This window comes from Mesorhizobium sp. M0410 (genome assembly GCF_040321435.1).
In the GTDB taxonomy this organism is placed as follows: domain Bacteria; phylum Pseudomonadota; class Alphaproteobacteria; order Rhizobiales; family Rhizobiaceae; genus Mesorhizobium.
Genome location: NZ_JAMYRN010000019.1, coordinates 1 through 57671 on the forward strand (window position 1 = coordinate 1; position 57671 = coordinate 57671).

At 61.6% G+C, this 57671-nt stretch carries 46 protein-coding genes and 1 pseudogene (1 of these 47 running past the window's edge); 21 read left to right on the forward strand and 26 right to left on the reverse strand.

Translation table 11 applies throughout. From position 1 onward, the window contains the following. Window positions 1-201: 201 nt before the first annotated feature. From hisS to NKI63_RS23670, 6 genes are all read left to right on the forward strand, one after another. The gene (gene hisS / locus NKI63_RS23645) at window positions 202-1764 is read left to right on the forward strand and encodes a histidine--tRNA ligase (RefSeq protein WP_352751554.1); all 1563 of its coding nucleotides are present in this window, start codon (window positions 202-204) and stop codon (window positions 1762-1764) included. 178 nt (window positions 1765-1942) lie between these two features. After that, on the forward strand, window positions 1943-3061 hold the full coding sequence (locus tag NKI63_RS23650) for an ATP phosphoribosyltransferase regulatory subunit (protein ID WP_352751556.1): 1119 nt from the start codon (window positions 1943-1945) through the stop codon (window positions 3059-3061). Beyond that, complete coding sequence (hisG, locus tag NKI63_RS23655; RefSeq protein ID WP_352823566.1) at window positions 3058-3759, forward strand: ATP phosphoribosyltransferase; 702 nt, start codon at window positions 3058-3060, stop codon at window positions 3757-3759. Before NKI63_RS23650 ends, hisG begins: the two co-directional genes overlap by 4 nt. A gap of 397 nt (window positions 3760-4156) precedes the next feature. Continuing rightward, the gene (locus tag NKI63_RS23660; protein ID WP_352751559.1) at window positions 4157-5923 is read left to right on the forward strand and encodes an AMP-binding protein; all 1767 of its coding nucleotides are present in this window, start codon (window positions 4157-4159) and stop codon (window positions 5921-5923) included. Window positions 5924-6003: 80 nt separating this feature from the next. Further along, window positions 6004-6207, forward strand: a complete 204-nt coding sequence (locus tag NKI63_RS23665; protein ID WP_352688493.1) for a cysteine rich repeat-containing protein — start codon at window positions 6004-6006, stop codon at window positions 6205-6207. A gap of 403 nt (window positions 6208-6610) precedes the next feature. After that, a complete protein-coding gene (locus NKI63_RS23670) occupies window positions 6611-7714 on the forward strand; it encodes a calcium:cation antiporter (protein WP_352688495.1) in 1104 nt (367 codons plus the stop codon). 26 nt (window positions 7715-7740) lie between these two features. Here NKI63_RS23670 and NKI63_RS23675 read toward each other — a convergent pair whose 3' ends face one another. Together NKI63_RS23675 and NKI63_RS23685 are read right to left on the reverse strand one after the other, a co-directional pair. Continuing rightward, entirely contained in the window at window positions 7741-7908 is a 168-nt protein-coding gene (locus NKI63_RS23675) for a hypothetical protein (protein WP_352506916.1), read from the reverse strand. Window positions 7909-8652: 744 nt separating this feature from the next. Beyond that, complete coding sequence (locus NKI63_RS23685) at window positions 8653-9900, reverse strand: coiled-coil domain-containing protein (RefSeq protein ID WP_352688497.1); 1248 nt, start codon at window positions 9898-9900, stop codon at window positions 8653-8655. Between the two features lie 508 nt (window positions 9901-10408). On the opposite strand from NKI63_RS23685, the gene NKI63_RS23690 reads away from it, so the two are divergent. Then, the gene (locus tag NKI63_RS23690; protein WP_352823572.1) at window positions 10409-11011 is read left to right on the forward strand and encodes a cupin domain-containing protein; all 603 of its coding nucleotides are present in this window, start codon (window positions 10409-10411) and stop codon (window positions 11009-11011) included. A gap of 65 nt (window positions 11012-11076) precedes the next feature. Here NKI63_RS23690 and NKI63_RS23695 read toward each other — a convergent pair whose 3' ends face one another. Beyond that, on the reverse strand, window positions 11077-11985 hold the full coding sequence (locus NKI63_RS23695; protein WP_352506880.1) for a hydrogen peroxide-inducible genes activator: 909 nt from the start codon (window positions 11983-11985) through the stop codon (window positions 11077-11079). Window positions 11986-12133: 148 nt separating this feature from the next. On the opposite strand from NKI63_RS23695, the gene katG reads away from it, so the two are divergent. Beyond that, window positions 12134-14332: a catalase/peroxidase HPI gene (gene katG, locus NKI63_RS23700; protein ID WP_352506879.1), complete on the forward strand. Its 2199-nt coding sequence runs from the start codon at window positions 12134-12136 to the stop codon at window positions 14330-14332. 81 nt (window positions 14333-14413) lie between these two features. Here katG and NKI63_RS23705 read toward each other — a convergent pair whose 3' ends face one another. After that, entirely contained in the window at window positions 14414-15091 is a 678-nt protein-coding gene (locus NKI63_RS23705) for an MIP family channel protein (protein WP_352823577.1), read from the reverse strand. Window positions 15092-15435: 344 nt separating this feature from the next. Here NKI63_RS23705 and NKI63_RS23710 point away from each other — a divergent pair, with 344 nt between their 5' ends. The 6 genes from NKI63_RS23710 to NKI63_RS23735 all read left to right on the forward strand — a co-directional run bounded on the left by NKI63_RS23710 (window position 15436) and on the right by NKI63_RS23735 (window position 21982). Continuing rightward, window positions 15436-16725 (forward strand): RsmB/NOP family class I SAM-dependent RNA methyltransferase, encoded by a 1290-nt coding sequence (locus NKI63_RS23710; RefSeq protein ID WP_352506877.1) that lies wholly within the window; start codon window positions 15436-15438, stop codon window positions 16723-16725. Window positions 16726-16851: 126 nt separating this feature from the next. Then, on the forward strand, window positions 16852-17310 hold the full coding sequence (locus NKI63_RS23715; protein WP_023677140.1) for a PaaI family thioesterase: 459 nt from the start codon (window positions 16852-16854) through the stop codon (window positions 17308-17310). A gap of 152 nt (window positions 17311-17462) precedes the next feature. Then, the gene (locus tag NKI63_RS23720; protein ID WP_352506876.1) at window positions 17463-18131 is read left to right on the forward strand and encodes a 5'-methylthioadenosine/S-adenosylhomocysteine nucleosidase; all 669 of its coding nucleotides are present in this window, start codon (window positions 17463-17465) and stop codon (window positions 18129-18131) included. 55 nt (window positions 18132-18186) lie between these two features. After that, on the forward strand, window positions 18187-19749 hold the full coding sequence (gene guaA, locus NKI63_RS23725) for a glutamine-hydrolyzing GMP synthase (protein WP_352688505.1): 1563 nt from the start codon (window positions 18187-18189) through the stop codon (window positions 19747-19749). Between the two features lie 333 nt (window positions 19750-20082). Next, entirely contained in the window at window positions 20083-21015 is a 933-nt protein-coding gene (locus NKI63_RS23730) for an alpha/beta hydrolase (protein ID WP_352823582.1), read from the forward strand. A 37-nt stretch (window positions 21016-21052) separates the two neighbouring features. Further along, the gene (locus tag NKI63_RS23735; protein ID WP_352823613.1) at window positions 21053-21982 is read left to right on the forward strand and encodes a sigma-70 family RNA polymerase sigma factor; all 930 of its coding nucleotides are present in this window, start codon (window positions 21053-21055) and stop codon (window positions 21980-21982) included. Window positions 21983-22340: 358 nt separating this feature from the next. Here NKI63_RS23735 and NKI63_RS23740 read toward each other — a convergent pair whose 3' ends face one another. After that, window positions 22341-22988 (reverse strand): TetR/AcrR family transcriptional regulator, encoded by a 648-nt coding sequence (locus NKI63_RS23740; RefSeq protein ID WP_352506873.1) that lies wholly within the window; start codon window positions 22986-22988, stop codon window positions 22341-22343. A gap of 101 nt (window positions 22989-23089) precedes the next feature. Next, entirely contained in the window at window positions 23090-23278 is a 189-nt protein-coding gene (locus NKI63_RS23745; RefSeq protein ID WP_352506872.1) for a hypothetical protein, read from the reverse strand. Between NKI63_RS23745 and NKI63_RS23750 the strand changes: the two are divergent. Beyond that, a pseudogene (locus NKI63_RS23750) lies at window positions 23277-24169 on the forward strand (NAD(P)/FAD-dependent oxidoreductase). The gene NKI63_RS23745 and the pseudogene NKI63_RS23750 overlap by 2 nt on opposite strands. A 639-nt stretch (window positions 24170-24808) precedes the next feature. Here NKI63_RS23750 and NKI63_RS23755 read toward each other — a convergent pair. Continuing rightward, window positions 24809-25780 (reverse strand): LysR family transcriptional regulator, encoded by a 972-nt coding sequence (locus tag NKI63_RS23755; RefSeq protein WP_352506870.1) that lies wholly within the window; start codon window positions 25778-25780, stop codon window positions 24809-24811. Between the two features lie 82 nt (window positions 25781-25862). Here NKI63_RS23755 and NKI63_RS23760 point away from each other — a divergent pair, with 82 nt between their 5' ends. Both NKI63_RS23760 and NKI63_RS23765 read left to right on the forward strand, forming a co-directional pair. After that, complete coding sequence (locus NKI63_RS23760; RefSeq protein WP_352506869.1) at window positions 25863-26243, forward strand: hypothetical protein; 381 nt, start codon at window positions 25863-25865, stop codon at window positions 26241-26243. A 345-nt stretch (window positions 26244-26588) separates the two neighbouring features. Next, window positions 26589-27185 (forward strand): DUF8737 domain-containing protein, encoded by a 597-nt coding sequence (locus NKI63_RS23765; RefSeq protein ID WP_352506868.1) that lies wholly within the window; start codon window positions 26589-26591, stop codon window positions 27183-27185. A 437-nt stretch (window positions 27186-27622) separates the two neighbouring features. Here the strand turns inward: NKI63_RS23765 and NKI63_RS23770 are convergent, their stop codons facing one another. Together NKI63_RS23770 and NKI63_RS23775 are read right to left on the reverse strand one after the other, a co-directional pair. Next, window positions 27623-28102 carry an SRPBCC domain-containing protein gene (locus NKI63_RS23770; protein WP_352506867.1) on the reverse strand — a complete coding sequence of 160 codons (480 nt, stop codon included), beginning with the start codon at window positions 28100-28102 and terminating at the stop codon, window positions 27623-27625. Between the two features lie 16 nt (window positions 28103-28118). Beyond that, window positions 28119-28478, reverse strand: a complete 360-nt coding sequence (locus NKI63_RS23775) for an ArsR/SmtB family transcription factor (protein WP_352506866.1) — start codon at window positions 28476-28478, stop codon at window positions 28119-28121. Window positions 28479-29049: 571 nt separating this feature from the next. Here NKI63_RS23775 and NKI63_RS23780 point away from each other — a divergent pair. After that, window positions 29050-30261 carry a carboxymuconolactone decarboxylase family protein gene (locus NKI63_RS23780; protein WP_352506864.1) on the forward strand — a complete coding sequence of 404 codons (1212 nt, stop codon included), beginning with the start codon at window positions 29050-29052 and terminating at the stop codon, window positions 30259-30261. Window positions 30262-30456: 195 nt separating this feature from the next. Here the strand turns inward: NKI63_RS23780 and NKI63_RS23785 are convergent, their stop codons facing one another. Then, window positions 30457-31053 carry an NADPH-dependent F420 reductase gene (locus NKI63_RS23785; protein ID WP_352506863.1) on the reverse strand — a complete coding sequence of 199 codons (597 nt, stop codon included), beginning with the start codon at window positions 31051-31053 and terminating at the stop codon, window positions 30457-30459. 41 nt (window positions 31054-31094) lie between these two features. After that, window positions 31095-31829 (reverse strand): SDR family NAD(P)-dependent oxidoreductase, encoded by a 735-nt coding sequence (locus NKI63_RS23790; protein ID WP_352506862.1) that lies wholly within the window; start codon window positions 31827-31829, stop codon window positions 31095-31097. Window positions 31830-32090: 261 nt separating this feature from the next. Here NKI63_RS23790 and NKI63_RS23795 point away from each other — a divergent pair, with 261 nt between their 5' ends. Beyond that, a complete protein-coding gene (locus NKI63_RS23795; protein ID WP_352506860.1) occupies window positions 32091-32987 on the forward strand; it encodes a LysR family transcriptional regulator in 897 nt (298 codons plus the stop codon). A 265-nt stretch (window positions 32988-33252) separates the two neighbouring features. Here NKI63_RS23795 and NKI63_RS23800 read toward each other — a convergent pair whose 3' ends face one another. The 6 genes from NKI63_RS23800 to NKI63_RS23825 form a co-directional block, all read right to left on the reverse strand. Further along, entirely contained in the window at window positions 33253-35478 is a 2226-nt protein-coding gene (locus NKI63_RS23800; protein WP_352506859.1) for a mechanosensitive ion channel family protein, read from the reverse strand. A gap of 437 nt (window positions 35479-35915) precedes the next feature. Further along, window positions 35916-36986, reverse strand: coding sequence for an adenylate/guanylate cyclase domain-containing protein (locus tag NKI63_RS23805; protein WP_352823591.1), 1071 nt, complete (start codon window positions 36984-36986; stop codon window positions 35916-35918). A 3-nt stretch (window positions 36987-36989) separates the two neighbouring features. After that, complete coding sequence (locus NKI63_RS23810) at window positions 36990-37481, reverse strand: Rab family GTPase (RefSeq protein WP_254818889.1); 492 nt, start codon at window positions 37479-37481, stop codon at window positions 36990-36992. Window positions 37482-37496: 15 nt separating this feature from the next. Then, entirely contained in the window at window positions 37497-40067 is a 2571-nt protein-coding gene (locus tag NKI63_RS23815) for an OmpA family protein (protein ID WP_352506857.1), read from the reverse strand. Between the two features lie 94 nt (window positions 40068-40161). After that, window positions 40162-40827, reverse strand: a complete 666-nt coding sequence (locus NKI63_RS23820; RefSeq protein ID WP_352506856.1) for a DUF3450 domain-containing protein — start codon at window positions 40825-40827, stop codon at window positions 40162-40164. A 37-nt stretch (window positions 40828-40864) separates the two neighbouring features. Then, on the reverse strand, window positions 40865-41056 hold the full coding sequence (locus NKI63_RS23825) for a hypothetical protein (protein WP_352506855.1): 192 nt from the start codon (window positions 41054-41056) through the stop codon (window positions 40865-40867). A 386-nt stretch (window positions 41057-41442) separates the two neighbouring features. Here NKI63_RS23825 and NKI63_RS23830 point away from each other — a divergent pair, with 386 nt between their 5' ends. Beyond that, the gene (locus NKI63_RS23830; protein WP_352823595.1) at window positions 41443-44298 is read left to right on the forward strand and encodes a trifunctional glycosyltransferase/class I SAM-dependent methyltransferase/polysaccharide deacetylase; all 2856 of its coding nucleotides are present in this window, start codon (window positions 41443-41445) and stop codon (window positions 44296-44298) included. 86 nt (window positions 44299-44384) lie between these two features. Here the strand turns inward: NKI63_RS23830 and NKI63_RS23835 are convergent, their stop codons facing one another. The 5 genes from NKI63_RS23835 to NKI63_RS23855 all read right to left on the reverse strand — a co-directional run bounded on the left by NKI63_RS23835 (window position 44385) and on the right by NKI63_RS23855 (window position 51526). Then, entirely contained in the window at window positions 44385-45065 is a 681-nt protein-coding gene (locus NKI63_RS23835) for a redoxin domain-containing protein (protein WP_254818884.1), read from the reverse strand. A 19-nt stretch (window positions 45066-45084) separates the two neighbouring features. Next, window positions 45085-48384, reverse strand: coding sequence for an ATP-binding protein (locus tag NKI63_RS23840; RefSeq protein ID WP_352506853.1), 3300 nt, complete (start codon window positions 48382-48384; stop codon window positions 45085-45087). A gap of 210 nt (window positions 48385-48594) precedes the next feature. Beyond that, complete coding sequence (locus NKI63_RS23845) at window positions 48595-49980, reverse strand: hypothetical protein (protein ID WP_352823597.1); 1386 nt, start codon at window positions 49978-49980, stop codon at window positions 48595-48597. 123 nt (window positions 49981-50103) lie between these two features. Beyond that, on the reverse strand, window positions 50104-50628 hold the full coding sequence (locus tag NKI63_RS23850) for a GNAT family N-acetyltransferase (protein WP_302895874.1): 525 nt from the start codon (window positions 50626-50628) through the stop codon (window positions 50104-50106). Between the two features lie 73 nt (window positions 50629-50701). After that, window positions 50702-51526: a hypothetical protein gene (locus NKI63_RS23855; RefSeq protein ID WP_352506851.1), complete on the reverse strand. Its 825-nt coding sequence runs from the start codon at window positions 51524-51526 to the stop codon at window positions 50702-50704. 198 nt (window positions 51527-51724) lie between these two features. On the opposite strand from NKI63_RS23855, the gene NKI63_RS23860 reads away from it, so the two are divergent. Further along, window positions 51725-53140 (forward strand): adenylate/guanylate cyclase domain-containing protein, encoded by a 1416-nt coding sequence (locus NKI63_RS23860; RefSeq protein WP_352506850.1) that lies wholly within the window; start codon window positions 51725-51727, stop codon window positions 53138-53140. Between the two features lie 36 nt (window positions 53141-53176). Here NKI63_RS23860 and NKI63_RS23865 read toward each other — a convergent pair whose 3' ends face one another. The 4 genes from NKI63_RS23865 to NKI63_RS23880 form a co-directional block, all read right to left on the reverse strand. Further along, window positions 53177-53656 carry a class I SAM-dependent methyltransferase gene (locus NKI63_RS23865; protein ID WP_352506849.1) on the reverse strand — a complete coding sequence of 160 codons (480 nt, stop codon included), beginning with the start codon at window positions 53654-53656 and terminating at the stop codon, window positions 53177-53179. Window positions 53657-53864: 208 nt separating this feature from the next. Continuing rightward, window positions 53865-55046, reverse strand: a complete 1182-nt coding sequence (locus tag NKI63_RS23870; RefSeq protein WP_254818876.1) for an ABC transporter permease — start codon at window positions 55044-55046, stop codon at window positions 53865-53867. Beyond that, the gene (locus NKI63_RS23875) at window positions 55043-56041 is read right to left on the reverse strand and encodes an ABC transporter permease (RefSeq protein ID WP_254818875.1); all 999 of its coding nucleotides are present in this window, start codon (window positions 56039-56041) and stop codon (window positions 55043-55045) included. The genes NKI63_RS23870 and NKI63_RS23875 overlap by 4 nt, the downstream gene beginning before the upstream one ends. Before the next feature lie 2 nt (window positions 56042-56043). Beyond that, window positions 56044-57671: the 3' portion of an ABC transporter substrate-binding protein gene (locus NKI63_RS23880; RefSeq protein WP_352506848.1), read on the reverse strand. 271 nt of this gene lie beyond the right edge of the window; the window shows 1628 of its 1899 coding nt (coding positions 272-1899); its start codon lies off the right edge, out of view; its stop codon occupies window positions 56044-56046.

Consider the following 57671-nt stretch of genomic DNA (forward strand, 5'->3'; position numbering starts at 1 on the left):
GCGGAGCTCACAAAGACGAGCGAAATCCCTGCGATCCCGCCCCATCCAAACATCCCCGGTTACTGCGCAACAGGCCCACAAGGGGGAAGGAGAAGCGCAAACCCTTGCCGCTCCCGGCTGCATCGGTTAGGACACCGGCGCCGTGGAAATCGGTTATTTAACCGATCCCCGAAGCGCCACGAAACACCGAGTACCCATCCCATGGCCGACAAATCCGAAAAGATGAAAGCGCGGCTGCCGCGCGGCTTTGTCGACCGCGGCGCCGACGACCTGCGCGCTGTCGAGAAGATGATGGCGACGATCCGCTCGGTCTTCGAGCTCTACGGTTTCGAGCCGGTCGACCAGCCGCTCATCGAATACACCGATGCGCTTGGAAAGTTCCTGCCCGACCAGGACCGGCCGAACGAGGGCGTGTTCTCGTTCCAGGACGACGACGACCAGTGGCTGTCGCTGCGCTACGACCTGACCGCGCCGATGGCGCGCTTCGTCGCCGAGAATTACGAGCGTCTGCCGAAACCCTATCGCAGCTATCGCTCCGGCTGGGTGTTTCGCAACGAGAAGCCCGGGCCCGGCCGCTTCCGCCAGTTCATGCAGTTCGATGCCGACACGGTCGGCACGCCGGGCGTCGCCGCCGACGCCGAGATGGCGATGATGATGGCCGACGTGATGGAGGCGCTCGGCATCAAGCGCGGCGATTACGTCATCCGCGTCAACGACCGAAAAGTGCTCGACGGCGTGCTGGAGGCCATCGGCCTCGGCGGCGACGAGAATGCGGGCCGCCGGCTGACCGTGCTGCGGGCCATCGACAAGCTGGACAAGCTTGGCGTCGCGGGCGTGCGCCTGCTTTTGGGCGCCGGGCGCAAGGACGAGAGCGGTGATTTCACCAAAGGCGCCGGGCTGGACAATGCGCAAATCGACGTTGTCATCAGCTATTTCACAGTCATGGCGCAGCATGATCCCGAAAAAATTATCCAGACACTGGGATCCATCAACCCCGGTGTCAGCAATCTTATCGAGGAAAGGAAACTCGAACATCTGGGCATCACGAACGCCTCGTTTGTTGAGGGTCTTGCAGAGTTGGAGCAGATAAGAACCATGGTCGCACAAAGCGGCTACGGTGAGGATCGCATCCGCATCGACCCCTCCGTCGTGCGTGGCCTCGAATATTACACCGGCCCGGTCTACGAGGCCGAGCTGCTGGCCGAGATCCCCAATGAGGACGGCCAGATCGTGCGCTTCGGTTCGGTTGGCGGCGGCGGCCGTTATGACGGTCTCGTCTCGCGCTTTCGCGGCGAGCCGGTGCCGGCGACAGGTTTTTCCATCGGCGTCTCACGGCTGATGACGGCGCTGAAGAACCTGGGCAAGCTCGATATTTCCGATGTCATCGCGCCGGTCGTCGTGCTCACCATGGACAAGGATACGGAAAGCCTCGGCCGCTACCAGAAGATGGTGGCCGAGCTGCGCGCCGCCGGCATCCGCTCGGAAATGTATCTCGGCGGCGCCGGCATGAAGGCGCAGCTGAAATACGCCGACCGCCGCGGCAGCCCCGTCGCTGTCATCCAGGGCGGCGACGAGCGCGCCAAGGGCGAGGTGCAGATCAAGGACCTGATTGAGGGCGCCCGCATGTCGGCCGAGATCGCCGATAACGCCGAATGGCGCGCCGCACGGCCGGCGCAGGTGACGGTGGCGGAGAGTGAGCTGGTTGCCGAAGTGAAGAAGATACTTGCGGCGCAGGCGGCTGACCGCGCGAAGGGTGGCGCGTGAACACCCCCCTCTGGCCTGCCGGCCATCTCCCCCGCAAGGGGGGAGATTGGATGTCGCGCCTGCTTTCGCCAATCTCCGGCGTTGGAGAAAAGGTGCCGGGGCCCAAGCTGCCGATCTCCCCCCTTGCGGGGGAGATGTCCGGCAGGACAGAGGGGGGTGCCTCGCGCCCAACCGATCAATGACCTCCCGCCCCGCCATCGCATCCGACATCGCGACGCTCTTCGCCGCGCGCAACACCCATGCGGTCGAAGTCGCCGTGCTTCAGCCGGCCGACCCGTTCCTCGACATGGCCGGCGAGGATTTGCGGCGTCGCATCTTTCTCACTGAGAGCGAGACCGGGCAGACGCTTTGCCTGCGGCCGGAATTCACCATTCCGGTCTGCCTCGACCACATTGCCAGCCAGGCCGGCACGCCGCGCCGCTATTCCTATCTCGGCGAGGTGTTTCGCCAGCGCCGCGAGGGCGGCAACGAATTCTTCCAGGCCGGTATCGAGGACCTCGGCGACCGCGACACGGCCGCCGCCGACGCCCGCTCGCTGGCCGATGCGCATGCGCTGCTCTCGCTGGTGCTGCCCGGCCGCGAGCTGGTGGTCACGCTCGGCGACCAGACCATTTTCGAGGCGGTGCTGGCAGCACTCGGCCTGCCGCGCGGCTGGCGCATGCGGCTGGCGCGCGCCTTCGGCTCGGCGGCGATGCTGGAGGCAGCCCTTGCCGACCTCGCCAATCCGCCGCGCAACAGCCAGCTCGCCGGCGCGGTCGCCGCCCTTGTCCTTGATGGCGATCTGGACGCTCTTTCGGCGCATATCGCCGGCGGCATGGAAGAGGCCGGCCTGTCGGCAACGGCCGGGCGTTCGCCCTCCGAAATCGCGCGGCGCCTGGTCGAGAAGGCCGAATTGCGCAGCGTGCGGCTGTCGAACGAGGCATTTGCGGCGCTGAAGGGGTTTCTGGCGATCGACGTGCCGCTCGACAGCGCCGCCGGAGCGCTCGAAAGCTTTGCCGCCGATGCCGGCCTTTCGCTGGGCGCCGCGCTGGAGAATTTTGCCGCCCGCGCCGCGGCCATCGAAAGCCTCGGCCTGCCGATGTCTGAAATCCGCTACGACGCTGCCTTCGGCCGCCCGCTCGATTACTACACGGGCCTGGTCTTCGAGATCGCGGCGCAAGGCGGCGACCGGCCGCTCGCCGGTGGTGGCCGCTACGACCGGCTGCTGACGCTGCTCGGCGCAAAAACGCCGATCCCCGGCGTCGGTTTTTCCGTCTGGCTCGACCGCATCGAGGCGCTCCGGGAGAAGGCGCCATGATCACGCTGGCGCTGCCGTCGAAGGGCCGGCTCAAGGAGCAGGCGCTGGAGGTGCTGGCCAAGGCCGGGCTTGCCGTCAGCCTGCCCGGCGATGAGCGCAAATACCGCGCCCGTATCGATGGCATGGACGGCGTCGAGATAGCGTTCCTGTCGGCCTCCGAGATCGCGGGCGAAATCGGCCAGGGCTCGGTCGATCTCGGCATCACCGGCGAGGATCTGCTGCGCGAAAACCTTGCCGATTGCGAGGCGCGCGCCGAAATCATCGCCCGCCTCGGTTTCGGCAATGCCGATGTCGTCGTCGCCGTGCCCGACATCTGGCTCGATGTCGACACGATGGCCGATCTCGACGACGTCGCCGCCGACTTCCGCCAGCGCCATGGCCGGCGGCTCAGGATCGCCACCAAATACTGGCGCCTGACCCAGCAGTTCTTTTCGCAAAAGCACGGCATCCAGGTCTATCGCATCGTCGAAAGCCTGGGCGCCACCGAAGGCGCGCCGGCGGCCGGATTGGCCGATATCGTCGTCGACATCACCACGTCAGGCTCGACGCTGCGCGCCAACCATCTCAAGGTGCTGGCCGACGGTCTCATCCTGCGCTCGCAGGCCTGTCTCGTCGCGTCGCGGAAGGCGCGGGCGGCGGCGGACGAGGCCGTGCTGCGCGATATTGCGGGCAGGATGGTGTCGGTGAACGCAGGCTGACGCCGCCGATCTCCCCCCTTGAGGGGGAGATGTCGCCGAAGGCGACAGAGGGGGTCGGTACGTCTTGACGCGACTCTCCTGACCGACAGAACAGGCTGGAGCTCCACGCGCGGCGCCCCCCTCTGGCCTGCTGGCCATCTCCCCTCGAGGGGGGAGATGAGCAGCTGCGCCGACCCGAAGCAATTTCCTGACATACAGCAATTTTGTTCTTGCTTTGTGCCGGCAGCTATGCTACTAATCTCGCTATGGTGCCAATTGGCCCTGAAGACCCGCCCGCCGAGGCGGGTTTTTTGTTTTCGGCCCTGACAGGCGAGTTCCAGCGCATGCCCCACCATCGACGGGATTTCCACCACCCCGCCGGGCTGATAGGCTCGGCTGGTCTGCGGAGGACACGGCGATGCCGATCAATCTCGACGAGTTGAAGAATGCCACCAGCCTGCGCGGCAAGCGCGATGGCGGCTCGTTCATTGCGCCGGTCGACGGCACGGCGCATGTCTCGGGCGAGCGCAGCGTGCCGCTGCTCAACCTGACGATCCCGGCGCTGTTTGCCGATACGGTCAGCAAATACGGCACGCTCGATGCCGCTGTCTTCGTCGAGCAGGACAAGCGCTTTACCTGGGAGGAACTCTCGGAGACCGTCGATGCGCTGGCCGCCGGCTTCCTGGCGCTCGGCCTCGAGAAAGGCGACCGCGTCGGCATCTGGTCGCCGAACCGCTGGGAATGGCTGGTGACGCAATTCGCCACTGCCCGCATCGGCCTGATCCTGGTCAACATCAACCCGGCCTACCGGCTGGTCGAGCTGGAATATGCCTTGAACAAGGTGGCTTGCCGAGCGCTCGTCACCGCCGCCAAGTTCAGGAGTTCCGACTATCTCGGCATGATCGAGACGCTGGCGCCGGAGATCGCCACGGCCACCCCCGGCAAGCTCGACGCCAGCAAGCTGCCGGCGTTGAAGATCGTCATCCGCATGGACGAGGAGAGTTCGCCGGGCATGTTCAATTTCGCCGATGTGCTGGCGATGGCCGGGCGCGACGAGCATGACCGGCTCGACCGCATTTCCGACGGGCTGAAACCGGACGACGCCATCAATATCCAGTTCACTTCTGGCACGACCGGCGCGCCGAAGGGCGCGACGCTGACCCACAACAACATCGTCAACAACGGCAATTTCGTCACCGCGGCGATCCGGCTTACCGTCGACGACCTGCTGTGCATCCCGGTGCCGCTCTACCACTGCTTCGGCATGTCGATGGGCACGATGGGCTGCGTCACCAAGGGCGCGACCATGGTTTTCCCGAGCGAGGGGTTCGATGCCGGCGCCACGCTGAAGGCGGTGGCAATGGAACGCTGCACCGCGCTTTACGGCGTGCCGACCATGTTCGTCGGCCTGCTCGACCACCCGGAGTTCGCCTCCTTCGATCTCACCAGCCTGCGTACCGGCATCATGGCCGGCTCGCCATGCCCGATCGAGGTGATGAAGAAGGTGGTGTCGCTGATGCATATGGCTGAGGTGACCATTGCCTACGGCATGACCGAGACCAGCCCGGTGTCGTTCCAGAGCAGCGTCGACGACCCCTTGGAAAAGCGCGTCTCGACCGTCGGCCGCGTCCATCCGCATGTCGAGGTCAAGGCCATCGACGCCGAAGGCGCCACCGTCGCGGTCGGCGCGCCGGGCGAGCTCTGCACGCGGGGCTATTCGGTGATGAAGGGCTATTGGGACGACGAGCAGAAGACCCGCGAGGCCATCGACGCGGAGGGCTGGATGCACACCGGCGACCTCGCCACCATCGACGCAGACGGCTATTGCAACATCGTCGGCCGGGTCAAGGACATGGTCATCCGCGGCGGCGAGAACGTCTATCCGCGCGAGGTCGAGGAATTCCTCTATCGCCACCCCAAGATCAAGGAGGTGCAGGTGTTCGGCATTCCCGACCCGAAATACGGCGAGGAGCTGTGCGCCTGGATCGTGCTGAAGCCCGGCCAGATCACCACCGAGCAGGAGATCAAGGCCTTCTGCGCCGGCCAGATCGCCCATTTCAAGATCCCGCGCTACATCCGCTTCCGCACCGAATTGCCGATGACGGTGACCGGCAAGCCGCAGAAATTCCTGATGCGCCAGGCGATGATCGACGAACTGGGATTGGTGACGCAGAAGACGGCTTGAGAAGGCTTGCGTCTACGCGTGACGGAGGCGTTGTTTGGACAACATATTGAGGGGGGTGTTCCATGCGGATTGGGTTAGGGGTGCTTTTCTTGGCAACGCAGCTGGCAGCCACCGCGGCGCTGGCGCAGACGGCGGCCGAGCGTGAGGCCTGCCAGGCAGATTACCAGAGATTGTGCAAAGGCGTGCTGCCGGGCGGTGGCCGCGTCGTCAAATGCCTGGCCGGTCACATGAGCGAGCTGACGCCCGAATGCACGAAGGTCGTCAAGGCCAACACGCCCGGCTAGCGTGTGAGCTTGCCTGCGGATGACATGATGTTTCGGACCAGGGGACAGGCGAGGTGTGCGGGGGCAGGAGGATTCTTGCGAAGAGGACCCCCACCCCTGACCCTCCCCACAAGGGGGAGGGGGACTTTCGGTGGCGCCGACCTTTGCAAATTGCCTGCGTTTCGTCGCCAAAAGGAAAGCAAGGGCGCGCGGCAGCATTCCCTCCCCCTTGTGGGGAGGGTTAGGGTGGGGGTCCATTTTCGCAAGACTCCAAATGCGATTGCCCTTCCCCTTGAAGGGTGGGGTACGCTGCGATTGAGCTCGTCATGACCTGTCATATGCGATTCCTCTGGATGGTCGCGGTGCGCAACAGTGGTTGCAAATCGCCCTTCCACGGGATTCGCGGGAAGGCAAAACGGTGACAATGAGTGGTTTCGCAAGATCGGCGATTTCCTACGGCATGCCGTTGGCCGCGCTGGCGATGGCTGTCGCGGTCAGGGTCAGCGGGGTGTCGGTGGACGAAGGGTCGCTGGGCACCAGGATATTTATCGGCGCGCTGTCGAGCGCGATCATGTTCATCACCATTTTCGTGGTGCTCGACCACGCCGAGGCGGTGGCCCGGCGGGTAGGCGAGCCGTACGGCACGTTGGTGCTGACCATCGCCGTGACGGCAATCGAAGTGTCGATCATCGTTTCCATCATGCTGCACGGCGCGAACAACCCGACGCTTGCACGCGAATCCGTGTTCTCGACGGTGATGATCACCTCCACCGGTGTTGTCGGCATGTGCCTGACGTTTGGCGGCTGGCGCCATCGCAAGCAGGCAATCGTGCGCCAAGGCACAAGCGCCTATCTGGCGGTTCTGGTCGCGCTGAGCGTCATGACGCTCATTCTGCCGACCTACACGCGAACCACCGATCCCGGCACGTTCTCGGCGGCGCAGCTTGGCTTCGTCAGCGTGCTGTCAGTGCTGCTGTATGCCGGTTTTCTGTTCGCGCAGACTGTCCGCCACCGCGACGATTTCATCGACGCACAAGCACACGGCGCCACAGTGCGAACCGACGCTCACGAAAGCCTCGCCGCCGGCGCTATTCTCCTGCTGATCGGGCTGATCGGCATTGTCATGCTGGCCGAGCAAGTCGCGGCAAGCGTCGAAGATGCGCTCATTGCCTATGAGGTGCCGCAGGCCGACGCCATTGTCGGCGCGATGATCGCCGGGCTGGTGTTGATGCCGGAGGCGATTTCGGCGGTCCGTGCCGCACTCAGCAACGAACTGCAGCGCGGCCTGAACGTCGCCATGGGTTCGGCCTGCGCGACGATCGGCCTGACAATACCGGGCATAGCCGCCGCCAGCCTGCTCACCGGAAGAGGGCTGACCCTGGGGCTGCCGGCGACCGACACGGTGCTTTTGGTCCTGGCGCTTTTCATCTGCAATGTGAGCTTTAGCACGGAGAGAACGACGTTCCTGACCGGGCTGGTGCACCTTGTGGTGTTTTTTACCTGGGTGTTTTTGATATTTGTGCCGTGAGGGGTGGGAGGCGCAGATGGGCTAGACTAGTTTAGAAGCTCGAAGGCGAGGTCGCCCGAAATGCCGCCGAGCCGAGATGGGATAGCGGCGATCATGAAGGTCAGCGTGCCCTCACCTCCGGCGCCACCGCCGAAGAACGCCGCCTTGTAGATGGCGAAGCGGATCGTCCCTCTGTCGACGTGCAGCCCCGTCAATCAGGCTTGGTGCTATATTATTGCAGTGACCCTGCCCGACGCATCGAGGCGACAACTGACTTGCGCCTGCCGGACTTCGATGCCGTCTTCTCTTGCGTAGTCTATTCGCACCTCGATCGGCGCCGTGATTGCACCCCGACGTTGATGCAAGGCGCCTGCGCTTACCGCGTGGACACGGACGGCGCCCAGCGGCGTTGCAGCGGCCATGATCGCCGCGCGGCAGGTTCGCACGACCGCAATCGGCGTACCGGGTTTCGGTGTCAGTGGCCCCAGAGATCCAAACGGATACCCCTTGGTGGAGTCACCCTCACCGGCTTTGGAAGGCCTGAGGACGGGTGGCAGGACGATGGATTGCCTGGCCGTCTTGGCAGAGGCAGGGGCCGTCGCTGCAGTCGAACTGTCGGGTGCGGTAGCCGCCTCGTTTTCGGCGGACGGATCGTCGCCCACACTGGCACTTGTGCTTGTGTCACCAACGTTGCCGCCGGCACCAACGCCTGCGTCGACTGACCCGTCATCTGCACCGACCGAAGTTCCAACATTTGCTCCGCCTACGCCGTCGACGCTCGTGCCCGCCCCGACAGATACGCCTTGCGAACCGGCGCTCACTCCAGCACCGACTCCGACACCGCCGGCGCTACCGCCCACGCCTGCTTCAAGTGCCGAGGCAGGCCCAATTGTAGTCCCGATCACCAACGCAGCTGCGACATACTTGTTCATAGTCGTCTCCCCTGCGGCTTTCGCTCACTAGTCTTCACTCGCGCGGCTCGAGCTTTTTGATGGCCGTGTTGGAAGCAATGCTGCGGGAAGAGGTATGGTTGCCAGCAGAGCAGTTTGCGGCGACTTTTGGACCTTCACTCTCTGTTTTTCCGGCAAGCCCGGTTTACGGGCTGGTTTGGCGCCCGAACGCGATAACCTACTTGCAAGTGCACTCGCGGGGGTACGTGTTTTCGGCGCGCGCTCCACAGCCGCAGTCCGACGCTTACCCTTGACAGTATCAATTGCCTCACGCGCCGCACTGAGGCTGCGGGCCAGGCCGATAGCCCTTTCACGCTCTTGGTCGAGCGCCGCACTCAATGCTACCGAATTCTGCTTTAAAGCATCGCGCTCCTGGCGAACAATATCGAGGTCACGTACAGCTGAATCTGCTCGTTCGCGTCCCCGTTCGAGTCTTTCTCGAACCTGCTTTAGAGCGGCCTCGGCCACCTGTCGGTCCCTTATGGCGGTGGCCTGCTCGACGGCTGCCAGATTTGCGCCTGTCTTAAGAGCATCGATAGTTTGGCGAGCCGTGGCAAGTTCTTGTTCCAGGAACTCAACCTTGTGCCGCTCGTCATCAAGCGCTCGCTTCGCAGCAAGCTGGGAGGCTTCCATAGAGGGGTGCGCGCCAAGCGCGGCAGCCTTCTCGCTGTTCCAGAGACTGGCTTCAGCCCTGTAGCTTTCGATAACGCGCTGCGCCGTCTCCAGATCGAGCGCGAGCGCTTCGTCTGTTCGCTGCTGCTCTTTTAGGGCTTGTGCTTGCTGAGCCACCGTGTCTGCCAGCACGTGTGCTTGGGCGCTTAGCTCACGTATGCTGCGCTGCATGACGAGTAGCTCCGCTCGTGCTGCGGCCAATTCGCGGCGTAAAGCCACTTCATGCTCGCCCAGGCGCGTTTGCGCACCCTCCTTGAGTGCCTGTGTTTCGCTGAGCACCAGCTCTCTAGATAGACAGGATCCGAGCGCGCTCGGTTGTGGCTTGCACGGTTCTTTGTCGACCTTGGTATGTTCGGAAACCACGACCGACGAGCTGTCGTTAGCTATGGCAACCGCTGGCGCTTCGGGCGCCAACTGACCATTTGCCGGAGATGCCAACAGTAGAACGAGGCATAACGGAATGAGGGACGGCGCGCCGTTACGCCCCCTGCCGCTTATCTGGTGAGGTAAAATCAAGGGCCGTCGTTTAATAAAGGTGAAGTCAGAGCGGAGACATTTTGACCTGGTACTCTGCACATGATTCATCACTGAACCTCACCGATCGCAGCCCTCACCGCTATTGTATTCTCCACTTACTGCACGCCGCGGCGCCGTGGATGCCGCACCAAAAAGATCAATGCTAGTGAAGCACCCTCGGCAACGCCAAAGCACGGAATTGCGCGCAAAGGCTGTTTCCTAATTTCCTTAGTTGTCATCATTCGAACAAACGGAACTTTCGGCTTTTTGGGATGACCATCTTCTCTACCCAACGGCTGTGATGCGGCGCAAAGCAGCCATTCAGGCTGCGAAGGTCGACTTCGGGTCACACCAGACTTTCCGTTTCACGGTACGGCGCATCTCGCCCTCCAATGCCGCCGCCTCCGACCGACGAATATTTGTTGCCAGTTCCACACCTCGTCGTGCTGGATCTTGTCGCGACGCCAAGCACCGTCCATGACTGCCGCACCGTTCGCAGATCTCTGCCGCCAGCGGAACCGACCGCCATCCAACCGGTTAATCGGCATGAAGCTTCCACCAACCCCAAGGGCCCACCATGAGCATTCTGCAAACCACGAAGAAAGCCGTCGAGCAGGTCACTGGTATCGCCAGACCGGACAGGCGAGAGGTTGCCGACCTCCTGAGGCCGCGCAAACCAAACGCGTTTCGGTTCAGCGATGATGGCCTGGTGCCCAACCATCCGTTCTGGCCGCTTGTCGTCTATCGCGGCGCTGTGAAGCTGCCCGAAGACTTCGATCCGGCGGCCGTCATGGAGGCGCTTTTCGAAGCAAATGGCTGGGGCGATAGCTGGCGCAACGGCATCTACGGTTACGTCCACTACCATTCGCGCATCCACGAGGTGCTGGGCGTTGCGCGCGGCACGGCCAAGGTCCGCTTTGGCGGCAGCAAGGGGCGAACGCTGTCGCTGAAGGCCGGCGACGTCGCGGTGCTTCCGGCCGGCACCGGGCACCAGCGTCTTTCCGCATCCGACGATTTTCTGGTCGTCGGCGCCTATCCTCCATCCGGCACCTATGACCTGTGTACGACCGCTGCCGATCATGACAGGGCGGTCGTCACGATCCCCAGGGTCGGCCGGTCGCGCAAGGACCCTGTCTACGGAAGCAAAGGCCCGTTGCTCGCAGCCTGGGAAAAAGGTTGAAGTCGTCCCTTTCGAAGGGGGCCTGCGGGTCCGCTTCGGGCTAACCGGATCCAACATCCGCCGCTCTACGCCGCCAGCACCGCCGCATCCAGCCCGCGGATGATCTTGGCCAGTTCGACGCATTCGTCGTGGCGCACCTTGTTGCGCCGCCAAGCGAGGCAGATCGTGCGCTGCGGCATCGGCTCCTGGAACGGAACGATCTTCAGGTCGCGCATGGCGCTCGCCGGCCCTGCCGCCATTTCCGGGATGAGCGTGACGCCGAGCCCGTGCGCCACCATCTGTAAGAGCGTCGTCAGGCTGGTCGCGCCGTAGCTTGCCATCGCCACCGGCCGCACGCTGCCGCAGACGGCGAGCGCCTGTTCGCGCAGGCAATGGCCTTCCTCCAGCAGCATCAGCCTTTCCAGCGCGGGGCTTTCCGGCGGCACCGGCGGTGAGGCGAAGGCGGGGTCGCCGGCCGGCACGGCAAGGAAGAACCGGTCCGAGAAAAGTTCTTCGGTGACCAGGCCCGGGTAATCGATGGGCAGTGCCGCGACGAAGGCGTCGAGCTTTCCCGAGCTGGTGTCGTCGACCAGCGACGCGGTAACCGCCTCGCGCAGTTCCAGCTGTAAGGCCGGGAAATGCCGTTTCAGCTCCGGCAGCACATGCGGCAGCAGATAGGGCGCCACCGTCGGGATGATGCCGAGCCGGAAGCGGCCTTCCAGCGCCGGGCGGCCGCGCCGGGCCGTCGCCTCGATGTCGCGGACGTCGGCAAGGATGCGCTCGATGCGCGGCAGCAAGCCCTGCGCCTCGTCCGTCATCCGCACCGCCTTGCCGCCGCGCTCGAACAGACGACAATTGAGCCGCAGCTCCATCTCGGCGATCTGCGAAGACAGCGCCGGCTGGCTGACGCCAGCGAGCTTGGCGGCGCGGCCGAAATGCAGCGTCTGCGCCAGCGCCTCGAAATAATGCATCTGCCGGACGGTCAAACCGATCATAAGAAAAACCTATCAGAATAAACAGCAAAGGCAATTTGTGTTTATCGGCCGGGCAGGCTAGTCTGGAACCATTCCAGGATGGCGCGGCTCGCTGGCCCTGCCCGGAAAATCAACAAAATCCCGGAAAATCAACAAATCGGAGGCAAAGATGGACGCGAAAACCGACGACAACAGCGCCGGCAAATGCCCGGTCCCACATGGATCGGCCAGGAGGAGCAACCGTGACTGGTGGCCAAACCAGCTCGACCTTGGCGTCCTCCACCAGCAGTCCAGCCTCTCGGATCCGATGGACGAGGACTTCGACTACGCCAAGGAATTCAAGAGCCTCGATCTCGATGCGGTGATCGGGGATCTGCACCAGGTGATGACCGATTCGCAGGATTGGTGGCCGGCCGATTTCGGCCATTACGGCCCGCTCTTCATCCGCATGGCCTGGCACAGCGCCGGCACCTATCGCATCGGCGACGGCCGTGGCGGCGCCGGCGCCGGTCAGCAGCGTTTCGCGCCGCTCAACAGCTGGCCGGACAACGCCAATCTCGACAAGGCGCGCCGGCTGCTGTGGCCGGTCAAGCAGAAATACGGCAGGAAGATCTCCTGGGCCGACCTGTTGATCCTCACCGGCAACGTCGCGCTGGAATCGATGGGCTTCAAGACCTTCGGCTTCGCCGGCGGCCGCGCCGATGTCTGGGAGCCCGAGCAGGACGTGGACTGGGGATCGGAAACCAAGTGGCTCGCCGACGAGCGCTATTCCGGCGACCGCGAACTTCACGGCCATCTCGGCGCCGTGCAGATGGGGCTGATCTACGTCAACCCGGAAGGGCCGAACGGCACGCCCGATCCATTGGCCGCGGCGCGCGACATCCGCGAAACCTTCGCTCGCATGGCCATGAACGATGAGGAAACCGTGGCGCTCATCGCCGGCGGTCACACCTTCGGCAAGACCCACGGCGCCGGTGATGCATCGCTGGTCGGCCCGGAGCCGGAAGGCGCCGGCATCGAGGCGCAGGGCCTCGGCTGGTCGAGCAAGCACGCTACCGGCATTGCCGGCGACGCCATCACCTCGGGCCTCGAGGTGACCTGGACCACGACGCCGACCAAATGGAGCAACAACTTCTTCGACAATCTGTTCAACTACGAATGGCAGCTGACCAAGAGCCCGGCCGGCGCCCATCAGTGGACCCCGAAGGGCGGCGCCGGTGCAGGCACTGTGCCGGACGCGCACGATCCGTCGAAGCGTCGCGCCCCGGCGATGCTGACCACCGATCTCGCTTTGCGCGTCGACCCGGGCTATGAGAAGATCTCGCGGCGCTTCCATCAGAATCCTGATCAGTTCGCCGATGCCTTCGCCCGCGCCTGGTTCAAGCTGACCCATCGCGACATGGGTCCGGCCGTCCGCTATCTTGGCCCGCTCGTGCCGAAGGAAGAGCTGATCTGGCAGGATCCGATACCGGCAGTCGACCACGAACTGGTCAGCGAGCAGGATATCGCCTCGCTGAAGGCGAAGATCCTGGCCTCCGGCCTGTCCGTCTCAGAACTGGTCTCGACCGCCTGGGCCTCGGCCTCGACTTTCCGCGGCTCCGACAAGCGTGGCGGCGCCAATGGCGCACGCATCCGCCTGGCGCCGCAGAAGGATTGGGAGGTCAACCAGCCGGCGCAACTGGCCAAGGTGCTCGAAAAGCTCGAAGGCATCCAGAGCGAGTTCAACGCAGCGCAGTTCGGCGGCAAGAAGATCTCGCTTGCCGACCTCATCGTTCTCGGCGGCGTGGCCGCGGTCGAGAAGGCGGCGAAAGACGGCGGCCATGACGTGGGGGTGCCGTTCACGCCAGGCCGCATGGACGCCTCGCAGGAACAGACGGATGTCCAGTCCTTCGCCGCGCTCGAGCCGAAAATCGATGGCTTCCGCAATTATGTCAGGGGCAAGCCGCCGATGTCGGTCGAAGCGATGCTGGTCGACCGGGCGCAGCTGCTGACCTTGACGGCGCCGGAGATGACGGTGCTCGTTGGCGGGTTGCGGGTGCTCGGCGCCAACACCGGTCAGTCGAAGCACGGGGTGTTCACCGACAGGCCGGGCACGTTGACCAACGATTTCTTCGTCAACCTGCTCTCCATGAACACTGTCTGGGATCCGGCGGCCGGCTCCGATGAAGTCTACGAAGCGCGCGACCGCAAGACCAGGGCGGTCAAGTGGACCGGCACCCGCGCGGACCTGATCTTCGGCTCGCATGCGCAGCTGCGGGCGCTGGCCGAGGTCTACGGGTCGGCGGACGCCGGGCAGAAGTTCGTCAGGGATTTCGTCGCCGCGTGGACCAAGGTGATGAACGCCGACCGTTTTGACCTGGCGGCCTGATCCGGGCATACGAATTTCTCGACGCAACAAAAAAAGGCGCGGGCCTCGACCCGCGCCTTTGTTCGTTGGGCTTCCGAAAAGTCAGTCCTTCTCGAAGATACCGGCCTTGGCAACCACGCCGGCAATGGCGCCGCCGATCAGCGGCGCGACGATGAACAGCCACAGCTGGCCGACCGCCGCAGTTCCCGAAAACAGCGCCGGTCCGATCGAACGGGCCGGGTTGAGCGATGTGCCGGTCACCGGGATGATGGCGAAGTGCAGGCCGGCCAGCGTCAGGCCGATTACGAGGCCGGCGAACGCCGTGGTGTGCTTGGCGTTGGTGACGCCGAGGATCACCGTGACGAAGGTGAAAGTGCCGATCAGCTCCCACAGCAAGGCCGAGCTGACGCCCCATTTCGTCACATCCCAGCCATTGGCGCCGAAGCCGCCGGTGTGGCCGCCCACCTGTCCGGAGACGATGATCCACAGTGCCAGCGACGCGATGATGGCGCCGATGACCTGCGCGATCCAATAGGGAATGACATCCCTGGCCGGCATCCGCCCGGCGAGGAATACACCGAGCGTCACCGCCGGATTGAGGTGCGCGCCCGAAATCGGGCCGATCGCATAGGCCGCCGCGATCAGGCCGATGCCGAACGCCAGACCGATACCTTCCTGGCCAAGCGGCAGCGCGCCGCCGAAGCCGCCCGTCACCACCGAAGCCGTGCCGATGAACACCAATAGGAACGTGCCTAGAACTTCCGCCAGATAAGTCTTCATTGCCCTCTCCTCGTATCGACCCGCGGCTCCGCCTTTTCTGCGACGCGAATCACCGCGCAAAGAGTATTCGCAACCGGAAAACTTGGAAAGCAGAGCAGTTTCGCAAGCCGCTATGCTTGTGAGCGCCAGACATGCACATTAGAGACTTGTAATATATTAATGAATTGTTTGGTTACGCATGCCGGCGCCCGCTTGGTGGCGGCGGCTCGCGATGCACCAACCCACCCTCGTCACCCCTTGCATGGATTGTCTCGCCGTCGGGGAAACAGAACTGTTTCAATCAGGACACGAAAAGCTCTAAGAGCAGGGCCGGATTTTGTTTTGCTGAGTAATGGAAGACGACAATGAGACTGGGCGGGCGGCTGGCGGCAGCCATTGAAGTGCTTGACGACATTGGCCGGCGCCACCGGCCGGTGGCTGATGCGCTGAAGGACTGGGGCCTGTCGCACCGCTTCGCCGGTGGCGGCGACCGCGCCGCGATCGGCAACATCGTCTATGACGCGCTGCGCCGCAAGCGCTCGGCCGGCTGGCTGCTCGGCGAGGACACGCCGCGCGCCATCGGCTTCGGCGCGCTGCTGCTCGAATGGGGCCAGACGGCGCAGTCGCTGAACGAGGCGCTCGAGGGCGACAAGTTCGCGCCGCCGCTGCTTACCGCCGACGAACTGACAACGCTCGGCGGTCGCCGGCTCGCCGATGCGCCGCCGGCTATCAGGGCAGATATCCCCGACTGGTGCATGCCGCTGTTCGAGCGCGCGTTCGGCACGGCCTGGGTGGAAGAGGGTGCCGCGCTGGCGACACGCCCGCCGCTCGACCTCAGGGTCAATACGCTCAAGGCCGATCGCGGCAAGGTGCTGGCCGAGTTGGCGGAGACCGGCGCCAAGCCTGCGCGGATCGCGCCGCACGGCATCCGCATCCCGCCGATCGAAGGCGACGGCAGGCACCCGAACGTGCAGGCCGAGCCGGCCTTCCAGAAAGGCTGGTTCGAGGTTCAGGACGAGGGTTCGCAGATTGCGGCCGAACTGGCCGGCGCCGAACCTGGAATGCAGGTGCTCGATTTTTGCGCCGGCGCCGGCGGCAAGACGCTGGCGCTGTCCGCGGCGATGGACAATCGCGGCCAGATCTTCGCCCACGACGCCGAGAAGGCCAGGCTGGCGCCGATCTTCGACCGCATCCGCCGCTCGGAAAACCGCAATGTGCAGATCGTCACCAGGCCGGCCGAACTCGCGCCGCTCAGCAGGCATATGGACATCGTCCTGATCGATGCGCCCTGCACCGGCAGCGGCACGTGGCGGCGCCGGCCGGATGCCAAATGGCGGCTGACACAGAGGCAACTCGACGCGCGCAAGGGCGAGCAGGAGACGATACTCGATGCCGCCAGCGACTTCGTCAAACCCGGCGGCCTGCTGGTCTACATCACCTGTTCGGTATTCGACGAGGAAAATGGCGACCAGGTTTCGGCGTTCCGGGACCGCCATCCCGGTTTTGTCCCTGTCGATCACCGCCAGCTTTGGGACAGCCGTTTTGCGGGCCACGAAGCGGCCATGCGGATAGGCGCTGCGGGCGGCATTTCGCTGTCACCGTTGCTGAGCGGCACCGACGGTTTCTATTTCTGTGCGCTGCGCCGCGTTGGCTGAACCTTTGCCATGGATACAGAGCCGGGGCCGAATGCTGCAGTGCAGCATTTGCGATTGCCTGCCGCCCACCCCTCTGCGATAAATGCCTTTGCAATAGGATTTGCCGAGAAACGAAGGGCGACGGCCATGGCAGCAAAGATCGTTCCTGCTCCCGACTATGAGGACCGCGTCAGGACGTCCTTTGCGCGCCAGAACGCGATGATGACGATTGGCGCCGAGCTGACGCTGGTGACGCCCGGCATCATCGAGATCGAAATGCCCTATTCGGCGGCTCTGACGCAGCAGCATGGCTTTCTCCATGCTGGCGTCATTTCGACGGCTCTCGACTCGGCCTGCGGCTATGCGGCATTCTCGCTGATGCCGGAAAATTCCGGCGTGCTGACCATCGAGTTCAAGGTCAACCTGCTGGCGCCGGGCAGGGGCGAGCGCTTTCTGTTCCGCGGCTCGGTAACCAAGCCTGGCCGCACCATTATCGTCGCCGATGGCCAGGCCTATGCGTTCGCCGTCGATGGCGAGGCCAAGCTGATTGCCACAATGACCGGAACGATGATGACAGTGCTCGGCCGCGACGGCATCGAGGGGTGAGGAGCGGTCCGCGCAGCGGACGAAAAGCCCCTAAATGGGCTTTTCGAGCGACGAACGCCCGGAGCCATAGCGAAGGGCCGGGGGTCGGTGAGGGCACGTCGCCCTTCTTACCTTCCGGCTCCGATGGTCGGGCCAGAAAGGAGTAGATCGTCGTGACCGGTAAAGTGTCTCGCCTGTCCGGCAAGTCCGTTCTCTTCGTCATGGCGGCCGAGGCCGAATACGGTCCACACCTGCAGCGGCTGTTCACGCCGCTGATGACCGGCGTCGGACCGGTCGAGGCCGGCGTCGGACTTAGCGCCGAACTGTCCCGGCTGAAGACCGAAAAGGCGCTGCCCGATCTCGTCGTGTCGCTCGGGTCGGCGGGCAGCCGGACGCTGGAGCAGACCGAAATCTACCAGGCCGTTTCAGTCGCCTACCGCGACATGGACGCCTCGCCCCTGGGGTTCGAGAAGGGCGCCACGCCGTTCCTCGATCTGCCTGTCAGCGTGCCGCTGCCGTTCAGAATTCCTGGCATCGGGCAAGCGACGCTGTCGACCGGTGCGGCAATCGTCACCGGCGCCGCCTACGACGCGATCGCCGCCGACATGGTCGATATGGAGACCTTCGCCTGCCTGCGCGCCTGCCAGCTGTTCGACGTGCCGCTTATTGGCCTGCGCGGTATTTCCGACGGGGCAGCCGATCTGAGGCATGTCGGCGACTGGACCGAATATCTGCACGTCATCGACGAGAAGTTGGCCGGGGCGGTGCAACTGCTGGAACAGGCGATCGCTTCCGGGGCGATCGAGTTTGATCTGTCGCGTGAAGATGCGGAATCGGAGTGAGAGAGAGGCCTCGCAACCCATTGCGCCGACTCGTTTCTTTCTTTAAACGCTCGCCATGAAAACAGCCAATCATCCCGACACCGTCCTGATTGTCGATTTCGGCAGCCAGTTTACCCAGCTGATCGCCCGCCGCATCCGCGAGGCCGGCGTCTTTTCCGAGATCGTGCCCTTCCAGTCGGCCGAGGCGGCGTTCAAGCGCATCGATCCGAGGGCGGTAATCCTGTCCGGCGGCCCGGCCTCGACCGCCGACATCGGCAGTCCGCGCGCGCCGCAGATCGTCTTCGACGCCGGCGTGCCGGTGCTCGGCATCTGCTATGGCCAGATGGCGATGTGCGTGCAGATGGGCGGCGTCGCCGAAAGCTCCGATCACCGCGAATTCGGCCGCGCCTTCGTCGAGATCGCCAAGGACAGCCCGTTGTTCGAGGGCCTGTGGGCGCCCGGCCAGCGCCACCAGGTGTGGATGAGCCATGGCGACCGCGTCATATCCTTGCCCAAGGGGTTCGAGGTGCTCGGAAAATCGGAGGGCTCGCCCTTCGCCATCTTCGGCAATGTCGAACGCAAGATGTACGGCCTCATGTTCCACCCCGAAGTGGTGCATACGCCGGACGGCGCCAGGCTGCTCCAAAACTTCGTCCACAATATCGCCGGTATTGAGGGCGACTGGACGATGCGCGCTTACCGCGAGCACGCGGTCGAGACGATCCGTAAGCAGGTCGGCAAGGGCAAGGTGATCTGCGCGCTTTCAGGCGGCGTCGATTCCTCTGTCGCAGCACTCCTGATCCACGAGGCGGTCGGCGACCAGCTTACCTGCATCCTCGTCGACCATGGGCTGATGCGCAAGGACGAGGCATCAGGCGTGGTGGAGATGTTTCGCCAGCATTACAATCTGCCGCTGATCCTGGTCGACGCTGCGGACCGTTTCATCGGCGCGCTCGAGGGCGAATCGGACCCCGAGAAGAAGCGCAAGACCATCGGGCGGCTGTTCATCGAGGTGTTCGAGGAGGAGGCCGAGAAGCTCGGCGGCGCCGATTTTCTGGCGCAAGGCACCCTCTATCCCGACGTCATCGAAAGCGTCTCCTTCAGCGGTGGCCCGTCGGTGACGATCAAGTCGCACCATAATGTCGGCGGCCTGCCCGAACGCATGAACATGCAGCTCGTCGAGCCGCTGCGCGAATTGTTCAAGGACGAGGTGAGGGCGCTCGGCAAGGAGCTCGGCCTGCCCGACAGCTTCATCGGCCGGCATCCGTTCCCCGGTCCCGGTCTCGCCATCCGCTGCCCGGGCGGCATCACCCGCGAAAAGCTGGAGATCTTGCGCGAGGCCGACGCCATCTATCTCGACGAGATCCGCAAGGCCGGCCTCTACGACGCCATCTGGCAGGCCTTCGCCGTGCTGTTGCCGGTGCAGACCGTCGGCGTGATGGGCGACGGCCGCACCTACGAGTTCGTCTGCGCGCTGCGCGCCGTCACCTCGGTCGACGGCATGACAGCGGATTTCTACCACTACGACATGGCCTTCCTCGGTGCCGCCGCTACGCGCATCATCAACGAAGTGCGCGGCATCAACCGCGTCGTCTACGACGTGACGAGCAAGCCCCCAGGTACAATCGAGTGGGAGTGATGGGGCGTACTGCGGAGTAGAAGAGGATAGAGCAGCATGTTTAAAGCGATGTTGGCTCGGCGATAATAGTCAATAGTCCCAGCCCCCGGCCACCCGGCGACGGCATAGACGAAGCATCTGGCCGATCGGCGAATGTCTGGAACGAACGTCCCACAGAGAAGCGTGGAGCAGCCTAGCCTTGCTGGGTTTGACACCCGGGGTCCGCGGCAACGGCCACCGGCGAGGCGTTGCATCTGCCGGCCACGTATCCTTTCGCTGGGTTCATCCGTCTTAGCTGTTCATGGGCACGGTCATCCTTGACATCGCCCTCCTGGACGAATTGGAGCGTGACAAATGAACAGCAAGCAGAGCCTAGCGAACAAGATACACTACGAAACGCTCGCGGAGGCTTTCCGCCGCGGTCGAGAATCGCCACAGGAAGCATCCGAGTGGTCCGTTTTGACGGCAGAACCGGGCGGCGTCGATTACGTCGAGACGAACGTCGGCGACAAGACCGCGCTGTGGATTCAGCCAAAAACGGCAGCCAAAGACCGGGTCATGCTTTACCTGCACGGCGGTGGCTATGTCGGCGGATCGATCTGGACCCATCGCAAGATGGTCGGACACCTTGCTAAGGCGATCGGCTGTTACGCTCTGCTCGCTACGTACGACTACGTTTTCCAGAGCAAGTTTCCGCGCCAAATCGAGCAGGCCGTGACCGCGTTCGAATGGCTCGCCGAGCAGGGTGTCGCGCCGAAGCACACCATAGCTGCAGGCGATTCCGCTGGTGCTGGCCTGATCGTTGCGGCGACGATGAAACTCCGCGATGCGGGACGGCCGCTGCCGGCCGCGATCCTCAGCATCTCTGGCTGGTATGATCTGTCGGCGAGCGGGCACTCCTACGAAAGCAACCGCGAGAAGGACGCCTTCTTCCAGAAGGCGGTCGTGGATATGCTGGTATCGCAAGTCCTTGCAGGGACCGATCCCCGGCATCCACTCGCCAGCCCCATCTTTGCCGATCTGAAGGGCCTGCCGCCGATCTATCTGCAAGTGGGCGGAGACGAAACCCTGCTCGACGACAGCCGAGCGCTCGCCGACCGCGCGAAAGCCGCCGGCGTCGAGGTGCGCATAGACGTATTTCCGGGGATGCTGCACTCGTTCCAGATGATGGCCGGCCGCGCTCCCGAAGCCGACGACGCGATCGCGCGGTTGGCACAATGGGTTCGCCCCAAGCTTGGTCTGGCCGCAACCGCGGAAACACGCGCGGAAGGTCAGGAGGTCGCATGACTGGCAAATTGAAACCCAGATGTGGCAGCTGAAGGACATGCCCGAGCGACCGACCGGCCTGTTCGATGCAAGATATCGCGCCTTCCTCGAGACGGTGTCAGGCGTCCGCGCCCAACTGCATCGCTACTGCGCCCGCATGACGGCCTCACGCCTCGACGGTGAGGATCTCGTGCAGGAGACGCTGTTCGAGGCCTATACGAACATTGAGACCCTCGACGATGCCCGCCGGCTGAAGCCCTGGCTGTTTCGCATCGCTCACAATCGCTGCATCGACTTTCTGAGGCGACGCGATGTGCGCGAGCGCGCGGAGCACGCCTATTCGGACGACATCGGCGTTGTCTCTGCAGAGCCGGCAGCGACCGATGCACGCCGCGCCATCGAACGGCTGGTTGGCCACTTGCCGCCCAAGGAGCGCGCCTGCATCCTCCTGAAGGACGTGTTCGACTATTCGCTGGAAGAGACCGCAGAACTCGTGGACTCGACGGTTGGGGGCGTCAAATCCGCGCTCTCCCGCGGACGGGCGAAGCTCGCCGACTTGCCCCCTGAACCTGCCGGTGAACCGAACCGTCCGCTTGATCCCGACACCGCGGGGCTCTTGCAGCGCTATGTTGACCTCTTCAACCGCCATGACTGGGATGGCGTGCGGAGCCTCACCAGCGCCGATGCTCGGTTGCGGGTCGCCGACTGCTTCGACGGCCTGCTCAGAAGTTCTCCCTATTTCGTCGAATACGAGCGAAACCCGGAGACGTGGACCATGGAGTTGGGGGCGATCGACGGAGAGCCTGTCCTGATCGTGCTCTTCCAGCGAGGCGACCGGTGGCAGGTCGCGTGGCCGGTTCGTGTCCATGTCGCCGGTCGCGTCATCGATCGCATCGAAGATTATTATGCCTGTCCATGGATGTTGGAAAACGCCGCGGAAACCGACCTGAATCTCATGACTGGGCCAGCCATTTTGGGAAGAGCATAAGGCGACGATTTCTCACTTCTGGCCTGGCGGAGTTACGATGGTGCGTCCTCAACGAAAAATCGTGGCGTGCAGCTTTGGCTGCGGTACCGATCGGTGTTCCGGACCTGATCGCATATCGTCGGATGGCACCGTCGCATCACCTATCAAATGTTGTCCCGACTGCTGCCGGATCTGCGATGGAGAGAAGCGTCGACCGCATCCAGCCGGGAGCTTGGACCGCGGTAGATGCGAGCGTCTTTTATCGTTGGGAGAAAGATGAGGTGCCGCGATCTGTGCAAGCTCGGCCGCGCGCGCCGGCCCAATATTACGAAGCGCCTGGACGACGGTCCCGGCCAAGCTGCCCGGAGCAATCAAATGCTTATCCGCCCGCGTGGTCGTTGCCACCGTGCGCGGCGATGAACATGGCGACGGCCGACCGGCAATAGGATTCGATTTCGTTGTCGTCCTCTGCTCTCGCCTCATCGAAGCGTGCGATAATCAGGAGATCGGATCCTTTGAAAAGCGCGGCAAACAAGCGGGCGGACCGGAGAGGATCGGGCACGTTCAGAACCGCCTTCGCGTGCAACTGACGCAACAGGGCCTCGATTTGGGCGATGACATGGGCGGGACCGGCTTCGTAATGGAGCTTGCTTAACGACTTTTGATTCGTCTTATCGGCCATGATCATGGCTTCGACACTGCGGACGTCCGGGCTCAACAGCGTGCGAAGCAGGGATGATCCCACCGCCATGAGCTGATCTTCGGCCGAACCGTCGACGCCTTCAAAAAGGGCCTGTGGTGCAAACTGATGGCAGCGGGTCGCGATGGCCGCGCTGAACAGCGCCTCCTTGTTCTCGAAGTGCCGATAGATGCTGAGCTTGGATATCTTCGCCCGCTGGGCGACCTTGTCCAATGTCGTCGCTTGAAAACCCAATTCCACAAAGAGTTCGCACGCGGCGTCGACTATCGTTTGGCCAAGCGCCTCGTTGGCGGGCCGGCCGCGCCGGCCCTGGCTGTTTTCGGTCACGACAATTCCAGTACTTGACAGTATCCTAATTCTTGCATTACGATACCATGTAGTATCTGAAATGTGCAAGCCAATGGGTAGGTTTCAACCTGTCCTCCAAATCAAGTTTCCCTGGGCCGCCCGGCGATATCGAATGCGGCATTGTCCGGCCGGTCAACACAGTGATGGGCGACTTTCTCGTCGATGCCGAAGCCCTGCTCGCTGCCCGTCTCGAGCGCGTATCGCTGGACGATATTTCGCGCCAGGCCCAGCCCAACCCCCTCCATCCACAACACGGAGTTTATCACCATGGATGACGTCATCATCATCGGCGGCAGCTTTGCCGGTCTCGCCGGCGCCCTGCAGCTCGGCCGTGCCCGCCGCAAGGTTACCGTTCTCGATACCGGCCTGCCGCGCAATCGCTTCGCCAGCCACTCGCATGGCCTGCTCGGTCACGATCACAAGCCACCGCTGGACATCCTGGCCGAGGCGCGGCAGCAGCTGGCGCGTTATCCCACGATCAGGCTGGTCAGTGCCCGGGCCGACAGCGTTTCCGGCGCCATCGACGATTTCTCCGTCCTCACTGGCGATGGCGAAAGCCTTGCGGCGCGCCGCCTGATCCTGAGCTATGGCGTCGCCGACCAGATGCCTGATGTTCCGGGCTTTGCCGAAAGCTGGGGCACGTCCATCGTGCCCTGTCCCTATTGCGACGGCTTTGAAGTCGCCGGCCAGCATTGGGGCCTTGTCTGGTCCGGCCCGCAGTCGCACAATTATGTCAGGCTGTACCACGATTGGACCGACACGTTGACGCTCTTCGCCGATGGTCACGACATTCCACCCGATATCCGGGCCGATCTGGCGCGCCGCAACATACCTGTCGTCGACGGCCGGATCACCGAGATCGCCCATCACGGGGGCCATATCGCCACCGTCAATCTCGATACTGGCCGCAATGTCGCGGTCGACATCCTGTTCGCCCATCCGCGCAACAGCCGTCCGCAAGCCTGCATGAATCACTGGGCCTCGCCACGGTCGATACGCCCCTCGGCATCGCCCTCAAGGTCGACGAGCGCCGCGAAACTAGCATTCCCGGCATCTACGCCGCCGGCGACCTCGCCAACCCCCTCATGGCCTCGGTCACCACGGCATCATCGCACGGCGCGATGGCGGGTATCTTCGCCCAGCAGTCGATGCTGGTTTGAGAGCACAGATTCCCTTCTCCGGTTGCCGCGGGCCATCATATTATGAAGGTTGCGGGCCGGTGCCACGGAACGCAGGCCCCCTCTCCCCTGAGGGGCGTCTTTGGCCGGTCAGCCGTCTCGAAGGGGCAGTTGAGCAAAACGATTCCCAGGCTCAGGCCGGTCCGCAAACCGTCCCAAAAGACCCACAGGTTTTCCACAGGTTATTCAACCTCCCCCGGCCCCCTCAGGGAAGAAGTTCAGCAAGCGAGGGCGCGGCATTGAACCTTGAACCGTGCTGTCGCGCCCTCGGAGCGGGTGGGTCTTGAGGTGTCCAGTTTATGCTGCCGGGAGTGTCCAGTTTGCACTGCCAGCGGTATCCAGTTCACCTACAAAACGGAGAGGGGATGGCGCCTGGATGACGCTGCCGCGGCGGGTCGCGTTGTGGCGCGCTGTGCTATGAAAGTTAGTGACGGGTACTTTCTTCGTTCGCTGTGAAACCACCTGAGTTGCCCAAAGTGGGTCCGGAAAGGCGATCGACTTCGATAGATGCCGAAACCGCACAAAAAATTTTCGTGCTATTTTTCCCTCGGAAATCAAGACTGTAACGTTTTGACGGCCCATAGGTCGGCTTCTCAATTCTATTGGTCCGCGCTTCCCACGTCAGCGCACTTTCACGTCGCCTGTTCGCTTGTTATCGATGTGAACTGGATTTTTGTTGGCAGCGTCCGATCCGCTCTTTACGTGATCGATAAAGGCTCGCAGTTTCGGCATCATTTGATGGCGGCTGGGATAATAGAGAAACACGCCCGGCGCTATCGGCGCGAACCGCTCCAGAACGCGCACGAGTTTTCCGGCTTTCACTGGCCCAGCTGAGATCGGCGCAGGCACTTGCGCGAGCCCCATGCCCTCCACTGCCGCGCCAAGTACGGTGGGAAAGTCGTGGGCGACGAGCGGTCCCGAGATGAGCGCCTCGACCGGCTTGTTGCCGTTGACAAAGGACCAAGGCGCGATCGACCCGTTCGAGCGGCGCATGCGCAGGCAGGCATGCTCACGCAGATCTTCGATACGCTCCGGCCGCCCCTGCCGGCGTAGATACTCGGGGCTGCCCACGACGACGAGCGGAAACGGCGGCGTGAGCCGCACCGCGATCATGTCCGCTGCGATGAACTGACCGAGCCGGATGCCTGCGTCAAATCCTCCGGCCGCGATATCGACCAGTTCCTCACTCGCGGCGATCTCCACCTCGACCTCGGGATTGGCTTGGCAGAAGGATGCGATCAGTGGCTCCAGCAGGATCGGCACCACCGCGCGCGGTACCGAGAGACGCAATAGTCCAGCCGGCCGCTGCCCGAGGTCACGCGCGGCCTCGCTTGCGGCGACGAGCTCCTCGAAGGCGGGCTTTGCGCGCGACAAGAAACGTTCGCCGGCCTCGGTCAGACCGACGCTGCGTGTTGTGCGGATGAAGAGTGCTGCGCCGAGGCGCGCCTCGAGCGCGCGTACCGCCTGGCTGATCGCCGATGGAGTCACCCCGAGTTCCGCGGCTGCTCTGCGAAAGCTGCGGTGCTGAGCAACGCTCAGGAATGCCTCGACGCCGTCGAGCGCGCCTTGCCTCACTGTGAAGTTCTGCTTCATGGCCCATCAATATTATCGCGGATAGTCGCTTACCGGAAGCGATCCTAGATTTGATGGGCAAATCCTGAATGGAGATTTCCCGATGGCCGAGCCGTCACCCACCCAATCCCAGACCTCCACCGCAACGACCACTGGCGTGTTTGCACTGTTGACGGCAAAGCCCGGCGTGAAGCGCGAGCAGGTTATGGCCGCTATACCCGCTGAGATACGCGCGACGGTCCAACTCTATCTTGAAGGCAAAATCCGCGAATGGCACTCGCGGGAAGACGGCAGAGGCGCCGTCTTCCTTCTGAACGTCAAAGACGTGGCTGAGGCGAGTTCGATCATGGAGGCCCTGCCGCTCGCTCAAGAGAATCTGATGGATCACGAGTACATTCCCGCCGGTCCGCTGATGCCATTGCGCCTGCTATTGGGAGCCAGTCAGCCAAGCAATAACTCGGCAGACCGTGAACCCAGCGTTTAGTGCATGAATCTCGGCGCTGGGGCGAAGTCTCATGGAAGGCCAGCTCGGCATTCTGACTCCGGTGTTCGAGGCCGCGTCAATCAACATCTGATTTGAGAAAGCATATGGAAGGACCGCTGATGCCCGTCGCCGCTGTTCCCGCTGGTATCGTGTTCCGAATGTGCTGAACAGCGCAGGCGCCGGCGCTTATCCCGATGTGCTGACCCCGGCTTCATGGTGCCATGCTCGATCCTGCTGCACACGCTGTCACTGCGCCAGTTAATCCGGCGCAGCCGGGCGGAAACGGCGCGGTATTCTGATAGCGGTGCTTGAGGCCGCATGAATCAAGTCGCGATAGGAGATTTCATGTCACCGGCAACGATCTTCGACATTCAACTTGTTCTGGGCTACGTGCCGTGGCTCATCTGCTTCGGTGTGTATTTCTGGCCCAGGCTCAAGTCGATGGACCGCGTTGAGGCGCAGCGCGCCATCGCGATCCTGCACGCTTTCCGCTTTTTTGGGCTGGTCTTTATCCTTCCGGGCGTTGTCGGCCCCGATCTGCCCGCTGGCTTTGCAGAGTTCGCCGCATATGGCGACTTCGCAACAGGACTGCTGGCCATCCTGGCGCTTCTCACGATCAGGGCGCGCTTCTTCTTCTGGCCACTCGTGCTTGCTTACAACATTGTGGGGATAGTCGATCTCTTCGTCGATTATTATCACGGCACCGTGTTCAATCTTGCGGCGCTTTCGGGACAGTTGGCCGCCACTTATGTAATCCCGATTGTCTATGTGCCCTTGCTCATGATCACACACTTCGCCGCGCTCTATCTGCTGGTGCGTCCGCAGTCCAATCCGGCTCGGGCCCACGGCAGCGATTCGGCCGTTGTTGACGGTATTCCGGCAGCTGAGCAAACGATGCTTCGCCAAGGCGCAATTCGAAATTCGATCGATCGATGCCGGTAGTCTCTGAAACCGAGCAAGTTTCGACTTGGCGAATTTTCCCTTTATATTCAAGATCGAAAATGTCTGACGAAGGGGACGAATGCATCGAATTTTTCGCCGCCTGCGCGATGCCAGCTTTGCAATCAGCATGGCGGTCAGGCTTCTGGCGCTACCACCGTTCCGACTGTGCGGCCGAACTATCCTCGACGAGGACATTTGATTGCGGCCCACCGCGCACGTCGGCCTCAGAATGCGTTTCCGAATGCGGTAGTGCTCCAGCGTAGAATGGCGCGCAAAAAGGTGGTTGAGGCGGACGCGCACGACGAGACACCTCGGTTGGTCGTATTGTCAATGAGGTTGATGATGGTCTCGTAGGTCCGCAGAGGGCGGCGACGACCTCGTCGGGGTTCTCTTCCGCGTAGTGAAGAGCCAAGCGGCCGACCGCGAGATCGACGACTTCATGACCGTCCCACGCGCGCGCCCAGGGTGATAAGAAGCTCGTCCAGTTGCTCGAACGTCTCGACCATTGCATCCGCCGCCCCGGTGCCGGCAGCGTCGAGAACTTCCTTCGAGGGATAGAGCTCGTGCAGGACCAGCAGCGTCTTGCCACCTTTTTCCTCGAAGGTCACCGTGGTCACGGGCCCACCCTCACCATCTTCCTCATTGGTCCAGACGAGGCGCGAGTGCGCTGTCACTTCGAGGTACGTGCCGAAGAACACCATAGCATCGGGTTCGAACTCGAGACGGTACTTGCCCCCGACACGAACATCCATTTCGCAGGAACGCAGGAGCATGCCCATCGACTTCGGCACCCACCACTGCTTGAACAGCTCGGGCTTGGTCCACGCCTCGAACACGATGCGCGCCGGGGCGTCAAAGGTACGCGTAACGACTAGCTCACGCTCGGACTTCCGTTCCACCGTCGTGCGGTTCTTCATGGGGGTAGGCTCACTCTCACTTCCTGCGTCCATCGACCTTCTCCTTCTGTTTCAGTTCCTCGATAACCTTATCCAGCTCGTCGAAGCGTGCGTCCCAGAGCTGGTTGTACCTCTCGATCCATGCCGCCTCTTCCTCTAGTCGGCGCAGGCCGAGCTTGCAGGTCCGCACGCGTCCGACCTTCTCCGTGGTGACGAGCCCCGCCTGCTCCAAGACGCCGACATGCTTTTTCATGCCCGTGAGGGTCATGTGGAACTTCTCGGCAAGGTCCGTGATCGAAGCGTCTGCACGTCCGAGCTGCTCCAGAACGCCGCGTCGGGTGGCGTCCGAGAGCGCGGCGAACGAGGCATCGAAGCGGGTCCGAGCATACTGAACCATGTGGTTCAGTATGTAACACATGGATTAGCGGCATTCAAGGGGAGACCGAGCGCGCGCTGCGTTGGTTCTCCATTGAGTGTAGAAAAAATTGCGCCGTTAGATCAGTGCGTTGCCATATTCAAGAACAATCGAGTGGGAGTGAGGGGCGTGCTGTGGAGTAAAGTAGGATAGGATATCGCGCTGTAGGCGATACCAGCACAGCAAAAGTAGCCGATAGTTCTCAATTCGCGATGACTGGGATCAGCCGGCATTAGCGTCGGCTCCGATGATACAAACCCTCGACTGCAGAGGTCACGTTCCGAGGGTTTGTATCAAATCCGGCTGTGCCTGGTGTGGGGCGGTCGCGACCAGCATTCCTTGTCGAGCGCCTTCGACTATGGCTAGTTCCGCGATGCCTTCTTTGGTTTCGCGGCCAAGTCCGGGACGCTTCGTGAAAGAGATCGCCGATGTCGTGTCGCCCTAACGCAGCAATAACCGAGCACAACGCACCCGCCGCCGGCCAGAGTTTTTTGGAGCTGCCCTTGTCGCCGTGGGCGGGACTCTCGCCACGATCAATCAGAAGGCATATGCAATGACAACAACATCTCAAGATAGTCGTTATTCGCGCGGTCTTGAAATCTTACGGCAGATTGGCGGAGAGAATTTCGACGCGCCGATTAATAGTCTTGCCGAGACATCCGTCGACCTTTCTCGTTTCACCGTAGAATACCCATACGGAGACATTCTATCGCGGCCAGGTCTCGACCTCCCATTGCGTCAGCTGTGCACTATTTCAATGCTGCTTGCCGACGGAAGCGCCCAGCCGCAGTTGAAGTTTCATATGGCGGGCTTTCTCAACGCCGGCGGCGAGCCAAAGGCGCTCATCGAACTCATGTTTATATCTGTAGCGCTCCTCGGCTTCCCGCCAACGGTAAATGCGATCGGCCTTATTCGTGCGGTGTTCGCTGAGCGCAAGCTCGCTTTTGAACCCATCGAGCCCTCCGCAGGCGATGGATCGACACGCCGACAGGCCGGGTTGGAGGCGCTCGACCGGCTCTCTGGAGGCGATGTGCAGGCATATTTCGATGGCTTTGCTGCCGGTTCGCCTGACCTCGCGCAACTCTCCATCGAGTTCGCCTTTGGTGAAATGCTGGCGCGCGACGGCCTCGAACAAAAAGCCAAACTGTTAGCAATCATCTCGATGCTTGCTGCCAGCGGCAATCGTGCGGCGGCGCTCCGTCTTCATCTCGCCGGCGCGCTTGCCCATGGCGTGACGCGAGAGGAAATCATCGAGGTGCTGATCCAGCTCAGCGTCTATCGGGGTTTTCCGGCAGCGCTCAACGCGTTCGCCGTCGCCAAGGATATCTTCGCTGCCGGGTCGCCAACGATTGCGGCAAACGTCCCCCCACCCGCCGTGGTCGCGAGCCGCGCAGACCGGTTGGAACGCGGGCGTGCTACGCTTGCACAAACGTCCGGTTCATCGGGCGATGCCGTGGTCCGCAGTTTCGATGATGTCGCACCTGATCTCGGTCGAATGATCGTCGAGCATTCTTATGGTGAGGTGTTTTCGCGGAGCGGAATCGACATGAAGTCTCGGGAACTCAGCGCCTGCGCTGCTCTGGCAGCCGTTGGTTCTGCCACGACAGAGATTCCGCTTCGCGTGCACATCAACGCCGCGTTGAACGTTGGCGCGACGCGGGAAGAAATCCTGGAAACGCTCGTAAACCTCACTCCTTACAGCGGCTATCCCGCGACACAGCAGGCGGTTCGTATCGCAGCCGAGGAATTCTCTAAGCGTGGTTAGTCCCAAAAGGGCAGATCACCTTAGGGGTTTTCAAACGGCGGACGACGGCCGATAACGGTGGAGCGGACGTAGGAGAGGCCGTCGCGAAACGGTCTCTCTCGCCCATGCGCTTTACTGCTGACGGTCTTTTATCAGGCGCTATGCCGAATGTGCGCGTGCCTGCGAAGCGAAAAATCGACCAATTGATGTCGATAGTCACTCCTTCTTGAACAAATCCTGAAAGATAAGCTGGCCCCAAGTACGGCCGCGTGCGTGCACCAGCGCGCCACCCTCGTTGAGCTTTCCCAGCTTGACGGGTGCGAACCCGAGTTGTTTGGCCAAGGCCGCCACGGGAGCGGTCGCGTCCTCGTCGTCGCTCGACAGAAAGACGACCCGGTGGCCGCCGTCGACGACCGGATCCGCAGCCAGGGTGGCCGCAACCAGGTGATTGAAAGCTTTGACGAGCTTGGCGCCGATGAACGCCTTCGCGAGGACGACGGAGGACGGGAGACCGTCCAGCTCTTCAGGGACTGGAAACACGTTCGTCGCGTCGATGACTGTCTTGCCTTCCCAACTCGGCAGGGCCTTCGCAACCTCGCGGTGCTCCCAGAACGGGATTGCCAAGATGATCGTGTCGGCCTCGAGTGCTTCCCGCAGCGACTTGGCGACGACCGTGGGGCCGATCGCCCGAGCCTGCGGCGCCAACGCCTCGGGCGGCCGGCGGCTCGCGATGGTCACGTCGATGTTTTTACGGGCGAAGGCGTGGGCGAGGGCCTGGCCTATCTTACCGAATCCTACAATCGCGTAGCTCATAATACTTCTCCGATCCGTGTTGGTATTGATTCCCCCGGCCTTCAGATGGCCGAGAAGCCGCCATCAACAGACAACTCCACCCCATTCACGAAGCTCGAATCGTCGGAAGCAAGAAACAGCGCGGCCGTCGCAATTTCCTCGGGACGCCCCATCTTTCCCCGCGGGATCAGGGATTCGAACATCTGCTTCGCCTCCTCGGTGAGAACCTGGTCCTGCATCGGTGTGGCGATCGGCCCCGGATGCAGCACGTTCACCCGGATATTCCTGCCCTTGAGTTCGTTGAGCCACCCGCGTGCGAATGCGTGCAGCGCCGCCTTGCTCCCCGCATACACGCTGTAACCAGGAAAACCCTTTACCGAAGCAACTGACCCGGTCATGAAGATCGATCCGCCATCGTTGAACAGCGGCAACGCCTTCTGCACCGTAAACAGCGTGCCGCGCGTATTCAGGCCGAAGGCCGCATCGAAGTGCTGCTCGGTAATCTCGCCCAGTGGGACAGCTTCGCCCGTGCCGGCGCTCGCATACAGGACGTCGATCCTGCCCTTTTCCCGCTTGACTGTGTCGAACAGGCGGTCGAGGTCGTCGAGGTTGGCCGCGTCGCCGCGCACGCCGGTCACGTTTCGGCCGATCAGCTTGACGGCCTCGTCCAGCGTCTCCTGTCTCCGGCCCGTGATGAAAACATAGGCGCCTTCTTCAACGAACCGCTTGGCGCTCGCCAGCGCCATGCCGCTCGATCCGCCCGTGATGACTGCAACCTTACCCTCAAGCTTTCCCATGACTTCTCCTTTCGTGGTGTCGGGACAGCATCTGCCTCCGAGAACCTCGAAATGGGTCCGCCGGCGTCAGTTATTGAGTGCGGAAGCGCGCACATCGGTGGTGCGAAATCGATCCGGCTGGACGACTGGCGCTATGACCGGTGTCCGCCGTTCGGAATTGGGCCGCGCTCGCCGACATAGGCTATGATGACCGCGCGTATTGCTGTTCGATGTGTTAGATACGGGCTTTGGAAGGCGCACCCCGCGGTGCGGGATTGCACCATGATCGACTGGGACGACGTTCGCTACTTTCTTGCCGTCGCGCGCGGAGGCTCGGTGCGGGCTGCCGCCGAGCGCCTCGGGGTTAACCACACCACGGTGCTGCGGCGCCTTGCCCAACTGGAGGAGCGGCTGGGGGCGCAGATGTTCGAGAAGCTGCCCTCGGGCTACCGCCTGACGGCTGCGGGCGAGGAAGTCCTCGAGTTCGCGGAGCAGATGGAGGCGTCGTCGAACCGGCTTGAGACGCGAATCTTCGGGCGCGACCAGGGCGTACGCGGACTCTTGCGGGTGACGCTGGCACCGCCCCTCGCGACACACCTGCTCATGCGGGACTTCGCCGATTTCGCGCGCCTGCATCCGGACATCGAGATGGAAATCTTGTCGTCCGGCGAGCTGGCAAATCTGACCAACCGAGAGGCCGATGTCGCGATCCGCGTCGTTTACGACCGCAAAACCCTGCCGCTCAATCTTCACGGCCTGAAGGGACCGGAGCTGTTCGGCGGCGTCTACATGTCTCGCGATCGACTAACCGCATGGCGTGCGGGTTCGTCTGATGCCATCCGGTGGATCGTCATAAGCATTCATGGCGTCCCGGACTGGGCCCGCGAGGGTGAGGTTCGCACCACGGGGGTTCCGTTCAGGACCACGGACGGCGAGGCGCAGATCGTTGCAGTACGGCAAGGGCTCGGGATGACGACACTGCCGTGCTTCGTCGGGGATGCCGACCCCCTACTGGTGAGGGTGCCGGGCGCCGACCTGCACATGCATGGAACGCTCTGGCTTCTCACGCAGGGGGAGACACGCAAGACGAAGCGCGTGCGGCTCTTCACGGAGTTCGTATCCCGCAGGCTCGCCGCGTACGCGCCGCTTCTCGCGGGACTGTCCGTATCGCGCGACTGACGTCCGCCAGGTAGCCGATGGCGCGGTCTCAAGCGTACCCCAGCCCGATGTAAATCTCGCGACGGTCTTTTTGGGAACTGCCGGTACGGCTCGGTCGGCGGTCGTCAGCAAGAAATCGACTGATTGATATCGATAGTCGCTGAAACCGAGCAATCGTGGACCGTCGAAATTGGTGTTCGAAATCAAGAGCGCAAATTTCTGACGGATCGGCAAGACGTTCTTCGTCGTGAAAGCGGCGCTGTGACCGGCAGGTGTCACAGCTTCCCTATTCCGTTGTGCTAGCTTTTTTTCTGCGCCGATTGGTATGCGACTGCGCGACGGCCATTTTCAACTCGGGTGTGAGCTCCAACGGCGCATTCTCCGCTCCATGTGGGTTCTGTAGCCCCTGGACCTGGACGGTCGGAAATGGGAGTTCGATGCCCTGCTCCTTGAAGACCTGGCGCAGGCGTACATAGAACTTGCGTTTCATACCGAAGGCGCCTCCCGGTCTGGTTGTGGCCTTGACCCTCAACACGATGCCGTATTCGCCGAACTCCTGTACGCCCTGCATCTTGATCGGGTCGAGCACCCAGTGTTTGAACTCTGGATCTTCCGCCAGTTCGAGGCCGATCCGCTTGATCAGCTTGCGAGCGAAGTCGATATCGGTGTCATAACCAACGGTGATGTTGAATTTGTCGATAACCCAGTCACGGCTCTGGTTCTGGACTGCCCCGAGTTCACCGAAAGGTATCGTGAACAGCGGACCACGATGGTGGCGCAGCTTCACCGAGCGCAGCGAAAAGCTTTCCACGGTACCCTTGTAATTGCCCGATGAAATGTATTCGCCAACACGAAACGCATCATCGAGCAGAAAAAACACGCCTGAAATAACGTCCTTGACGATGGTTTGTGCGCCAAAGCCCACGGCGACGCCGACGACGCCGGCGCCGGCAATCAATGGGCCGATCTGGATTCCCAGCGAGGCGAGCATCATAAGCACCGCCATCACGATGATCGATGCGAGCAGAATGTTCTGGAGGATCGGCAAGAGCGTGTGCAGCCGCGCCTGTTGCGGATCGAGGACCGGAACGTCCTCGTCGCTGATCACAGGGTGCGGTGTTTCGATGCCGAGCTTTCGTTCAATCAAAGCTTTGATGATCGACCAGCCGAAGTCGGCGGCGAGGGCAATCACCACGACATTGATCAAGCCGCGCAATATGAACGTTGTCGTCGTATCGCTGTCCCGCATGGATTGCATGTCCAGACCCCAGACACGTGCGAGAAGGTAAGCCGCCGCCAGGATGAAAATCATTCGGATTCCGCGATCGATGACAGCGATCGTCACCGCCGGGATCGTGGGCCGGCCGACATCTTCCGAACCTGGCCGCAGAACGAAATTAACCCCGCGCTGCGTCACCACGATTGCCAAAGGCAGGAAGAATGCGGCGAAGGTGAACCAGAAGTATGTATTAAGGCCGGCGATACGCTGCAGGAACAGGACGACGAAATAAGCAGTCAATAGCCATGTCGCTTCCGTGTGACCGATGTGGCTCGCACCGTCTCGCTGCGTTCTTGGCCGACGCCAAATGGCAAGCAGCAGGAGCAACAGCAGCACGAAATCGGCGCCCAGTGACAGGACCATCATTCCGTCCTGATCGATGCCGAGACCTGGCAAGAGGATAAACGCGGCGCCGAAGAAGGCGAAGACGCCGACGATCCGGGGTAGCCAAAAGGACCAATGGTCAGCCGCTTCGTTGGTGATCGGCAAAGCACGAACCTCGACGGCGTTCTCGACGTTCATGAAGGAAGGAACGAGCATGGCCATGACGTACATGCGCACACCCCAAGTAACGACTGCCGCCATCAGAAATGTCAGTACAATCTCGCGGATAAGCATCGGCCAGTCGAACAACATGAATGCGCCGGCGCTGCCCAGTGCGAATGAGACTATCAGCATGCTGGAATAAAGCAGGCGGCCACCAATCTTCTTGGCTCGCCCAACGGGCGTATCCTTGGGTTGCGCGATAATCCACAGACGAAATGGGCGGGTGAGCTTGTACGTTGCCCAAGTGAGCGCCAGGCCGGCAGCGATGAACATTGCAATCAGCACAAATACGCCGGCAGGCCCCTTGCTGGACATATCCTCCATTGTCTCTGCCCGAACGCGCGCGAACTGGCTTGGCAGCAAGGGCAAAGTTCGCACGATTCTTTCGATATGATGCCTGATCCCATCGAGCGTCGAGGATGCCATCGTATTCATCGGGCCTGGTGCGGCCACGGCGCCGGACGATGCGTCGGTCGGCGAAGCCCCTGGCTCGGCAGGCGCTCCCGTTGACCCGGCGTCCTGATTTCGCTGTTCGGCCACCCAGGCCTTCACTGACGGATCGTCGAGAAGCTCGAACAGCCGTTTGACCCTTTCAGGCGGGACCGTCGCCGGCGCCTGCGCCTGTGCCTGACCAGCCAACAAAAGGGCGATCCCAAAGACGAGCGGCCTGGCAATCAAGGCAAGCATCGCAGTCAGGTCTCCGAGACGCCGTGCCGGGCGCGCCAGATTCCTGGCCCCCAATCGTCGAGTGATGCGTGGCATCGTGCTGTAACCTTCCGGTCAAATCGGCAAGCAACGACATCTATGTCCGTTGTTGCCTTACCTTGAAGAAACCGATGTTGCGGTGCAAGACGTCATCGTTCCGAGCCGGACCTTGCGCCGGGTACTTGGCGGTGTTTATTTAGCCGCGGGGGCAGGGCATTCCGACCTCGGCCCAGGTCTCCGGCCGTTCTATAAACTGGGCATCGACGTTAAACCTCAGGAACTGATTTCCTGAACTGACTAGGACAGACCTTTGGCGGTCGCTCGGTGGTCAACTGCTTCGCGCACCGCTGCGGACATTGGAAACCATGATGTTGCTTGAGATGCAATGCGCTTCCGAGTCGGCGCTGCCATGCGGCAAATCAGGCCGGGAGCCGCCACATTCGCACACGACCTGTACCACGCAATTCCGTTTCCTCGAGTGGGTCGCAAGCAAAATTTGGTCCAAGCAGTTGATGAGTTGCATCCGAAATGCGGATTTCATCGGGCTCCGCGGACGTTTGGATACGTGCGGCGAGATTAACGGTGTCGCCCCATAGGTCATAGGCAAACCGCCTTTTGCCTATGACGCCCGCCACGATTGCTCCTGAGTGAATTCCAATTCTGAGTCTTATCGGTTCTCCTGCGAAGCGTTCGCGCTTGACCTCGTTGCGCAGTTCAAGTGCATAGTGCGCAAGGGCTTCCGCATGATCGGATCGCGCGGCGGGCAGGCCAGCGACCACCATTACACAATCGCCGATTGTCTTGATCTTTTCGCAGCCGTATTGCTCCGAGAGCAGATCCGCCGCCTTGAAGAAGTAATTTAAAATAGCGAGCGTCGTTACGGCTCCGACGCTCCGCGCTCTTTCCGTAAAACCGACGATGTCGGCAAAAAGCACACTCACGTCAGCATGGTTGTCTGCAATTTGTTCGTCCGCTTTTAAGCGCTCCGCGATCGACGCCGGAAGAATGTTGAGGAGTAGGGCTTCGGCGCGTTGGTATTCACGCGACAATCCCTCTTGGCTCGCCCTCAACGCCTCGTTCATCGATTGTAATTTCTCGTTGAGTTGACGCTCCCTCTCTTGCAGAAGCGTCATTTCATAAGCCTTCTGTTGAAGCCGCTGCCTATTGTCGCGTTCGGCAGCGGCGTCAAGAAAGAGCAGCCACACGCAGGCATTGTCAGCAAAAAGATGGAGGTCCGCGACACGCCCGCCGGGCAGTTCGACCATGTCCATATCAAATGGAAGCTCCGGGCAGGGCAACAAACCTTCCATGAATTCAAGCTGCTCGGCAACAGGCTTACCTATGCGAACTGACGAGAGTCCGTAATGTTTAACGTTACCGCCCTTCGCAGCTACGCAAAGCTGGGCGTCGATTTTTAGATATGCGACCGAGCGCTCGTTGTAGAAGAAATCGTAAATCCAGCTTCTAACTTCTCTTGGCAAGACATGCATGGTTTATTTGCTGACCATCGAAGCAAGTTGACGAAACGCATCATCAACATGTTCACCCGAAAGCGCACTTGTTAGATAGATTTGCCATCCAAGTTGCCTCAGTTCGTCAATTTCACTATCCGATATTGCCCACCGATCGGCCAGATCGGATTTGTTGAACAGCAATACAAACGGCATAGCGCCGAATTCAGCCTCGGCCCGCTCGCGCAACGTGAGCGCCACGGCAAGAGTAGCAGCGCGTGTTCCATCGACGACAAGCACGAGCCCACTCGCACCTCGCACATAGCTGACGCGGAATGAGCCGATATCGTCTTCGCCGGCCAAGTCCCACAAAATCAGATCCACGGTTTTGTCCGGGAATGCGACACTCTTCTTGTCGATTTTCACTCCCACCGTGGTCAAGTAGGTTTCTGAAAAGATGCTTTGCACAAACCTGCGAACCAGACTCGTCTTTCCGACAGCGAACCCGCCCAACATGCAGATCTTCTTTTGCAATATCCTGGGCTCCGCCTAGTGGAAGTTTACCGTAACCGAAACTCTGCGGTTCGCGGAGCTCCCGGTTCGGCTATTTTCAGTCTCCGCTGGCTCAAAGGTGCCCGCGCCGCGAACCAAGAGCAATTCCGGATCGACGCCGCGTTTCTTGAGAAGCGCACGAACTGTTTCCGCGCGCGCCGCGCTGATCGACAACTTGGCCGTTTCACGGCCCGTCTCGTCCGAATGGCCGGTCAACATGAATTGTGCTGTTACCCCTGCCTTGCGGGCGTCCGTGGCCAATTCCTTCAACTGACTCGCCAATTTGTCGAGAACCGGCAGTTGCTCTGGTCCCGGTACAGCCTTGCCAGAATCGAAGAAAATGCTGACCGTTTGAATAGCCTCCCTCAAATGAGTCAGTTCCGGAGGGGTCAACTCACGCAGCTCGGAGAGTTCTAGAGAGAGTCCGTCCGCGGACAGCTGTTGGGCGGCGACCCGCGCCCGATCTATCCAGGCGGCAGGAGCCTCACCCTGGGCAACGATGCGATCCTTGATGATCGAAAGCCGTACTGAATCCGGCGGAGTCAGCGACGCCATCAGCCGCTTCACCACGAACTTCGGATGAAGGCTTTGATAGAATTGCCATTGCGAATGAACGCGGGCAGGATCGACCCCTGTTCCGGACAGCAGAACCTGCGGGTCGGCGGCCTGCGGGTCTCTCAGGCCGGAAATATAGAAATGTCCGCCCCTCGCCGTTTGCTGGGCGACGATGATTCCCGCTTGGGCCTCCAGTCGTGACACATAGGCCTGCCAGTGCTCCGCCGCGCGTGCTTCGGGGCTCACATCACGAACTTTGGAGATGTCGAATTCCGGTCCGCCTGCCGAAAGCTGTCGGGCCGCTGCGCGCGCCCGATCTATCCAGGTGTCGGGAGCCTCACCCTCGGCAACGATGCGATCCTCGACGATCGAAAGCCGAACCGATTTCGGCGGGTTAAGCGACGCTGTCAGCCGCTTCAGCACGAACTCCGGCTCAAGGCTCTGATAGAATTGCCACTGCGAATGAACGCGGGCGGGATCGACCTGCGTACCGGCCAACAGCGACTGCGGGTCGGCGGCAAGAGGGTCTCTCAGGCCGGCAATATAGAATTGGCCATCGCGCACCTTTTGTTCGGCAACGATAATACCCGGCTGGGCCTCCAGTCGCGACACATAAGTCTGCCAGCGCTCCGCCGCGCGTGCTTCGGGGCTCACATCACGAACCCTGGAGATATCGAATTCCGGTCCACCTGCCGAAAGTTGCTGGGCTGCTGCGCGCGCCCGATCTATCCAGGTGTCGGGAGCCTCCCCCTCGGCAACGATGCGATCATTGACGATCGAAAGTCGTACTGAATCCGGCGGAACCAGCGACGCCGTCAGCCGCTTCAACACGAACTCCGGCTCAAGACTCTGATAGAATTGCCAGTGTGAATGAACGCGGGCGGGATCGACCTGCGTTCCGGCCAACAGCGACTGCGGGTCGGCGGCAAGAGGGTCTCTCAGGCCGGTAATATAGAATTGGCCATCGCGCACCTTTTGGTCGGCAACGATGATGCCCGGCTGGATCCCCAGTCGCGACACATACGCCTGCCAGCGCTGCCCGGATTGCCAGGAAAGAAAGAACCAACCGCCTGCGGGAATCAAAACCAGCAGGACTGCAGCCAGGACCAGCCACGGAAATCCCTGGTTTGATTCCTCCTGCTTCAGATCAACGCAGGTCTGCAACTGCGTCTCGACGCCGGCCAACTGCGAACTGTCGCCGTCAAACTGCTCCAGGGCCTGTGAGCATTCATCATGGATGCGAAGCAATACATCGCGAATTATTTCATGTAATTCCTCCGGCGGATTTCCCCGGATCACCGCAACCAAGGTCGCAAACGGCCCAACTTCCGACCAGAGACGAAGCTCCCCGAAACGGATAGTGTCCAGGCCACTCTGTTCTTTCTCGTTAAATGAGTCTTTTACAAAATCCTGAATTGCACTAAGCATCGAGGAAATCAGTTGAGGATCTTCGCTGGTTGCGTTTTCGGCAGTTACATGCTTGATCAAAAGCCCGGAATTGCGGTGAATGAGAAAGACATGTTCTACACGATAGACAAGAGAATGCCTAAGAACAACTTCTGAGAAGCTTGCCCCCGTTCTCCAAGCTTCAAATCTCCACTTGAGCCCATGCCAAGTAAATATGTGTCTTAAGGTTTCATTCAGCGACTGAAAGGTTTGGTCGATCTTTTCGCCGATCGACTTGCGAATAGCCGGCAGAAACACCGGGTATAATATATCCGTCAGCGTGCGCGGGCTTTTCTGGATGGACCGTTGCACAGCCCTCTCGACAACTGGCGCAAGGGCCTCGCCGAGTTGCGCATGAGACGCGCGTGCGGCTGCACCGGGGAGGACGCCCCCCACTGCCGCCGCAAGCTGCTCAGGTTCGTCGAGCAGGTGGGTAACTCGTGAAAGCTCCGAAATTTCGCGGCCGACCAGCAACTGGCGAAGCGTTTCCATGCGAGGATCGGCGGTTGGGATTCCGTCGAGACGCGCACGATAGTCCGGATCAACGTTCCGGGCAATTTCGATCAAAAGGCGAGCCAGAGCCTCGCGATCAATCTCTGTATCGTTCGAAGCCGCTCTTTTAGGGAGGCTGATTGGGTCGACAGTCGACGTCAAGTTCCCATCAACTCACTTTCCAGGTACGCTCCGAGTTGTTCTTGCTGCCGACGGGATCCTGATTTAGACATTTTGCAACCTCGACAAACAGGCCAGCCAAAAGATTTCGGTCAGTCTTGACATTGCCAAGATCGGAAAACATTTTCTCCATCAGCATCTGAATGCTTTCATTCTTTTGCTTGATTTCCTCACGCAGCAAATGATCGTTTCGATTTATCCGGTCCGCAACTTCCCGCTCAAGCTCGCTCAACTGATCCGACAACGCGCGCACCTGCTTTTCGAGCGCCTGATTTTGCTCGCGAAGATTCCGATCAATCTCTTTATCGGCGTCGGCTCGCGCGTCTTTTTCGTTCCGCAATTGCGCCGCAAGCGAGTCGACCTGCTTCTTTGCATTTGACTCGTACATTTCAAGATTGCGCTTGGCCTCGGATTCGACATCCTTGAAGCGCTGCAAGACCCGTTCTTCAAGCTTGGAAAAGCGGCGGTCATAGTCCTGCATCTGGTTGCCGAACAGCAGATCACGTATCTTGTCGACACCTACAGCGTCGCCGGGAGGCCCGCTCTCGCGAGCCTGGCCCGCCATGAAGTTCAGCCCGCTTCCGTCTGCATTACTTGTCAGATTTGCGTCCGCTTTATTTGCCGAAGAAGCGGTACTCGAAGATTCCTTGGCCATCCCATGCCCCTTCTTTTGACATTGCCACAGCGCTAATTTAGAAACTGATAAACATGTCAGCAAAATAGCCGACCCGCAAGCCGGAATTTTCTCGGCTCAAGTCGGTTCGTGCGTCCCCATTCGGATAGATTTCGACATGCGGCTCGATCCGGATCAGCTTGCGCTCGTGTCTTCGCCCGCGATCATCTTTTTGCCGATGAAATGCGAGAGCGGAGATGCCCTGGCGCATCGACCTCAGCTCCAAGCCGTCGGGCATGCGCGCTGCCATTCAGCCTGTGTTCAAGTCTTTTTTGCCCGCCTCTAATTTGCCCCGATCTTGACAGCGCAGTGCTGCCATCCGATGCCGTCATCCGGTTTTGACATTCGCCGACTCTTGCCGAAGAAAACGAAAGCTCGATGATCCAGGACAATGCTACCGCAAGGCGGTATGGTACCGATTTTCAATGCCGAGCAAACCGTCGGCACAACGCTTGCCGGCAGGCAGACCTACCGGATACTGGATATAGGGTGATGGACGATGGGTCGACGGACTGATCGGCGTGGATTGTGACGACCTACGCCAAGAAAGATCAACGCGTCTTGTTGTGCGTTCGAACCGGGCGCGGGTAAGACGGCGTGGCGCGTGATCCCTTGGTTTCAATCGTGGTTCCTGCGCACAACGCGGAGGTAACGCTCGCGCGCGCACTCGATTGCCTTCTCGATCAGGAAATAGTGGATTGGGAGGCGATCATCGTCGACGACGCCTCCATGGACCGCACCCCCTCGATCATCGCCGGTTATGTAGAGCACGATGCCCGATTTCGGACGTTGAGGTCTTGCGCGTATAGCGCCGCCGGCGCGCGCAATAGCGGGATTTCGACAGCGCGCGGCCGCTGGCTCATGTTTCTGGATGCCGACGATTGGGTGGATGCCAGCTTCCTCGCAAAAATGCTGGCCGCACTGAAATCCGTTCCCGATGCAGTGGCCGCCTATTGCGGTTCCCGGCGCGAGATGCCCGATGGCGAACTCACCCCGTCGAGCATCGCAACGGAGGTTGCGATTCAGCCCTTCGAGACATTCGCCCGCAGACGTGCCATCGCCATTCACGCGCTGCTGGTCGACCGGGAGACAATTGTCGAGTTGGGCGGTTTCGATGTGTCGCTGCGCACCTGCGAGGACTGGGACCTGTGGCAGCGCCTCGCACGTCTGGGCAAAAATTGGGTGATGGTCGATGAGCCGCTCGCTTTCTATCGGACCAGCCCCAACGCGCTCAGCCGCAGTTCGACGCAGATGCTGGCAGATGCTGAAATCGTGATCGCCCGCGGCTTTTCCGCCGATCCCAGGGTCAAACACCCGGCGTCGGCTCACGCCAATGGAGCGATCGAGGCGAACGGCGGTACCGCCTCCGAGGCACTCGCGTGGTTCGCGTTGTGGAACGCCGCGTCGGATTGCGGCAGCGGCTCGCGCTCGATCAACCCGCAGTCCCTGCGCGCCCTCCCGCCAGGACGCAAAGGGGCGCGAGAGATCGCCAAGGTGATCTTCGATGGCCTAGCGGTCGGAAGCCTGTCGGTGCCAGCGCAATTGGCTGCCAGGTGGGACAGGTTCGGCGGCTCCCTCACCGAGTTGATCATCGAACTCGGCAAGGTCTGGAACAATCCCGACGCGGCTCGCCGCGTCCAGTATCATCTTGAGCAAATGCTGCTCGACGTCGACGATCTCGCCGCGCCGCGCAGGCTGGCGCGGACACTTGGAATTCGTGTCGACGCGCGAAATCCGACCACGGTCGAACTTCCGCAAGGAATCGATCAAATTTATGCCTATCTGATGATGGATGGCCAGATCGAGGCTGTCGTGCAATTCGGCGTACTTGGGACAGTGACAAGGGATTATTGGATCGAATTGATCCTGAATGTCGTGTCCCCCGAGCGGCTTGAAGGCCGGTCCGATCCGGACAGTCACTTCGGCAAACTCGCCCAATTGGCCGAGGAAGCGCGGGAGCTGGTTCGGTCGAGCACCGAACCTGCAGAGCCTCCCCCGGCGCTGCGCCGCGCACGGGCCAGGCACGACAAGGATCGCACGTCGTTCTGGAATGGCTATTTCGCGACCGAGGATCCCTGGAATTACGGTTCGTCCTATGAGCAGGAGAAATATGAGCGGCAGCTCGAAATTCTGCCTGGCGGTCCCATTGGACGGGCGCTTGAGCTGGCCTGTGCGGAAGGCCACTTCACGCGGCAACTGGCGCCGCGCGTGAGCCATTTGACCGCAACTGACATCTCCGCCATAGCCATCGAGCGGGCGCGCGCGCGATGCAGCGATCAGCCGAACGTTGAGTTCGGCGTACTGGATTTCATGGCGGATACGCTGCCGGGTGAGATGGATCTGATCTTCTGTTCGGAAGTGCTCTACTACCTGGATGATCTCGCCGAGTTGCAACGCTTCGCCAAGAAAGTCGTTGAGGCATTGGCGCCTGGCGGCAGCTTCATCAGCGCACACGCATTCGTGCTACGTGACAATCCTGAGAGGACGGGCTTCGACTGGAACACATTCGGTGCACAAGCGATCTCGGAGACGCTGGCAGGGACCGAAGGTCTTGTCCTCGAGCAATCGGTCCAGACCGAGCTCTATCGCATAGACCGCTTCCGCCGCCTGTCACCAGGCGACGTGGCGACGGAACCAGTCATTGATCATGTGCCAATCCGCGCGCGCATCGATATGGGGGTCGCGCGAAAAATCGTCTGGGGCGGGGCGCGGGCCTTGCGCCGCGACGTCGCACGTAGCGAGCGGCGGCAGCGTATCCCTGTCCTCATGTATCACAGCGTCTCCGATGAAGGTCCGGCCGCGCTCGCCCGTTTTCGGCTCACGCCCGCCGCATTCGCCAGCCAAATGACATGGCTGCGCGCCAATGGCTTTCACGCGATTAGCTCCGAGCAGCTGGAATGGTTCATCGCCAACCGTCAGCCTTTCGTTGGCCGCCCAGTGCTCATCACCTTCGATGACGGCTTCCAGAACTTTGCCGACCATGCCTGGCCGATCCTGCGCGCGAACGACCTCACCGCGGAAGTGTTCCTGGTGACGGACTTGGTGGGTGAAAGTGCACAGTGGGACGCCTACAGCGGCCCGCCGACGCAGCTTATGGACGCCGGGACGGTGCGACGCCTCGCCGGCGAAGGCGCCTTCTTCGGAAGCCATCTGGCGACGCATCGCGCGATCGATGGTCTGTCGAGCTCTGACTTGGCCGCCGAGCTTCTGCGCTCTCGTATGTTCATCGAACGGTGGACCGGTCGGCCAACCGCGGCGTTCGCGGCACCCTTCTCAGTCACCGACCGACGGCTTGGCAGGCTGGCCAAGGAGTGCGGCTATCGAATCGGCTTCGGCGGCAGACACGGGCCGGCGGACCTCGATTGCGATCCCATCGACCTTCCGCGCATCGAGATTCGTGGGGATCGTTCGCTCGATGACTTTGTTGCGGTTGTCGAGGCCGTGCTCGCATGAACCGTGAACTTGTCAGTGTCTAGATTTGTAACAAGTTGGTTCCGCGTTTTGTTCAGCGTCCCGCTCCGCTTACCTCGTTCGCAAGTCTATTGGGCGACTTGGGACACGGCTGACATCAGCTCCTGCGGGCTTGGCGCCCCAAACATGTATCGCCCGCCCTCTGGAACCTCCGTGAAGCTCCAGCGGACGATCCCTTGCCGGTCCAGCAGGAACTGACCGATCAATTGTCCGTGTCCCGTTGCTATCATCTGCTCGTCGGCTTCGGTCAGTTCGTAATGGTCCTTCTTGTTGAGGATTTCGCTGGCCTCAAGAGGATCCATAGGACCGGGCAACTCGCCTGGTATGTCGACCCGCATATCCTTTGCCGCTGCCATCGAGACCTTGTACGGCCAGTTCGTCTCGTTTTGGGTGAATTCGAGATTGGGCAGTCCAAAAGCACGATGTGAAGCGCGTTCAGGGTCGGAGGCCGCAAGCAGATTCGGCATCGGATGGTAGCGGAAATAGAGACGCGCCCGTTCGATCGGCGTGTTGACCACCGTCAGGCTCTCCACGCCCTTTTCGCGCAGCTCCGGATCAAGCCGCGCCTGGGCGGCGATATGGCGCCGGCAAAACGCACAATGCAGACCTCGAAACAGGCCGACCAGCACCGGTTTTTGTCCGCGAAAGTCGTCAAGCGCGATCTTGCCTTCCTGGGTAATGGCGTCGAGTACCACGTTCGGCGCACGGTCGCCCGGTTGAAGCGGCACCAAGTCACTACGCGCGGACATTTCCAACCTCCAACCCCGGCTAGTCGAGAAAAGGCAGCACCACGAGCGCTTCCGGGTCGAGCCCGTGCTGGGCGCAAATACCCTGCGCCAGGGAAAAGTAGCGTTCGGCCTCGGCCAGGTTGTCGAGGTCGAGATTAAGCGTTGCAAGACCATCATAGCACGGAAACAGCAGTTGGGGTTCGCCCGTTTCGCGGGCTACGTCCAGTGCTTCGTGGAACAAACCAACGGCCAGGTCCGGACGGCCGTTGCACTGGTGGATCTGCCCAAGCACGATCAACGGCACCGGCAGGTGCTCGCGCTGGTCGAGCGCCCTGTCGATCTCGATGGCCTTCTCGGCAGCAGGTATGCCCTCCGTTGGACAGCGATCCGTGAAAGTACAACAAGCGACCGCCAGATTGGCGAGGAGGCGCGCCTGGAAACCCAAATCACCAATACGGCGCGCCACTTCAAGACCGCGCCGACAGACCTCCATCGCCTGTGCCGGATCGATGGTCGTGTATAGCACGCCGAGATTGGTGTAGCCGCGGCAGGCCGCGCCCAGCAGACCGGCGGCTTCGGCCAATTCAATGCTACGCTCAACCTGACGCACGGCCTCACGGTTTCGCCCGAGGCGAGCCAGCGCGACAGCCTTGGTATTGAGTGCCTCGGCGGTCACAAGAGTGGCATCACACCCAACCTCGGAGACATGCTCCGTTGTCAGATTGCGTACGCAATCCAGCGCCGCGTCTGCCCATTTTGCCGCGAGAGCGTGATCTCCGCTACGGAACGCCTGTCGGCCACGTTCTTGCCACAGATGCGCCTGCTCGATCGGGGCATCCGCCCCATCGAGGAGCGCTGCCGCCTCAGCATAGCAGGGTTCTGCCTTGTCCCGCTTGCCGACGTCCCAGAGCAGCCGACCGATCTTACGCAAAACTCGCGCCGAGGCGACGTGATTGGCCGCTTCGCGATATGCCTGCAACACGGTCTCGTAGTGGTGGTGCGCGATCTCGCGGCGGCCTGCCGGGCCGCTCAAATCGGCAATGCGCTCTGCAATTGCCAGTTTGAGCGGTGTTTGCCCGATCGCGTCCAATGCTGTCAGTGCTCGCTCGTAGAAACGAAGGGCGTCGTCGTTGGCGTATATCATGCGAGCGCGATCGCCTGCCGCCCGCAGGTAATGCGCGCCCTTCTCCCGCTCGGCGCTCTGTGCGAAATGATGACCGAGCACGGTCAAATCCTCGAGCCGTTCCGGCTGGTCGCCGCACAGTTGCTCCAAGGCAGCACCGACCCGCCCGTGGATGTCGGTCCGGCGTTGCAGGAGCAGATTCTGGTAGATCACGTCCTGCAGCAATGTTTGCGTAAAGCGGTAGCTTTGCGACAAGACCGAGCCTGATCCGGCAACTTCCTCGATGATTTCCGCATCGCAAAGCAGTTCGCAGCCGGCTTCAAGCCGGCCGGGGTCGGCCGTCACGGATTTCAGAAGTGTGGCATCGAAACGCGGGCCAATTACCGCGGCCTCCTGAGCCAACCGGCGCACCTCTGGGGGCAGCCGGTCGACGCGGGCAAGCAACATCGCCTGGATAGTGGCGGGGATGCCGGTTGCGACTTCGCCGGCCACAGTCCGCCATCGCTGGCCCTCTCGCATCAGTACACCGCGATCGATAAGGCCGCGAACAATCTCCTCTACAAAAAGGGGGTTGCCGCCCGCGCGCTCGAGGATCTGATCGAGAAGCCCTCCTGCGGAGTTTACCCAGCTCTCGCCGAAAAGCGCCGCGAGCAGCCTGCGTCCGTCATCACCATTGAGCGGCGGAAGCCTGAGCGCTGTGTGACTGACCCGACTTGAGTCGAGCTGGTCGTTGTCCGGCGCCGGACGATGCGTGACCAGCAACATCAACCGCGTGCGTTCTAACCTGTCCATCACGAAACGTAGTGCCTCGAGCGACACGGCGTCGGCCCAGTGCAGGTCTTCGACGACGATCAACAGCGGCGACAACGCAAGCCGCCGTTCGATGATTGTGCGGACTGCGTAGAGAATTTGCCGCCGCAACTGCTCAGGCTCGACATGCTGCAAGGTGGCATCGGGGTCGCCAAGGCCGAGCACATGATAGAGCAAAGGCATCAGCCGCTTCGCCTCCTCGCCCTGCAGGCCGAGATCGGCAAGCAAGCCTGCGAGCTTCCCCCGCATTTCGTCCCCATTGTCGTTTTGCATCATCCCGGCAGCGCTGCGCACCACGGCGCCCAAGGCGCCAAAAGATTGTTCGCCCAGCGGTGAGCACGTGGCCTGCCGCACGACGACGTTGCGAAAACGCTCCTCGTCGCCGACGCGGGCGACGAACTCCTTCACCAGCCGCGATTTCCCGATGCCGGCTTCTCCGACGAGGCGGACAAGTTGGGCCGAGCCGCCGCACGCCTGGTCAAGGCTCGCCATCATTCTATTGAGCTCCGCACCACGACCTATTAGTGGCGCACTGAGGCCGAGCGCCTCGAGCCCGCGCGCTGGGCGCGGCACCGCTAGCGGTGCGTCCAGTCGATGGACGAGCACGCTGCCAGCCTTGCCGCGAAACACGACATCACCCAGTGACTCGTAAGAGAAGGCATGCCGGGTCAGCCTGTGAGTGAGCTCGCCTACCAGCACCTCACCCGGTGCGGCCAGCGATTGCAGGCGTTGCGCCGTATTCACTGTGTCGCCGGTCACCGAATAGGATCTGGCGGTGCCGATGCCCAATCCGCCAGTAACGACCGGACCAGTGTTTATGCCGATGTGGAGTAACAGAGGCGAGCCGGAGTGGGGGGTGCTTTCGCCGAGCCGCGCCGTCCGGGCGATCATGTCGAGAGCGGCGCGAAGCGCACGTTCCGGATCGTCCTCATGCGCGACCGGCGCACCGAACAAAGCGAGCAGTGCATCGCCGATGAATTTGTCGACGAAACCACCAAAGTTTCGCACGGCCGCCGTCAATTCCTTGAACAGTTTATTCTGCAGCGCTTGCATGACCTCGGGGTCGAGCTGCTCGCTGAGTGTCGTGAAGCCGCAAAGGTCGGCGAACAGGACCGTTACCGTCCGGCGATCGGCGTCGGAGACGGGATGCAGCCCTTCTTCGCTTTCGATGTTCGGAAGCAGCGACGGAGTTCGAGAAGGCGGCACAATGGTCCGGCTTGGTGCCGGAGCAGGCCGTTCGACGGCTTTTGCGGGCGCACCGACGCTTGCCCCACATTTCGGACAGAACTCGAAATCAGGTGCGCAGGCGTAGCCGCAACTGGCGCATGGCACGGGCTGGCGCCTGCCACACCTCGGACAGAAGGCGTAACCGCCCTCAATCTCGAAACCGCAGCCCGAGCAGTCCATCGAACAAGACCTCACTAGTGGCCGTGACGGCGTGATCTCGCCCGCACTGCACGGCCAGGCTATTCACAAGGATGCACCGATAGCCGTCGACGAGCAAGCGGCAGCGCAAATGGGCATCGAGCCATCCGTGTGGGTCCGGTGGCAGAGCGCTACGCATGACCTCTTGATGCAACGGCTGGCTCGCTGTCAGCTTGCGGTTGTGACTTAGGCTCAGGTCGGCTTGATCTCTGCCTGGCCGATCTTGCGCCATCTGGCGTTTTCGCGAACCAGTTTTAGGTCGTCGGTCGTCTCGGCAAATGTCCGCAATCGGTATTGCCGGAGCACGTCCGGGAAGAGCGCTCCTTCCGGCAGGCCGGCAAGCTGCTCGCGGACTGAGATCTTTTCATCGATGACCCGCATGCCCCAGGCATTTTCCCGAACCTGCAGCTCCGCAGCCAGATCGCGCTCTTCCGGCGCGTTTTCGTCTAGCGCGGCCAGAAGGATCGAGTGGAAAAGCGCTACATAGCCAATCTGTCTCAGGCCCCCCACGACCCGCGCGCGCGGCAATATGGCAAGGACGAGGAACGTCAGGAACAAGTTCGGCAGCAGCACGCCGTCCAGCAGCGCCTGCCTGAGATACGGCCGCTCGAACGGGATGGAAAGACCTTGCGGCCTGTCGGGCTCGATCAGGTGCCCGTTCTCGAGAACGAGTTTGCGCACGCGCTCCTCGCGAATGCCCCAGAAATAGTCCGTGGCATTGGGCAGGAATCTGCCAAATGGGCTCGATGCGGCCTCTTGCCAGGCACGTTCGAGACGCTGGCGTCTTGCGGGTTCAATGAGCAGTCTGGAAAGAAGGCCGCCGTCATATTCCAGATGCCGCGCCATGGCAGCCGCGGCGGCCCGATCATCGATGAAAACCGGCAGGGCCATGCCGGCACGATCCCAATTGGCGACCAGATCGTGGTTCAGGGCAGTCAGCGCATCGGCGGCGGTTTCAAACACCTTGTCCTGGCTGGCAAGCAGTGTGCCCAGCCAGCGGCTGGCATCCGTTTCATCGCCCACCGCTTCGAGCGCGCGCTTGTTGAGGGAGACGGGACCGGCCACGCAGGCGCTTTTGCGGCACAGTTTGTGGCGCCCCATGCCGAACAGGTTGACCTTGTCGTCGCCGACATCGAGCCATCCCGGCCCCTCCCGGCCAACTGTCTCCATGGTCATCGTCGTTCCCATGAAGCCGACGAAGGCCGACAGCCCGTTTTCGACCGCGCCGAGCCAGGCAAGCAGGAGGGCATCGAAGGTGATCCGGTCCATCAGAAGCAGGCAGTGCAGGCCGGACTGAATCACCGGTCTGTGCTCGAACTCGTCGAGGGCTTTGCCGATCTCCTCAGGCCGCATGATCCTATCGAGGCGCTGATGCAGGACTTCGCGCAGGATCGAGCGGGCAGCGATCGCCGGGCCCGATGCAGGCCTTGCCACCGGCCGCCACAGATGGCGGGCGTAATCGGAAACCGGTGCATTCCAGTTCTGCTCGATGTCGCGCACGACCTCCGGGCAGAGCAGCGACAGCACAGCCAGAATTTCCAGCGGAGGGGTAGGGGTTGGATCAAAGACGGCGGTCATTGGTCCCGTCTAGCCGCTTGCGGTGTAAACGCCAAGCGAGACCAGACTTGCTGGATGCAGCCCTGTTCGCTGACTCGGCACAAATTGTCAGATTGGCTAAACAGCCAAGGCAAACAGCGGATCTTAGAACCGCAGCCGGGCCATGCTCAGGAGGTCGTGGTACTGCCCGTCGGTAAAGCCGGCCTTCACATGCCGGCCTTCGATCTCAAAGCCGTGGCTCTTGTAGAGACGGAGGGCCGGTTCGTTGTCGGCATAGACGGTCAATTCGACTCGCTTCAGGGCGCGCCAGTTGTCGGCCACGTCAAGCAGCGCGCCAAGTATGGCAGAGCCGATACCTTTGCCAACAAAGGCATCGTCAAGGCCGATATTGATCTCGCCGATGTGCGAACGGCGCGGTGAACCCTGCACGACCAGGCTGCCATGGCCGACGACCTTGCCGTCCAGCTCGGCAACGATCCAGGTGGTTTCCGGGCCGGACTTGGCGATGCGCCGCGCCACCTGCTCCACCATCTCGAAAGGCATCCTGAGCGTGCCCTGGCGGAAGCCCGGCATGTTGAAAATAGCGCAAAGCGCCTCCGCATCGCTTGGCCGGACGGACCGGAGCAGCGGCTGGCTTTTCTCGGAGGGTGGCGACGTCGTGCTGGTCATGGCGTTCCCGGCGAAGGCAATCGGACCGGTACGATGCACCGGACGCCACCTGAAAATCCAGCCGTCTCTCAACCTATGATGCCGATTGCGAGCTGAAATACCGGGAGGCGGCGTAGAGTTTGAAGACGCCGCTGATGCCGATCCAGCCGAAAAGCGTGAGCCAGCACAATGTCCCGATCGCCGTCCAGTCGATCCGGTGCACCGCAGCGTCGGTGATGACGACGCCGAGGATGGCAAGCAGGCCAACCAGAAACTGTGCCAACCCGAGCACCAGCAGTTCCTCGCGCGGCGCGCTTCTCCAGACGAGATATATACCGCCCGCACCGGCGAGGAAGATTGCGCTGTAGACCTGAGCGTGGAAGGCATCGATCGGCCATGGCCAGATGCCACTGAATGTCAGGGGAAACAGCAACAGGCCGACGCCATAGAGCCCAAGGATCGCGGATTCCACCGGCATGTAGCCGCGCCATGCGGGATTTAAGGTCACGCCTTTCGCAGAAGGACGGGCTCTGGCCCGCCACAGGAACAGCCCGGATACCGCGACCGAAGCAAGATAGACCAAAAACCACAGCCAGGGCGCTTTGCGCTCGAAGTTGAAATAGCCGAGATTGATGAACGAAGCCACCGACACGATGAAGGTGAAGATGAAGGCCATGACGAGCACGAGCCTGCCGGGCGACCAGCGATTCCAGACCAGCAGCGCCGCCATCACGACCATTTCGGCGGTGTAGAAGCCGCCGAGAAAGCGCGCATTGAACGGCGTGACGGCCCAAGGCCAGCCCGGTTTGACCAGAACAGGCACGAAAAACAGGCCGGCGCCTACGATCAGGACGATGATGACGACCGCAGAGAAAAGGCGCAGGGTCGCGGGAAATGGCGGATTGTCGGATGTCGGCATGGGAGAAAATCCCAAAGATGAAGGCTCCATGGACCATCATAATGCTGCTTGCGGCCGGTTAAAATCGGCCTAAGTGAACGGTCACCAGGCTTATCCATTCGAATGGCCGCACGGTTCGTTTCGAAGTAAGATGGAGCATTCGGACCAAAGACCGGTCCGGTCAAAACGCCACGGGGTGCATTTTCCGGAGCCTGCACGATGAACGAAGCTCAGGATCTGTTCTCACTTCTGCGACAATCGGCCGATGTCGATCCACAGGCGATCGACGCGATCAAGCGAACCATCGCGGAGGGCGAGGACCGCGAACTTTGCCGCATCAATGCGCCAGCCTTCGCCAGCAAGCATGGCCTCGACGAGGAGCGCGCAATAGGCGCCTTTCTCCATGCCGCGCGGGTGGGCATCTTCGACATTTCCTGGAATGTTCTGTGCCCCGGCTGTGGCGGCGTGCTCGACACCAACGCCACGCTGAAAACCCTGCAAAAGGACGAATACACCTGCGCGCTGTGCTCCGAGGGCTATTCACCGACCCTCGACGAGATGGTCGAGGTGACATTCACCGTCAGTCCCCGCGTGCGCAGGATTGCCGCCCACAATCCACACGAACTGCCGGTGGCGGAATATTTCCGCCAGATCTACTGGGCGTCCGGCGTCGATCTGCCGGAAGAGCATTTCGCGGAAAAGATGGAAGCGTTCTCGCTGGAGGATATCGAGCTTGCGCCCGGTGAAAAGGCGGTTCTGCCCATACAGCTTCCGTCCGAATTCATCATCGTCTTCGAGCCGGTCACCCACTCGGCGCAGTTCATCGACGGGAAGGGCGAACCAACAAAGGAGCGCCGAAGCCTCTCTTTGGCCTTCGACCGCGACCATGTTCAGAACCAGACGCTGGAGATGCAACCCGGCCCGTTGCGCATTTCGCTGGAAAACCGGACCGACACCCGCGTGCTGCCGACGGTCTTCATCGCCGGCCAGGCATTGCATGATTTCCTGGGAAAACGCCGGCCCTTCCTGACCGCCAAGCGCCTGCTCACCAACCAGACGTTCCGCGATCTCTATCGCACGGATACACTCGACATCAACCAGCGCCTGAAGATCACCAGCCTGACGTTCCTGTTCACCGACCTGCGCGGATCGACCGAGCTTTACGAGCGGGTGGGCGACCTTTCAGCCTTCGATCTCGTGCGCGAGCATTTCCAGGTTCTGCACGAGATCGTCACGGCGGAGGCAGGCGCGGTGGTGAAGACGATCGGTGATGCGGTGATGGCGACCTTCGCGACGCCCGATCGTGCGATTGCTGCAGCCCTCAGGATGCGCGATGCCATGCGTACGCTCAACGACAAGAGCGGGCGCGAGGATCTGCTGCTCAAGATCGGAGTCCATGCCGGCCCTTGCATCGCCGTGTCTATGAATGAGCGACAGGACTATTTCGGCCAGACGGTCAACATTGCTTCGCGGGTCCAGAACCTTGCCAACGCACAGGCGATCTTCGCCACTCGATCGGTGGTCGACGACAATCTCACCGCCGATCTCTTACACAGGAACGCGCTGACGCCCGTGCCCCACGAGGTCTCGCTGCGCGGCATTGACCGGGAGATAGCAGTATACACGATCCCCTGAAGGCTTGGCCCTGAAGATTTGGCTCGTCCCGGCCCCTCACACTCGCCTACAGATAAAATAACGATCGGCGGGAACCGAAGGTGGCGGCGGGAGGCGTTGCAACTGCGGGTGATCGAGCGGCGTGCCGCTGACCGCGATGCCGCCGACGCGAAGTAGGCGCGCGGTCAGATCGGGAAGCCAGGTAGAGATCACTGCATCGCGATCTTCATAGCCGGTGCCGATGTCGGCATGAACAAGGGCGGCGTCGATGCCAATGAACCTGCTCGCCGTCTCGCGTATTTCGCCGAGCACGAGGTTTTCAGCTTCGGGAATTGAGCTGGCGTGTGCGGCAAGTGCGCGGTCGAACGCTATGATCCGGCGTCCGGGCAGGCGCTCGCGCAGATGGTGGAACGTCCGGCCATTACCGAGGCCGAGCTCGAGCACGGGGCCCTCTATCTTCGCCACCTCGGCGCAGACATGATCGAGTATGTCGCGCTGTGCGGTCATCCTCCGGATGAAACTGTCGAGGCGACTCATGCGCGATTGTATCTCCTGAACAAGTCCACGAAATCAACTGCCCCCGACCAGAGCGTTTCGCGGCTGAAACCAGAGGCGACGTGTTAAACCCCGATCGAGTCTTGCCGCGTGTAGAGGCGAACGATGAACACTGCAACAAGCGAACAGGCTGCCGACAAGGATCATACCGGGTGGAGTCGGCGGCGCGGCGCGCGGCGGAATAGCGATGTCACTTGTAGGGGTCCGCGGCGTCCCGCAACCCGTCGCCGAGGAAGTTGAACGCCAAGATGACGAGAACGACGGGGAGCATCGGCAAAAGCAGCCATGGATAGAACGCGATCACGCTGACGCTGCGCGCCTCGGTGAGCAGGATGCCCCAGCTGGTTATCGGCGCCCTCAGGCCGAGCCCGAGGAAGCTCAGCGCCGTCTCGCCCAGGATCATGCCGGGTATGGAGATCGTTGCCGTCGCGATCAGATGCGACATAAACCCGGGAATGAGGTGTCGGCGGATAATGCGGCTGCTTCTGGCGCCCATCAATTGCGCGGCCAGAACGTAATCCTCCTCGCGCAAGGCTAGAAGCTTCGAACGCACGGCCCGCGCCAGTCCGGTCCAGTCGAGCAGCCCGAGGATGACGGTGATGCCGAAATAGATCAGGATCGGACTCCAGGTTATCGGCATGATCGCCGCCAGAGCCAGCCATAGCGGAATACTGGGGATCGATTGCAGAACTTCGATTATCCGTTGAACGATCAGATCGAAGATACCGCCGTGATAGCCGGCCAGTCCGCCGATGACAATGCCGAGCAGGAAGCTGAAACTGATGCCGACGAGGCCTATTGTCAGTGAAATGCGTGCGCCATAGATGATGCGCGAGAGCACATCGCGCCCCAGCCTGTCAGTGCCGGCCAGAAAGAGCTGGCCGTTTTCGGCGGGGCAGACAAAATGCCTGTCACCTTCGATCAGGCCCCAGAACCGGTACTTGTCGCCCTTGCAGAAGAAACGGATCCGCTGAACATCATCCTGTTGCTCGATGTAGTTTCGCTTGAGCGTGTCCATATCCAGCGTCATCTGGCGGCCATAGACGAACGGCCCGACGAACTGGCCGTTGTGGAACAGGTGCACCCGCTGCGGCGGCGAATAGATGTAGTCCATGTTGCGCGTGTGCAGATCGTAGGGCGCCAGGAACTCGCAGATCAGTATCCCGAAATAAAGCGTTGCCAGGAATATGCCGGATACAAGGGCAAGCCGGTGCCGGCGGAATTTCCACCACATCAGCCGCAGCTGCGACGCCTGAAAGACCTTCTCCTGCTCCGGCGTCATCGCCTCGACCGACTGCAGGTCAAAGGGCTCGATGGAAACGTAGTGTTGCAGTGGGGCACCCGGAGCGGGCAGCGGCGATTGCGTGTTCATTTGGTGCTGCCGCCTTGCAAACGAATTCGCGGATCAAGTAGCGCCAGCGCTAGGTCGGAAATCAGGACGCCGATGACCGTCAGGAAGGCGAGGAACATCAGGAACGACCCTGCGAGATACATGTCCTGGCTTTGCAGCGCCTTGATCAGCATCGGCCCGGTCGTTTCCAAAGACAGCACGATCGCCGTGATTTCGGCACCGGAGATGATGGCCGGCAGGATAGAGCCGATATCCGAAATGAAGAAATTGAGCGCCATGCGCAGCGGATATTTGACCAGCGCCCTGAAGGGATGAAGGCCTTTGGCGCGCGCGGTCACGACATATTGCTTATGCAATTCATCGAGCAGATTGGCGCGCAGCCGCCGGATCATGCTTGCCGTGCCCCCGGTGCCGATGATCAAGACCGGAATCCAGAGATGGGCGAGGATCGACTTCGCCTTGGCCCAGCTCATCGGCTCGCCGAGATATTGCTGGTCCATGAGATGGCCGATGGACGTGCCGAACCAGATGTTGGCGAAATACATCAGGATCAGCGCCAGCATGAAGTTCGGAATCGCAAGGCCGAGAAGGCCGAAGAAAGTCAGGCCGTAGTCGCCCCAGCTGTATTGATGCGTGGCGGAGTACATGCCGATCGGAAAGGCAATGAGCCAGGTGAAGATGATCGTGACGAAGGAAACCAGCACCGTCAGCCACATTCGGTCCCCCACGACGTCGCGAACCGGCAGCTCATATTCGAAGGAATAGCCGAAATCGCCGTGCAGCATCCCGCCGACCCAGTAGAAGTAGCGAATGACCGGTGGCTTATCGAAACCATATTCCTTGCGCATCATCTCGATGCGATCGGAATCCACCGCTTCGCCCTGAGCCCGAAGCTCGGCAACATAGCTGTCGAAATAGTCGCCTGGGGGAAGTTCGATGATCGTGAACACCAGTGCCGATATGACCAGCAGCGTTGGAACCATCACGGCGATGCGCCAGACCAAATATCGAAGCACGCTCAGGACTCTCCAAGCCAGAATGTATCCGGCATATAGACACCGAAATAGGCGGTCGGGTCGTAGCCGTAAAGCGCCTTGTCGGGCAGATTGCGCAGCCGCGAGGATGCCAGAACCGGCTGATGCGTTCCGTTCACCGTGCCGATCGAAAACACCTGATCGGTATAGATCGACAGCATTGAATTCCAGATCTCGGCGCGCTCCGTGGCTTCAGTCGATGCGTTCCAGCGCTTGAGTAAATCCATCAACTCGACCACGGGCGGAAGATCGGGCGCTTCGCCGACCTTGCCACGGGACAAGTAGTGAGCACCCCAGAGCGGCCATTGCAGCTGGTCGTCGACGGTGGGGGCCAGTTGGTAGGGGTTCATGTCGGCGGTCGGCACGCCATTGTCGATGCCCGACCACATCGACATCATGATCTGGCCACCAAGCGCGCGGCTGCGGAAGATGTCGCGCTGCGAAGTCCGGATGAACAGAGCGATGCCGATCTTGCGCCAGTGATCAGTGATGAGCTCGAGCGCGTCGGTTTCCAGCGTGCTTTCGCCGGCAGTTTCCACTACGAGCTGCGCCGGGCGTCCGTCGGGAAGTATCCGCAGGCCGTCATCGTCACGCGCCTGAAGCCCGACCTCGTCGAGCAGGGCATTAGCCTGGTCGGGATCATGGGCGACCCAGGCTTTCGCGAATTCCGGCCGGTAGAGCGGGCTCTCCGGCAGGACCGTATCGGCACTTTCCTGCGCCAATCCGTAGAACACGGCCAAATTGATCTCGCGCCTGTCCACAGCGAGCGAAAGTGCGCGGCGCACGCGCACGTCACGAAAAAGGCCGCGCCACACCTGGTCGGCACAATTCAGATTGGGCAGCAGCGCCAGCCGCGAACCTTGTGTGCGTTTCCAGAGATGCATCTTCACTGGGTAGCGCTTCTCCGCATCCTTCAGGAAGGCGTAATCGGTGAAGTCAATTCCCATGCCTTGCAGGTCGCTCTCGCCCGCACCGGTCTTGGCGGAAATGATCGCCGACGAGCTGACGTTCATGACTATCCGGTCGACATAGGGCAGTTGCCGGCCATTCTCGTCTATTCGATGAAAGAACGGGTTCCGCTCGAAGACGAACTGCTCAGCCGGCGGCTTGGTCCGGTTCTGCCAGGGATCGAGCGTCGGCAGTTCCGGGTTCTCCGGGCGATATTGCCGCGACATGCGGATATGCAAGAGCGTCCATTTCTTGGCCCGGTTCTCCTTCATTAGGCCGGCGAGCCGGAATGGATCCTGGTATTTCTTGTGGAACTGCTTGAGATAGGCGGCCGGCAGAACAAGCGATAGGGGCGAAGCAGCGGCGAGCTTGGGCAGGAAGTCGGGATTGGGCGCATCCCAACTGTAGCGGACCGTCAACGGATCGACGATCTCGAAGCGTGGCGGCTTGCCATCCGCCAGCAGGGCCGGGGCGAGCCCGCCTTGCGAAAGCTCATCGTTCAGCCAGACATCTTCCCAGCAATAGCGAAAATCCTCCGACGTCAGCAGGCTACCGTCAGACCATTTATGTCCTTCTCGTATCTTGAAAGTGAAGACACGATCATCCGCTACATCGAAACTTTCGAGAATGTCGGCTTGCAGGTTAAGCTTTTCGTCATAGCCGA

Bases quoted from the DNA above. Each gene is read 5' to 3' on its own strand.
- hisS (WP_352751554.1), top strand. From the start codon at position 202: ATGGCCGACAAATCCGAAAAGATGAAAGCGCGGCTGCCGCGCGGCTTT.
- NKI63_RS23650 (WP_352751556.1), top strand. From the start codon at position 1,943: ATGACCTCCCGCCCCGCCATCGCATCCGACATCGCGACGCTCTTCGCC.
- hisG (WP_352823566.1), top strand. From the start codon at position 3,058: ATGATCACGCTGGCGCTGCCGTCGAAGGGCCGGCTCAAGGAGCAGGCG.
- NKI63_RS23660 (WP_352751559.1), top strand. From the start codon at position 4,157: ATGCCGATCAATCTCGACGAGTTGAAGAATGCCACCAGCCTGCGCGGC.
- NKI63_RS23670 (WP_352688495.1), top strand. From the start codon at position 6,611: ATGAGTGGTTTCGCAAGATCGGCGATTTCCTACGGCATGCCGTTGGCC.
- NKI63_RS23685 (WP_352688497.1), bottom strand. From the start codon at position 9,900: ATGAATCATGTGCAGAGTACCAGGTCAAAATGTCTCCGCTCTGACTTC.
- NKI63_RS23690 (WP_352823572.1), top strand. From the start codon at position 10,409: ATGAGCATTCTGCAAACCACGAAGAAAGCCGTCGAGCAGGTCACTGGT.
- NKI63_RS23695 (WP_352506880.1), bottom strand. From the start codon at position 11,985: ATGATCGGTTTGACCGTCCGGCAGATGCATTATTTCGAGGCGCTGGCG.
- katG (WP_352506879.1), top strand. From the start codon at position 12,134: ATGGACGCGAAAACCGACGACAACAGCGCCGGCAAATGCCCGGTCCCA.
- NKI63_RS23705 (WP_352823577.1), bottom strand. From the start codon at position 15,091: ATGAAGACTTATCTGGCGGAAGTTCTAGGCACGTTCCTATTGGTGTTC.
- NKI63_RS23710 (WP_352506877.1), top strand. From the start codon at position 15,436: ATGAGACTGGGCGGGCGGCTGGCGGCAGCCATTGAAGTGCTTGACGAC.
- NKI63_RS23715 (WP_023677140.1), top strand. From the start codon at position 16,852: ATGGCAGCAAAGATCGTTCCTGCTCCCGACTATGAGGACCGCGTCAGG.
- guaA (WP_352688505.1), top strand. From the start codon at position 18,187: ATGAAAACAGCCAATCATCCCGACACCGTCCTGATTGTCGATTTCGGC.
- NKI63_RS23730 (WP_352823582.1), top strand. From the start codon at position 20,083: ATGAACAGCAAGCAGAGCCTAGCGAACAAGATACACTACGAAACGCTC.
- NKI63_RS23735 (WP_352823613.1), top strand. From the start codon at position 21,053: ATGCCCGAGCGACCGACCGGCCTGTTCGATGCAAGATATCGCGCCTTC.
- NKI63_RS23745 (WP_352506872.1), bottom strand. From the start codon at position 23,278: ATGGTGATAAACTCCGTGTTGTGGATGGAGGGGGTTGGGCTGGGCCTG.
- NKI63_RS23755 (WP_352506870.1), bottom strand. From the start codon at position 25,780: ATGAAGCAGAACTTCACAGTGAGGCAAGGCGCGCTCGACGGCGTCGAG.
- NKI63_RS23760 (WP_352506869.1), top strand. From the start codon at position 25,863: ATGGCCGAGCCGTCACCCACCCAATCCCAGACCTCCACCGCAACGACC.
- NKI63_RS23765 (WP_352506868.1), top strand. From the start codon at position 26,589: ATGTCACCGGCAACGATCTTCGACATTCAACTTGTTCTGGGCTACGTG.
- NKI63_RS23770 (WP_352506867.1), bottom strand. From the start codon at position 28,102: ATGAAGAACCGCACGACGGTGGAACGGAAGTCCGAGCGTGAGCTAGTC.
- NKI63_RS23775 (WP_352506866.1), bottom strand. From the start codon at position 28,478: ATGGTTCAGTATGCTCGGACCCGCTTCGATGCCTCGTTCGCCGCGCTC.
- NKI63_RS23780 (WP_352506864.1), top strand. From the start codon at position 29,050: ATGACAACAACATCTCAAGATAGTCGTTATTCGCGCGGTCTTGAAATC.
- NKI63_RS23785 (WP_352506863.1), bottom strand. From the start codon at position 31,053: ATGAGCTACGCGATTGTAGGATTCGGTAAGATAGGCCAGGCCCTCGCC.
- NKI63_RS23790 (WP_352506862.1), bottom strand. From the start codon at position 31,829: ATGGGAAAGCTTGAGGGTAAGGTTGCAGTCATCACGGGCGGATCGAGC.
- NKI63_RS23795 (WP_352506860.1), top strand. From the start codon at position 32,091: ATGATCGACTGGGACGACGTTCGCTACTTTCTTGCCGTCGCGCGCGGA.
- NKI63_RS23800 (WP_352506859.1), bottom strand. From the start codon at position 35,478: ATGCTTGCCTTGATTGCCAGGCCGCTCGTCTTTGGGATCGCCCTTTTG.
- NKI63_RS23805 (WP_352823591.1), bottom strand. From the start codon at position 36,986: ATGCATGTCTTGCCAAGAGAAGTTAGAAGCTGGATTTACGATTTCTTC.
- NKI63_RS23820 (WP_352506856.1), bottom strand. From the start codon at position 40,827: ATGGCCAAGGAATCTTCGAGTACCGCTTCTTCGGCAAATAAAGCGGAC.
- NKI63_RS23825 (WP_352506855.1), bottom strand. From the start codon at position 41,056: ATGCGCCAGGGCATCTCCGCTCTCGCATTTCATCGGCAAAAAGATGAT.
- NKI63_RS23835 (WP_254818884.1), bottom strand. From the start codon at position 45,065: ATGTCCGCGCGTAGTGACTTGGTGCCGCTTCAACCGGGCGACCGTGCG.
- NKI63_RS23840 (WP_352506853.1), bottom strand. From the start codon at position 48,384: ATGGACTGCTCGGGCTGCGGTTTCGAGATTGAGGGCGGTTACGCCTTC.
- NKI63_RS23845 (WP_352823597.1), bottom strand. From the start codon at position 49,980: ATGACCGCCGTCTTTGATCCAACCCCTACCCCTCCGCTGGAAATTCTG.
- NKI63_RS23850 (WP_302895874.1), bottom strand. From the start codon at position 50,628: ATGACCAGCACGACGTCGCCACCCTCCGAGAAAAGCCAGCCGCTGCTC.
- NKI63_RS23855 (WP_352506851.1), bottom strand. From the start codon at position 51,526: ATGCCGACATCCGACAATCCGCCATTTCCCGCGACCCTGCGCCTTTTC.
- NKI63_RS23860 (WP_352506850.1), top strand. From the start codon at position 51,725: ATGAACGAAGCTCAGGATCTGTTCTCACTTCTGCGACAATCGGCCGAT.
- NKI63_RS23865 (WP_352506849.1), bottom strand. From the start codon at position 53,656: ATGAGTCGCCTCGACAGTTTCATCCGGAGGATGACCGCACAGCGCGAC.
- NKI63_RS23870 (WP_254818876.1), bottom strand. From the start codon at position 55,046: ATGAACACGCAATCGCCGCTGCCCGCTCCGGGTGCCCCACTGCAACAC.